The sequence below is a fragment of the Microbacterium sp. genome, from assembly GCF_035687345.1.
In the GTDB taxonomy this organism is placed as follows: Bacteria; Actinomycetota; Actinomycetes; order Actinomycetales; family Microbacteriaceae; genus Microbacterium.
This window is the reverse complement of record NZ_DASRXZ010000064.1, coordinates 1-53416: the sequence shown is the minus strand read 5'-3', so window position 1 is coordinate 53416 and position 53416 is coordinate 1. Positions and strand designations below refer to the sequence as shown.

General features: G+C 70.4%; 53 protein-coding genes, 1 tRNA gene and 1 riboswitch. Of the genes, 36 read left to right on the top strand and 18 right to left on the bottom strand.

Annotation, left to right across the window (positions count from 1 at the left end; genetic code table 11):
• Positions 1 to 2151: DUF7507 domain-containing protein (locus VFF97_RS07880; protein ID WP_325032941.1), on the top strand; the 2151-nt coding region annotated here is incomplete at its 5' end.
• 26 nt (positions 2152 to 2177) lie between these two features.
• On the opposite strand, the gene VFF97_RS07875 is transcribed toward VFF97_RS07880, so the two are convergent.
• The 8 genes from VFF97_RS07875 to VFF97_RS07840 all read right to left on the bottom strand — a co-directional run bounded on the left by VFF97_RS07875 (position 2178) and on the right by VFF97_RS07840 (position 9901).
• Positions 2178 to 2534, bottom strand: a complete 357-nt coding sequence (locus VFF97_RS07875; RefSeq protein WP_325032940.1) for a protealysin inhibitor emfourin — start codon at positions 2532 to 2534, stop codon at positions 2178 to 2180.
• Positions 2506 to 3585, bottom strand: coding sequence for a M4 family metallopeptidase (locus VFF97_RS07870; RefSeq protein ID WP_325032939.1), 1080 nt, complete (start codon positions 3583 to 3585; stop codon positions 2506 to 2508). The genes VFF97_RS07875 and VFF97_RS07870 overlap by 29 nt, the downstream gene beginning before the upstream one ends.
• A gap of 152 nt (positions 3586 to 3737) precedes the next feature.
• On the bottom strand, positions 3738 to 4547 hold the full coding sequence (locus VFF97_RS07865) for an ABC transporter ATP-binding protein (RefSeq protein ID WP_325032938.1): 810 nt from the start codon (positions 4545 to 4547) through the stop codon (positions 3738 to 3740).
• Positions 4544 to 5332: an ABC transporter ATP-binding protein gene (locus tag VFF97_RS07860; RefSeq protein ID WP_325032937.1), complete on the bottom strand. Its 789-nt coding sequence runs from the start codon at positions 5330 to 5332 to the stop codon at positions 4544 to 4546. Before VFF97_RS07860 ends, VFF97_RS07865 begins: the two co-directional genes overlap by 4 nt.
• Before the next feature lie 58 nt (positions 5333 to 5390).
• A complete protein-coding gene (locus VFF97_RS07855; RefSeq protein WP_325032936.1) occupies positions 5391 to 6287 on the bottom strand; it encodes an ABC transporter permease in 897 nt (298 codons plus the stop codon).
• The gene (locus VFF97_RS07850; protein WP_325032935.1) at positions 6287 to 7237 is read right to left on the bottom strand and encodes an ABC transporter permease; all 951 of its coding nucleotides are present in this window, start codon (positions 7235 to 7237) and stop codon (positions 6287 to 6289) included. Before VFF97_RS07850 ends, VFF97_RS07855 begins: the two co-directional genes overlap by 1 nt.
• Positions 7234 to 8745: an ABC transporter substrate-binding protein gene (locus VFF97_RS07845; RefSeq protein ID WP_325032934.1), complete on the bottom strand. Its 1512-nt coding sequence runs from the start codon at positions 8743 to 8745 to the stop codon at positions 7234 to 7236. Before VFF97_RS07845 ends, VFF97_RS07850 begins: the two co-directional genes overlap by 4 nt.
• Before the next feature lie 181 nt (positions 8746 to 8926).
• A complete protein-coding gene (locus VFF97_RS07840; protein ID WP_325032933.1) occupies positions 8927 to 9901 on the bottom strand; it encodes an alpha/beta hydrolase in 975 nt (324 codons plus the stop codon).
• Positions 9902 to 9975: 74 nt separating this feature from the next.
• Between VFF97_RS07840 and VFF97_RS07835 the strand changes: the two genes are divergently transcribed.
• The 4 genes from VFF97_RS07835 to VFF97_RS07820 all read left to right on the top strand — a co-directional run bounded on the left by VFF97_RS07835 (position 9976) and on the right by VFF97_RS07820 (position 12479).
• Positions 9976 to 10485 (top strand): carboxymuconolactone decarboxylase family protein, encoded by a 510-nt coding sequence (locus VFF97_RS07835; protein ID WP_325032932.1) that lies wholly within the window; start codon positions 9976 to 9978, stop codon positions 10483 to 10485.
• On the top strand, positions 10482 to 11219 hold the full coding sequence (locus VFF97_RS07830) for a tyrosine-protein phosphatase (protein ID WP_325032931.1): 738 nt from the start codon (positions 10482 to 10484) through the stop codon (positions 11217 to 11219). The genes VFF97_RS07835 and VFF97_RS07830 overlap by 4 nt, the downstream gene beginning before the upstream one ends.
• Positions 11220 to 11283: 64 nt before the next feature.
• Complete coding sequence (locus VFF97_RS07825; RefSeq protein WP_325032930.1) at positions 11284 to 11772, top strand: SIP domain-containing protein; 489 nt, start codon at positions 11284 to 11286, stop codon at positions 11770 to 11772.
• Between the two features lie 143 nt (positions 11773 to 11915).
• Positions 11916 to 12479: a hypothetical protein gene (locus VFF97_RS07820; RefSeq protein WP_325032929.1), complete on the top strand. Its 564-nt coding sequence runs from the start codon at positions 11916 to 11918 to the stop codon at positions 12477 to 12479.
• Here VFF97_RS07820 and VFF97_RS07815 read toward each other — a convergent pair.
• From VFF97_RS07815 to VFF97_RS07800, 4 genes are all read right to left on the bottom strand, one after another.
• Complete coding sequence (locus tag VFF97_RS07815) at positions 12431 to 12925, bottom strand: Fe-S oxidoreductase (RefSeq protein ID WP_325032928.1); 495 nt, start codon at positions 12923 to 12925, stop codon at positions 12431 to 12433. The genes VFF97_RS07820 and VFF97_RS07815 overlap by 49 nt on opposite strands.
• The gene (locus VFF97_RS07810; RefSeq protein ID WP_325032927.1) at positions 12922 to 13743 is read right to left on the bottom strand and encodes an arginase family protein; all 822 of its coding nucleotides are present in this window, start codon (positions 13741 to 13743) and stop codon (positions 12922 to 12924) included. The genes VFF97_RS07815 and VFF97_RS07810 overlap by 4 nt, the downstream gene beginning before the upstream one ends.
• Before the next feature lie 105 nt (positions 13744 to 13848).
• A complete protein-coding gene (locus VFF97_RS07805) occupies positions 13849 to 14616 on the bottom strand; it encodes a PspA/IM30 family protein (protein ID WP_325032926.1) in 768 nt (255 codons plus the stop codon).
• A gap of 72 nt (positions 14617 to 14688) precedes the next feature.
• Positions 14689 to 16725 carry a TPM domain-containing protein gene (locus VFF97_RS07800; protein WP_325032925.1) on the bottom strand — a complete coding sequence of 679 codons (2037 nt, stop codon included), beginning with the start codon at positions 16723 to 16725 and terminating at the stop codon, positions 14689 to 14691.
• Positions 16726 to 16899: 174 nt separating this feature from the next.
• On the opposite strand from VFF97_RS07800, the gene VFF97_RS07795 reads away from it, so the two are divergent.
• The 10 genes from VFF97_RS07795 to VFF97_RS07750 all read left to right on the top strand — a co-directional run bounded on the left by VFF97_RS07795 (position 16900) and on the right by VFF97_RS07750 (position 28342).
• Entirely contained in the window at positions 16900 to 17733 is an 834-nt protein-coding gene (locus tag VFF97_RS07795; protein WP_325032924.1) for a DUF3097 domain-containing protein, read from the top strand.
• 93 nt (positions 17734 to 17826) lie between these two features.
• Positions 17827 to 18489, top strand: a complete 663-nt coding sequence (trmB, locus tag VFF97_RS07790; protein WP_325032943.1) for a tRNA (guanosine(46)-N7)-methyltransferase TrmB — start codon at positions 17827 to 17829, stop codon at positions 18487 to 18489.
• A gap of 21 nt (positions 18490 to 18510) precedes the next feature.
• Positions 18511 to 19422 carry a CPBP family intramembrane glutamic endopeptidase gene (locus tag VFF97_RS07785; protein WP_325032923.1) on the top strand — a complete coding sequence of 304 codons (912 nt, stop codon included), beginning with the start codon at positions 18511 to 18513 and terminating at the stop codon, positions 19420 to 19422.
• Between the two features lie 59 nt (positions 19423 to 19481).
• Positions 19482 to 19546: riboswitch (guanidine-III (ykkC-III) riboswitch) on the top strand.
• 10 nt (positions 19547 to 19556) lie between these two features.
• Positions 19557 to 19877 carry a multidrug efflux SMR transporter gene (locus tag VFF97_RS07780; RefSeq protein ID WP_325032922.1) on the top strand — a complete coding sequence of 107 codons (321 nt, stop codon included), beginning with the start codon at positions 19557 to 19559 and terminating at the stop codon, positions 19875 to 19877.
• A 141-nt stretch (positions 19878 to 20018) separates the two neighbouring features.
• Positions 20019 to 21629 carry a M20/M25/M40 family metallo-hydrolase gene (locus tag VFF97_RS07775; protein ID WP_325032921.1) on the top strand — a complete coding sequence of 537 codons (1611 nt, stop codon included), beginning with the start codon at positions 20019 to 20021 and terminating at the stop codon, positions 21627 to 21629.
• Between the two features lie 274 nt (positions 21630 to 21903).
• Positions 21904 to 21976: transfer RNA gene (locus VFF97_RS07770), tRNA-Arg, on the top strand.
• 150 nt (positions 21977 to 22126) lie between these two features.
• The gene (locus tag VFF97_RS07765) at positions 22127 to 23710 is read left to right on the top strand and encodes an MFS transporter (RefSeq protein WP_325032920.1); all 1584 of its coding nucleotides are present in this window, start codon (positions 22127 to 22129) and stop codon (positions 23708 to 23710) included.
• A 163-nt stretch (positions 23711 to 23873) separates the two neighbouring features.
• Positions 23874 to 24932 carry a DUF998 domain-containing protein gene (locus VFF97_RS07760; protein WP_325032919.1) on the top strand — a complete coding sequence of 353 codons (1059 nt, stop codon included), beginning with the start codon at positions 23874 to 23876 and terminating at the stop codon, positions 24930 to 24932.
• A gap of 71 nt (positions 24933 to 25003) precedes the next feature.
• Positions 25004 to 27595, top strand: a complete 2592-nt coding sequence (locus VFF97_RS07755; RefSeq protein ID WP_325032918.1) for a LuxR C-terminal-related transcriptional regulator — start codon at positions 25004 to 25006, stop codon at positions 27593 to 27595.
• Positions 27596 to 27616: 21 nt separating this feature from the next.
• Positions 27617 to 28342 (top strand): potassium channel family protein, encoded by a 726-nt coding sequence (locus tag VFF97_RS07750; RefSeq protein ID WP_325032917.1) that lies wholly within the window; start codon positions 27617 to 27619, stop codon positions 28340 to 28342.
• On the opposite strand, the gene VFF97_RS07745 is transcribed toward VFF97_RS07750, so the two are convergent.
• The 4 genes from VFF97_RS07745 to VFF97_RS07730 all read right to left on the bottom strand — a co-directional run bounded on the left by VFF97_RS07745 (position 28333) and on the right by VFF97_RS07730 (position 30631).
• Complete coding sequence (locus VFF97_RS07745) at positions 28333 to 28572, bottom strand: hypothetical protein (protein WP_325032916.1); 240 nt, start codon at positions 28570 to 28572, stop codon at positions 28333 to 28335. The genes VFF97_RS07750 and VFF97_RS07745 overlap by 10 nt on opposite strands.
• Positions 28573 to 28638: 66 nt before the next feature.
• Positions 28639 to 29019: an SHOCT domain-containing protein gene (locus VFF97_RS07740; RefSeq protein ID WP_325032915.1), complete on the bottom strand. Its 381-nt coding sequence runs from the start codon at positions 29017 to 29019 to the stop codon at positions 28639 to 28641.
• Between the two features lie 102 nt (positions 29020 to 29121).
• On the bottom strand, positions 29122 to 29649 hold the full coding sequence (locus tag VFF97_RS07735) for a DUF1269 domain-containing protein (RefSeq protein ID WP_325032914.1): 528 nt from the start codon (positions 29647 to 29649) through the stop codon (positions 29122 to 29124).
• A 106-nt stretch (positions 29650 to 29755) separates the two neighbouring features.
• Positions 29756 to 30631 (bottom strand): SGNH/GDSL hydrolase family protein, encoded by an 876-nt coding sequence (locus VFF97_RS07730; protein WP_325032913.1) that lies wholly within the window; start codon positions 30629 to 30631, stop codon positions 29756 to 29758.
• Positions 30632 to 30732: 101 nt separating this feature from the next.
• On the opposite strand from VFF97_RS07730, the gene VFF97_RS07725 reads away from it, so the two are divergent.
• The 12 genes from VFF97_RS07725 to VFF97_RS07670 all read left to right on the top strand — a co-directional run bounded on the left by VFF97_RS07725 (position 30733) and on the right by VFF97_RS07670 (position 44271).
• Positions 30733 to 31578 (top strand): transglutaminase family protein, encoded by an 846-nt coding sequence (locus tag VFF97_RS07725; protein WP_325032912.1) that lies wholly within the window; start codon positions 30733 to 30735, stop codon positions 31576 to 31578.
• Between the two features lie 44 nt (positions 31579 to 31622).
• Positions 31623 to 31949: a metalloregulator ArsR/SmtB family transcription factor gene (locus VFF97_RS07720; RefSeq protein WP_325032911.1), complete on the top strand. Its 327-nt coding sequence runs from the start codon at positions 31623 to 31625 to the stop codon at positions 31947 to 31949.
• On the top strand, positions 31949 to 32854 hold the full coding sequence (locus VFF97_RS07715) for an SRPBCC family protein (protein WP_325032910.1): 906 nt from the start codon (positions 31949 to 31951) through the stop codon (positions 32852 to 32854). Before VFF97_RS07720 ends, VFF97_RS07715 begins: the two co-directional genes overlap by 1 nt.
• 38 nt (positions 32855 to 32892) lie before the next feature.
• Positions 32893 to 34557, top strand: coding sequence for an arginine--tRNA ligase (gene argS / locus VFF97_RS07710; RefSeq protein WP_325032909.1), 1665 nt, complete (start codon positions 32893 to 32895; stop codon positions 34555 to 34557).
• Between the two features lie 28 nt (positions 34558 to 34585).
• Positions 34586 to 35398: an LmeA family phospholipid-binding protein gene (locus VFF97_RS07705; RefSeq protein WP_325032908.1), complete on the top strand. Its 813-nt coding sequence runs from the start codon at positions 34586 to 34588 to the stop codon at positions 35396 to 35398.
• 189 nt (positions 35399 to 35587) lie between these two features.
• The gene (gene lysA, locus VFF97_RS07700) at positions 35588 to 37021 is read left to right on the top strand and encodes a diaminopimelate decarboxylase (protein WP_325032907.1); all 1434 of its coding nucleotides are present in this window, start codon (positions 35588 to 35590) and stop codon (positions 37019 to 37021) included.
• On the top strand, positions 37018 to 38364 hold the full coding sequence (locus tag VFF97_RS07695) for a homoserine dehydrogenase (RefSeq protein WP_325032906.1): 1347 nt from the start codon (positions 37018 to 37020) through the stop codon (positions 38362 to 38364). The genes lysA and VFF97_RS07695 overlap by 4 nt, the downstream gene beginning before the upstream one ends.
• A 1-nt stretch (position 38365) precedes the next feature.
• Positions 38366 to 39475, top strand: coding sequence for a threonine synthase (gene thrC, locus VFF97_RS07690; RefSeq protein ID WP_325032905.1), 1110 nt, complete (start codon positions 38366 to 38368; stop codon positions 39473 to 39475).
• A complete protein-coding gene (thrB, locus tag VFF97_RS07685; RefSeq protein ID WP_325032904.1) occupies positions 39472 to 40428 on the top strand; it encodes a homoserine kinase in 957 nt (318 codons plus the stop codon). Before thrC ends, thrB begins: the two co-directional genes overlap by 4 nt.
• Before the next feature lie 158 nt (positions 40429 to 40586).
• Positions 40587 to 42629 (top strand): transcription termination factor Rho, encoded by a 2043-nt coding sequence (rho, locus tag VFF97_RS07680; protein WP_325032903.1) that lies wholly within the window; start codon positions 40587 to 40589, stop codon positions 42627 to 42629.
• Positions 42630 to 42658: 29 nt separating this feature from the next.
• A complete protein-coding gene (prfA, locus tag VFF97_RS07675; RefSeq protein ID WP_325032902.1) occupies positions 42659 to 43738 on the top strand; it encodes a peptide chain release factor 1 in 1080 nt (359 codons plus the stop codon).
• Between the two features lie 131 nt (positions 43739 to 43869).
• Positions 43870 to 44271 (top strand): phage holin family protein, encoded by a 402-nt coding sequence (locus VFF97_RS07670; RefSeq protein ID WP_325032901.1) that lies wholly within the window; start codon positions 43870 to 43872, stop codon positions 44269 to 44271.
• Between the two features lie 8 nt (positions 44272 to 44279).
• Here VFF97_RS07670 and epsC read toward each other — a convergent pair whose 3' ends face one another.
• Together epsC and cysK are read right to left on the bottom strand one after the other, a co-directional pair.
• Entirely contained in the window at positions 44280 to 44849 is a 570-nt protein-coding gene (gene epsC / locus VFF97_RS07665) for a serine O-acetyltransferase EpsC (RefSeq protein ID WP_325032900.1), read from the bottom strand.
• Between the two features lies 1 nt (position 44850).
• On the bottom strand, positions 44851 to 45789 hold the full coding sequence (gene cysK / locus VFF97_RS07660; RefSeq protein WP_325032899.1) for a cysteine synthase A: 939 nt from the start codon (positions 45787 to 45789) through the stop codon (positions 44851 to 44853).
• A gap of 105 nt (positions 45790 to 45894) precedes the next feature.
• Here cysK and prmC point away from each other — a divergent pair, with 105 nt between their 5' ends.
• From prmC to atpA, 9 genes are all read left to right on the top strand, one after another.
• The gene (gene prmC / locus VFF97_RS07655) at positions 45895 to 46776 is read left to right on the top strand and encodes a peptide chain release factor N(5)-glutamine methyltransferase (RefSeq protein ID WP_325032898.1); all 882 of its coding nucleotides are present in this window, start codon (positions 45895 to 45897) and stop codon (positions 46774 to 46776) included.
• 33 nt (positions 46777 to 46809) lie between these two features.
• Complete coding sequence (locus tag VFF97_RS07650) at positions 46810 to 47580, top strand: L-threonylcarbamoyladenylate synthase (RefSeq protein WP_325032897.1); 771 nt, start codon at positions 46810 to 46812, stop codon at positions 47578 to 47580.
• Positions 47577 to 48737, top strand: a complete 1161-nt coding sequence (locus VFF97_RS07645; RefSeq protein ID WP_325032896.1) for an MraY family glycosyltransferase — start codon at positions 47577 to 47579, stop codon at positions 48735 to 48737. Before VFF97_RS07650 ends, VFF97_RS07645 begins: the two co-directional genes overlap by 4 nt.
• On the top strand, positions 48734 to 49264 hold the full coding sequence (locus VFF97_RS07640; RefSeq protein WP_325032895.1) for a hypothetical protein: 531 nt from the start codon (positions 48734 to 48736) through the stop codon (positions 49262 to 49264). The genes VFF97_RS07645 and VFF97_RS07640 overlap by 4 nt, the downstream gene beginning before the upstream one ends.
• Before the next feature lie 155 nt (positions 49265 to 49419).
• Entirely contained in the window at positions 49420 to 50229 is an 810-nt protein-coding gene (atpB, locus tag VFF97_RS07635) for a F0F1 ATP synthase subunit A (RefSeq protein WP_414684237.1), read from the top strand.
• Positions 50230 to 50273: 44 nt separating this feature from the next.
• Positions 50274 to 50510: an ATP synthase F0 subunit C gene (atpE, locus tag VFF97_RS07630; protein WP_179491144.1), complete on the top strand. Its 237-nt coding sequence runs from the start codon at positions 50274 to 50276 to the stop codon at positions 50508 to 50510.
• A gap of 25 nt (positions 50511 to 50535) precedes the next feature.
• Positions 50536 to 51105: a F0F1 ATP synthase subunit B gene (locus VFF97_RS07625; protein ID WP_325032894.1), complete on the top strand. Its 570-nt coding sequence runs from the start codon at positions 50536 to 50538 to the stop codon at positions 51103 to 51105.
• The gene (locus VFF97_RS07620) at positions 51105 to 51896 is read left to right on the top strand and encodes a F0F1 ATP synthase subunit delta (RefSeq protein ID WP_325032893.1); all 792 of its coding nucleotides are present in this window, start codon (positions 51105 to 51107) and stop codon (positions 51894 to 51896) included. The genes VFF97_RS07625 and VFF97_RS07620 overlap by 1 nt, the downstream gene beginning before the upstream one ends.
• A 63-nt stretch (positions 51897 to 51959) precedes the next feature.
• Positions 51960 to 53416: F0F1 ATP synthase subunit alpha (gene atpA / locus VFF97_RS07615; protein WP_325032892.1), on the top strand; the 1457-nt coding region annotated here is incomplete at its 3' end.

The following is a 53416-nucleotide window of genomic DNA, read 5'->3' as shown; positions in this document are numbered from 1 at the left end:
TGCCCGTCTTCGCCAACCTCGTCCGTGGACAACACTGCGACCGTCTCGGGGACGCCCTTGAACCCGGTGTCACCGACGCTCGAGCCGTTTCCCGGTCCGCCGGTGACGGCCACCGATGTTGCCGGCGTCGATGTGCAGTATCCCGATCTGCAGCTCGTGAAGACCGTGAGCGCCTCTCTGGTCTTCCCCGGGACGGCGGTCACCTACACGTACGTCGCCACGAACGCCGGCACCGCCGACCTGGCGCTCCCCTCGGGGCGGCCGGACTGGATCGCGGACGACCGATGCGCTCCCGTTGTTCTGCAGTCGGGAGACGACGGCGACGGCCTGATGAACCCCGGCGAATCGTGGAGCTTCACGTGCGGCGCGATCATCACCGCGAACACCCTCAACACGGCCGAGATCCAGGGACAGCCGGTCGTAGGCGGACTTCCCGCCGGCGACCCGCTCACGCGAACGGACCAGGCGGTCGTGCTCGTCGTGTCGCCGTCGATCGAGGTCGTCAAGACCGCGTTGGTGCCGGTCGTCGTCGACCCCGCGGCGGAGCCCGTCTCAGGTCCCGACTTCCCCGACCCGCGCCCCGCCCGGTACGCGTACGAGGTGACGAACACGGGGTTCACCCCGATCGAGGACGTCGCCCTCGTGGACGACACGTGCGCCGCCGTGACGGGACCGAGCGGCGATGAGGGTGGCGACGGCGTTCTAGGACTGGGCGAGGTCTGGCAGTACACGTGCGAGACCCCCCTCCAGCGCAGCCAAGGAACGCCGCCGCCCACGGGCGCCGAGTCGGCGATCGTGCAGAACACGGCCGAGGTCACGGGCACGGGATTCATCCCCGGCACAGACCTCACGCAGGCGGTGTCCGACACGGACATCGCGCAGGTGCTCGTCATCGAGCCCGCGATCGCGCTCACGAAGGTCCCCACCGTCAACGGGCAGCCGGTCAGCGCGGTGCGGGCCGGCACCGAGGTCACGTACGTGTTCGAGGTGACCAACACGGGAGATGTCGCGCTCGTGCCCGGTGTGCTCGTCGACGACAAGTGCGGCCCGCCCCTGTACCAGTCCGGCGACACCGATGGCGACGGGCTCCTCGAGGGCGCGAACGGCGCAGCTTCGGAGACCTGGATCTTCACCTGCGAGCGCACGCTCGACAACACGGGCGACCTCACCGACGTGAACGTCGCGACCGTCACAGGCGTCGATCCGCTCGGCAACACCTACGAAGCCGCGGCGCAGGCTGAGGTGAGCGTCATCGATCCGGCGATCGCCCTCGAGAAGGAGGTGTCGGACCACCTGGTGCTCCTCGGCTCGGAGGTCACGTACACGTTCACCGTGACGAACGCCGGCACAAGTCCCGATCCCGCGAACGACGCCCTCGTCGACGTGAACCTCTTCGACATTGCACGCCCGCCGCTGCCGGACTGCCGACTGCCCGAGCGGGTGGATCCCGCTCCCGGCGCGGACGACGTCCTCGACCGCGACGACACGTGGCTGTACACATGCACGGCCGCCATCAACCGGCCGACTCTCAACCTCGCAACCGTTACCGGGCACGGCGGAACCATGATCGGCCTGGACCTCCTCGTCGCCGACACGGACGTCCAGTCTGTCGCGACCTTCCAGCCGGGCATCGCTATCACCAAGACGGCGGATCCGACGACCGTGGTCGCGCCGGGCGGAAATGTCACCTACACGTATGAGGTCACGAACACGGGCGATGTCCCCCTTGCGAACGTCGCCGAGACGATCGCGGACGACACCTGCAGTCCGGTCGCATATGTCAGCGGTGACACCGACGCCGACGGGCTCCTCGACACACCCGACAGCATCTTCGAGGACGAGGCGGACGAGACGTGGATCTTCCGCTGCACGATGTTCGTGGCGGAGACCACGGTCAACACCGCGGTCGTGACCGGTACCCCGGTCGATCCGACCGGTGAAGTGCTGTGCGAGGCATCCGATGTTCAGGTACTCCTCGCCGCCCCGTTCACCGGCTGCGACGTCGACGGCTCCGCCCAGGCGATCGTGCGAGTCGTGCCCCCCTTGCCGCCCACCGGCGGAGAGATCGCCGCCGCTGCGATCGGGGCCGCTGCGCTCATGCTCGCCCTGGGTCTCCTGCTCGCCGCCACGGGCCGAGCACACCGACGCTGACGTCGCGAGTCGGTCGGGGAGTGCGATCAGCGCTGCTGCGCCGGCCGACGCTCACTCTCGCTCCACTCGCGCACGGCGTCGATGAGCTCCTTCCACGGGCCCTTGACCGCGTGGTCGGGCAGCTCAGCGGCGCGATCCTCGTCGACGCCGCACCGTGCGCGGATGTTCCATTGGAAGCGGTCCGCGCCGCGCGGGTCGGAATCGACCGGTTCGTCCCACGGGCAGCGGTGGACGAGTTCGACGAGTTCGGATGCCTCGTCCCCCCGCGCCTCGGCCGTCCACGTGCGAGTGAGCCCGGCGAAGCCGCCGGTGCGCTTCACCGCGACGACGAGCGGTTCGGGTGAGTGGCGTTCGTCAGGCGCGCGGCTGCTCGTCTCGTCCATTCCCGATGACGCCGACACCGACCCATCCGGATCGCACGGCGTCGACCTCCTCCGACTCTTCACCGTACTCCGCCTCGGCGGCCGCGAGGGTGGCCGCCGCGAACTGGGCGAAGTCCGCCGTGCGCGAGAGGGTGCCCGACGTGAGCGCGCGGTACCACACGAGCCCTGCGCGCTCCCACGCGCGGCCGCCGAGCGTCGTCGCGGCGAGGGCGAACGCGCGGTTCGGGATGCCGGAGTTGAGGTGCACCCCGCCGTTGTCGTCGGTCGTGACGATGTAGTCGCTCATGTGGGCAGGCTGCGGGTCGCGGCCCAGGACGTCGTCGTCGTACGCGGTGCCCGGCTCGATCATCGAGCGCAGCGCTCGCCCCTCGACCGCGTCGGTGAAGATGCCCTCGCCGATGAGCCACGACGCCTGGTCGGCAGTCTGATCGGCGCGGTGCTGCTCGGCGAGCGCGCCGAAGACGTCGGCGATGGACTCGTTGAGTGCGCCCGACTGCCCGCGGTAGAGCAGACCGCCCGCCGACTCGATCACGCCGTGCCCCAGCTCGTGCGCGATGACCGACAGCGAGCCGGTGAAGCCCGCGAAGATCTCGCCGTCTCCGTCGCCGAACACCATCCGGCGCCCGTCCCAGAACGCGTTGTCGTAGTCGCGACCGAAGTGGACCGTCGCCAGCAGCTCGGATCCGGCGCCGCTGATCGAGTCGCGCAGGAACGCGTCCCACATGAAGTCGAACGTCGACCCGAGGCCGTCGAACGCCTCGTCGACGGCGGTGTCGCCCGTGGGCGGATCGCCTTCGCGGCGCACGACGACGCCCGGAAGCTCCTCGCGGTTCTTCGCGTCGCTGATCGTGCGGTCGGGAGCGGGAGTCGTCTCGGCGACGAGCGTGTCGGCGCCGTCGAGCGAGAGCCGCAGACGCGAACGCCGGGGCGGTCGGTACGCGCGCTGCACCGCGAGCGTCTCGCGCGCGGCTTCGGCGGCGCGTGCGAACTCGGGCTCACGGATCGACGCGATGCGCGCCAGGAGGTATGGGGGGACGATCGCGTGGGGCATGCCCCGAGGCTAGTCGTCCCCTCCGACGGGGTCGGCGCGGCGCGCGCTCTCGCGGCGCCCTTCGGCGCCCGCGCTGTCGTCGCCGGCATCCGCTGCTGTTCTCGCCGATCGCGCGTGCGGGTTTCGGCAGCGCGAGCGTCAGACCGAACGGGTCAGGACGACCGCGGACCCTGCTCGATCACGGGGATCGACGCGAGCAGGCGCCGCGTGTACGCGACCTGCGGCTGCAGCAGCACCTTCTCGGTGGGTCCTTCCTCGACGATGCGCCCGTCCTTCATGACGACGACCTCGTCGCACAGGTTCTGCACGACGCCGATGTCGTGCGACACCATGATGAGCGTGAGTCCGTCGCGCGCCCGCAGCTCGGCGATGAGCTGCAGGATCTGCGCACGCACCGTGACATCGAGCGCCGACAGCGGCTCGTCGCCGACGAGCAGCCGAGGGCGGTGCACGAGCGCTCGCGCGAGCGCGATCCGCTGCCGCTGACCGCCCGAGAACTCGTGCGGGAACCGGTCGGCCATCGCCGCCTCGAGACCGACCTCCTCGAGCACCTCCCGCACGCGGGCACGCCGGTCGCCCTCGATGCCGAGTGCCCACAGGGGCTCGCCGACGATGCGACCGACGCTCATGCGCGGGTCGAGCGATGCGTACGGGTCCTGGAAGACGATGCCGGTCTCGCGGCGGAGCCAATGCAGGCGACGGGCGGATGCCGCGGCATCCACCTCCCGCCCGTCGAACTCGACCGTGCCCGATGTCGGGGTGTCGAGCGCGAGCAGCAGCCGCACGAGCGTCGACTTGCCGGATCCGGACTCGCCGATGATCCCGACCGCGCTGCCCTCCCGCACGTCGAGGTCGGCGTCTTCGAGCGCGTTCGTGAAGCTCTTCGGCTCGAACAGCCCCGTCTTGGCACGTCGATACCGCCGCGTGAGCCCGCGGGCGCGAAGGAGCACGTCGCCGTTCACGAGACCCCCTCCGGGCGCCACAGCGTCGCCGTCGCGTCGCGCAGGAGCCCCTGCGTGACCGGCGACGACGGCGAGGTCAGGAGCGTCGCGACGGGCGCCGACTCGACGACTTTCCCGTGCTCGAGCACGACGCCGAACTCCGCGATCTGCGAGAGCACCGCGAGGTCGTGCGTGATGAACACGAGCGACATTCCGGCGTCGTCGACGAGGTCGCGCAGCAGCTCGAGGATCTCGGCCTGGATCGTCACGTCGAGCGCGGTCGTCGGCTCGTCGGCGATGAGCAGTCGCGGGCGGCCGACGAGCGCCATCGCGATCGCGACGCGCTGACGCTGGCCGCCCGAGAGCTGGTGCGGGTAGCGCTTGACGATGCGCTCGGGGTCGGGGAGGAGCATCCGCTCGGCCGCCTTCACGGCCCGCGCCCACGCCTCCTTCCTGCTGGCGCCCTCGTGGATGCGGATGGGCTCGGCGATCTGGCGGCCCACCGTGCGGATGGGGTTGAGCGCGGTCTGCGGCTCCTGGAACACGATGCCTATCTCGTCGCCGCGAACGCCGGCGAGCTCGCGATCCGACAGTCCCAGCAGTTCGCGGTCGTTCCAGCGGATGCTGCCGCCCGCCGTCGCCTCCTCGGGGAGGAGTCCCATGATGGCGAGCGCCGTGAGCGACTTGCCGGATCCGGACTCGCCGATGATCCCGACACGCGCGCCGTCGGGAACGTCGAACGAGACGCCGTCGACGACGCGGCGACCGGCGATGTCGATCGTGAGGTCCGTGACGCTCAGGCCCATGCGATCGCCCCCTTCGGGCGATCGGCGCGCCGGCGCGCCCAGGAGGCGTACCGCTCGCTCACGACACCACCTCCGGCACGTGGCGGATCGCGCCGCGCGGGGGAGCGAGCGGGTCGCGACCGCGCGAGAGCGTCGGGTCGGTGGCCTCGCGAAGCGCGTCGCCCACGAGGTTGAGCCCGAGGACGGTGAGCGTGATCGTGAGGCCCGGCCACACGACCGACAGCGGGTGGATGCCGATGTAGCGCTGCACGTCGGCCAGGAGCAGTCCCCACGACGGGTCGGTCACCGGCGCGCCGAAGCCGAGATACGACAGGCCGGCTTCGGCGAGCACGGCCACGGCCATCGACCACGACAGCTGCACGATGAACACGGGGGCGACGTTCGGCAGGAGATGGCGCCACAGGTTCTGCGCGGGGCTGAGGCCCGACGCCTTGCCGGCGAGCACGAACTCGCTGTGCAGCACGCGCCGCAGCTCGGGGCGCGTCACCCGCGCGATGTTGACGCCGAAGCCGATGCCGACCGACCAGATCACGACGCCGAGCGATCCGCCCCACACGGCGGAGATCATCATCGCGATGATGAGCACCGGGAACGCGATGAGCACGTCGATGAAGACCGCGACCGACTCGCGCACCCACCGTGCGGTGAGCGCACCGAGAGCCGCGAACGCGATGCCGATCACGGTGGCGACGACGCCCGCGCCGACCGCGACGTACACCGTCGTGCGGGCGCCCGCCATCAACAGGCTCAGGATGTCGCGGCCGTTGCCGTCGGTGCCGAGCAGGTGCGGCCAGCCGGGGTAGCCCCAGCGGTTCGCGATGTCGACGTCGCGCGGGTCGAACGGCGTCCAGAAGATCGAGACGACCGCCGCGATCAGGACGACCGCGACGACGATGAGCCCGAAGCGCCCGGTCGAGATGCGCCACAGGCGCCGCAGCCACGCGAGCCGATGCATCACGCCGCCTCTCGCTGACGCGGGTCGAGCACGCGGTGGACGAGATCGACGAGGAATCCGATGATCAGCACGAAGCCGGTGAGGACGAGGAGTTCGCCCTGCACCTTGACGAGGTCGCGTCCGCCGACGTCGGCGACCAGCATCCGCCCGATCCCCGGCAGCGTGAACAGCTGCTCGATCACGACGGCGCCGACGATGATGCCCGCGACCTGGAGTCCGAGCACCGTGATGATCGACAGGCCGACGTTCGGCAATCCGTGTCGAAGGAGTGCCTGGTTCTTCGTGAGGCCCTTCGCCGCGGCCGTGCGGACGTAGTCCTGGCCGATCGCCTGCATCGTCGCGGAGCGGACGAACCGCAGGAGCATCGCGCCTTCGACGATCCCGATCGTGATCGCGGGGAGCAGCAGCGACCGGATCGCGAGCCACGGCGTGGACCAGCCTGTGCGCGGGAAGCCCTGTGCGGGAAGCCATCCGAGCCACACCGCGAACACGATCACGAGCATCATGCCCGCCCACACGACCGGAACCGCCGCGAGGGTCTGCGCGCCGACGCTCATCGCGGTGCCCGCGCCGCGCCGCCGCCGCACGGCCGAGAGCACGCCGAGCGGCACCGCGAACACGAGCGCGATGAGCAGGGACATGAGCCCGAGCGGCACCGTCACCTGAGCCTTCTGGACGAGCTCGGCGCCCACCGACCGGCCGTTGACGAGCGAGGTGCCGAGGTCGCCGCGCAGGACGCCCCCGATCCACTCGAAGTACTGCTCCCACAGCGGCCGGTCGAGGCCGAGGCGCTCCCGGATGGCCGCGACCTGCTCCGGCGAGCCCTGGGTCCCGGCGATCAGCTGGGCGACATCACCGGGGAGGACCCGCAGCGTGAAGAAGATGAGCAGGCTCGCCACCAGCAGCCCCACCAGCAGCAGGGCCAGCCGGGTCAGCGCGTACCGGGTCACCCCCGAGATACTGTCACGTCAGCCAGGTTCAGGCGAACGTTGATGGAGTTCACCGGGAACCCGCTCACGCCCTGTCCGACCGCCGTGATCGTGTTGCCCAGGTAGAGCCAGTCGGCGGCGTGCTCCTCCGACACGATGCGCGCCGCCTGCCGCAGCAGATCGTCCGACTCGTCCTCATCGGTGGTCGCGAGCGCCCGCGCGTAGAGGTCCTGCACCTCGGGGTTGTCGTAGTTGAAGTAGTAGTCCGGGTTGGCGAAGTTGCCGAAGTCGCGCGCCTCGACGTGCAGCACGAAGCTCAGGTCGTAGTCCTTGTTCGTGTAGACGTCCTGCAGCCACGTGGGGAACTCCACGGACTCCACGGTGAGCTCGACGCCCACGTCGTCGAACGCCGACACGAGGAAGGTGGGCACGGTGGTGCCGTACACGGCCGGGATGGTGAGTGTGAGGCTGAGGTCCTCCTGGCCCGCGTCGGCGAGGAGTTCGCGCGCGCGCTCGGGGTCGTACGGCGCGACGTCGGAGAGATCCTCGTACCCGGGGTCGAGCGGCGGGATCGGACCGTACAGCGTCTCGGCGGCGCCCTGCGCCTCGATGAGGGCCTCGTGGTCGATCGCGAGGCGCAGCGCCTCGCGCACGCGCGGGTCGTCGAGCGGAGCGCGCTGGTTGTTGAACGCGAGCGTGCCCTTGTCGGTCGTCTCGCCCGTCGTGAGCGTGAAGCCGGTGCCGTCGAGCTGCGGCGCGAGGGTCGCGTCGACCGCGGTCAGCACGTCGACGCTGCCGTCGAGCGCCGCGTTCACACCGGCCGTGAAGTCGGGGATGTACTGGAGCACGACCTCGGCGACACCCGCCGGCTCGCCCCAGTAGTCGTCGTAGCGCGCGAGGGTGATGCTGTCGCCCTCGGTCCAGTCGGCGATCGTGAACGGACCGGTGCCGTTCTCGGCGTTGTTCATGTCGGTCGTGTCGCCGGCCTTGAAGACGAGTCCGGCGCGACCCGTGAGCGAGAACAGGAAGTCGATGTTCGGCGCGGCGAGCACGATCTCGACCGTCGACTCGTCGGGCGCCGTGATCGACGTGACGCCCGCGAGGTCTCCGTGACCCTGCAGCGACTCGTCGTCCTTCACCTCGGTGAGCGAGGTCACGACGTCGTCGACCGTGAGCGGCTCGCCGTTGTGGAACGTCACGCCCTCCTGGATCGTGAAGGTGTAGGTCAGCCCGTCCTCGGACACCTCCCAGTCGGAGGCGAGCTTCGGCACGATGACGTTGCCGTCGTCGGGGGCCCGCGTGACGAGACCCTCGTAGACGTTGTCGATGAGCGCCTGCTCGAGCGCCGCGCCGCTCGTGCGGCGGATGTCGAGGTTGTCGGGCTCGAGCACGAGGCCGACGGTGAGCGACGCGTCGGGGTCGGGTTCGCCGCCTGTCGAGTCAGGGCTCGGCGAGGCCGTGCACGCGCTGAGAGCGAGTGCCGCGGCAGCGAGGCCGGCTGTGGCGAGGAGGGCAGTGCGGCGGAGCATCGGAGGTCCTTTCGGCTGCATCACGGGCGGCGCCGGCCGGATGGGCCGTGCCATGTCGGCGGTGCAAAGGCTGTGGTTCCTGTAGGAGTCAGCGTAGGGATCGTGCCTGAGCGGCGGGCCCGGTTGCAAAACGAAACGTCACACACGCCGAAATCGTTACCCGCCCGCGATCAGTCCGAGATCAGTCGACTTCTGCCGTGATCTCGGCAATACGCCGCCCGAGGTCGACCGGGCTGTCCTCCTGGAGGTTGTGGCCGCCGGCGATCGACTCGACGGATGCCGCGGGCACGCGCCGCGCGAACTCGTCGGCGTCTTCCGCGGTGACGTACCCGTTCGCGCCGCGGATGAGCGTCACCGGCGCCGTCGTGCGGGCGAGGTCCTCCCAGCCGCTGTCGCCGAGCACGCGCGCGAGCGCGTCGTCGGGCGCAGCCGGAGCGTGACCTGCGGCCGCCGCGGCGGCCATCGCGTTCGCGAGGTGCGCGAAATGGTGCTTCCATTCGACACGGCCGTCGGAACGGATGCGGGAGTTGAAGTACACGCCGCGCTCGGCCTTGCGGCGCGAGCCGCCGCCCAGCCCGAACTGCAGGGCGCGGTCGACGAGCTCGTCGCGGGACGCCCAGTAGGTCGGCCCCGCGAAGAACTCGCGCACCTGTGCGGGGCCCGCGTTCGGGTCGACTCCCGGCGTGATGTCGACGACGACGAGACGTCGCACGAGGTCGGGCCGCGACGCGGCGAGCGCCGCGGCGGTGAGACCGCCGAGCGATTGTCCGACGACCACCTGGGGGCGGTCCGTCCAGGCCTCCAGCCCCGCCGCGACGTCGGGTGCGAGCACGCGCGCGACATAAGCGGCATCCTCTCGCCACGACGAGTCGCCGTGACCGGGCAGGTCGATCGCGAGCGCGGGGAGGCCGAGCGCGAGGATCGTCGTGTCCCACGTGTGGGCGTTCAGCCCCGCTCCGTGCAGGAGCGTGACGACGGGTGGCGCGTCGCTCTCGATTCCCGAACCCGTCGAGGGGCGGCCGAACCGCAGCGCGCTCAGCCTGCGTCCGTCGGGGAGTGTCAGGGTGAGGCGTTCGCCGTGGGGGACCGGGCCGGTGAGGCCGGCTTCGGCTGCCTGCTCGGGGAGGAACGAGAACTCGTCGTCGGGTTCGATCACCCCGCCATTCTGACGCGCGCGGGCGGCGGGTGCGCCGCCGATCCGTCGGCGGCGGCCGTGGGTAGGCTGGCGGAATGACGAACGAACGGCGAGTGCACCTGTCGCGGTCGGCGCCTCCGGCCTACCAGGCGCTTGCCGCGTTCTCGAAGACGGTGGGCGCGCTCTCGGTCGAGGCGGGCATCGACGACCGTCTCAAGGAGCTCGTGCAGATCCACACGTCGCAGCTCAACGGCTGCGCGTACTGCGTGCGCGTGCACGTCGAACGCGCGGAGAAGGCCGGCGTCACGCTCGACACGATCGCGCAGCTGCCCGTGTGGCGTGACTCGGGCGTGTTCACCGAGCGCGAGCGGGCCGGACTCGAACTCGCGGAGGCGTTCGCCTTCATCGCGGAGGACGGCATCCCCGACGACGTGTACGACCGCGTCGGCGGGATCCTCAGCGAGCAGGAGTACGTCGCGCTGAGCTGGATCCTCGTGTCGATCAACGCGTTCAACCGCATCGCGATCGCCGGCCGCTACGCCGTCCCGCCGCGCGAGGACCTCGCCGGAGAGGACAGCGACGCGGCCGCGGGCAGGGCCTGGTGACGGCCGCGGACTCTCCCGATGGCACGCCCGCTCCGCTCGTCGCGGGCGCGGTGAACCTGCGCGACGTCGGCGGGCTGCCCGCCGGCGATCGCCGCACGCGCCACGGCGTGCTGTACCGCTCGGGAAACCTCGCCCAGCTGGAGGCTCGCGGGATCGAGGACCTCTCGGGGCTCCGCTTGCGCCGCATCATCGACCTGCGTTCCGACGAGGAGGTGCTCCACGCGCCGAGCCCGGCGGGCGTCGCATCCGAGATCGTCCGCGTTCCGCTGTTCCTCGGCTCGGTCGCGTCGTTCTTCGAGAACGACATCTCGCTCGACGAGATGTACCGCCGGCTCGTCGACGACTCCGCCGAGCGGGTCGTGCAGGTCGTGCGGGGGATCGTGTCGGACCAGCCCGTGCTCGTGCACTGCACCGTCGGCAAGGACCGCACGGGCGTCGCCGTCGCCCTGACGCTCGCGGCAGCGGGTGTCGAAGAGGACGCGGTGATCGCGGACTACGCCCGCACCGAGGGGCTGCTGCCGGCGTGGCGGAACCGCGGTGTGATCGAGCGGCTGCGGGCGCTGCATCCGCGTGCCCGCCATCTCGAAGAGCTCGCCACGCGCTCGCCCGCACCCGTCATGCGGCGCCTGCTCGGCGACCTCACGGCACGGTTCGGATCCGCTTCCGACTACCTGCTGGCGAGCGGCCTCTCCGACGACGAGCTTCGCGAGCTGCGCCGCGTGCTCGTCGAGTGAGTCGGCTTCCGCTCGATGGGAGTGAGGTTAGGCAACCCTTCGTTCGCGGTATAGTGAAGGGGAGATGAGCACCCCCGCACCGCACCGCACCGCGCGTCACGCCGGCGAGCACAGCCCCGCCGCGTGCCGCGCGCCGCGTCATTCGCGCGTGCAGCACCTCATCACGGCCGACGAGACGTCGCTGACCGACCTCGAGGCTCTGCTGACGACGCTCCCGCTGTGCTCGACGGGTCGGGTCTTCGTCGAAGTGCCGGATGCCTCGTGGCAGACGCCCCTCGACGTGCCGCCGCGCATGATCGTGACGTGGCTCGATCGTTCCCGCCGCACGGGCGACCCGGGGACGGGGCGCGCATGCGCTCCGGGCCAGGCGCTGTCCCGCGCCGTCACGGCGTGGGCCGACGAGATGATGTGCGCCGACGACGACCACACGCGCGTGTTCCTCCTCGGCGGCTACCTCGGCACGGCTGACATCGTCGATCACCTGACGACGCGTCTCGGCGTCGACCCCGCCGAGATCCACGCTCCCGAGGAGTACGGGCTCACCACCCGCTGACTTCCGCTCCGGCCGTTGAGCGAGTCGTAGCGCGCCGCGCGTGAGCCTCTTCGTCGCGTCTTGGCGATCCTCGCTCAGGGCCCGGTTCGCGGTCGCTGTGCGCCTCCCGCGGCCCCGCCTCACCCGTCGCTACACTCGCGCGCATGACCTCCGTCGACGCCGCCCCCGCGCCCTCGCCCCCGACCGTCGATCCGCGTGACCTGCGCATGCCCACGTGGGTCATCGTGTGGCTCACGATCTCCGCGATCATCCAGACCTACGACGCCTGCTACGTGCTGCTCGGGCCCCTCTCGCACGCGGGCGGCCCGCTCGCGGGCTTCTGGCCGGGGCACGTGTTCTACGGCACGTTCGACCACCGGTACGGACAGTTCGACGCGTTCGGCAGCGCCCAGAGCTGGGCCAACCTCGTCGAGGTCGTCTTCATCGTGTGGGCGCTGTTCCACGCGAAGAAGTGGTCGGGTGTCGTCGTCGGTCTGATCGTGACGACCGCGACGTTCTGGAAGACCGTGATCTACTTCCTCGTCGAGGCGTCGAGCGGCCTCGAGATGACGCGCCAGTCGCTCGAGCGCGGTGACATCGTCGGCTTCCTCATGGTCGCGGTGCTGCCGAACCTGTTCTGGATCGTGTTCCCACTCGCGGTCGTGATCGCGCTGGGCCGTCAGGTGCTGCGCGTCGGGCGTGCGGCGGCGCCGCGCCTCGCCGACTGACGCGGCACGTAGTTGCCGTCCTCGAGACCGGCCTCGATCTCGAACCTGTTGCGCAGTGGGTCGCGCCCGGCGAGCAGGTACAGCACGGGCATGAGGAAGCCGTATCGCTGCCATTGGCGCTTGTGCACGGCCTCGTGGCGCAGCACGTGGTCCGTGACCTCGGCATCGCCCGTGAGGTAGCAGCCGCCCGCGCACACGCCTCCGCGCGGGAACGCCCAGCGCGGCATGCCGCGGAACACCCACAGCCCTTCGCGGCGCTCGATGCGTCCGGTGCTCCACAGCGTGCCCCACACCCAGCCGACGGTGGTCCCGTACCAATAGCCGACGCGGCTGAGGGGCGAGTCGAGGAGGAACGACGGGATGAACCGGTCGATCGCCCGGCCGCGCGCGAGCGCCCTCTCGGCGGCCTCCTGCCAGCCGGGGGGAGGCGTGGGGATCGGGCTCACGCGAGCGCCCCCACGATGCGCAGCAGGGCCCCGAGGTCGTCGGTGGCGGCATCCGGCGATGCGGGGGAGTAGCCCGCGAGCGTCGCACCGACGAGCGGCACGGCGGCGCGCACAGTCCCGATCGCGGCGGTGAGATCGGCGACGCGCACACCGAACGGCTCGGGGTGGGCGTTGCCGGCGAGCTCGGCAGGGTCGAGCGCGTCGACGTCGATGTGGATGTACACCGAGTCCGCGCCCGTCGCGGCGACCGCCTCGGCGAGCGCGTTCGCGTCGCCGAGGGCATCGGACGGCACGACCCGGATGCCGCGCTCCTCGATCGCGTCGAGTTCGGCGTCGTCGTACGAACGCGTCGCCACGAGCACGACGCGGCCGGGCGCGACGGCGCCCTCGTCGAGCACGAGCGCGGGATCGCCGTCGCCCACGATCGCGCGCAGCACCATGCCGGCGAATGCGCCCGACGGCGACGTCTCGGGGGTGTTGAAGTCGGGGTGCGCGTCGACCCAGACGACGGCGAGATCCGGATGCCGCGCCACCGCGTGCGCGATCGGACCGAGCGCGACCCCGCAGTCGCCGCCGATCGTGAGCACGGGCTCGTCGTGCGACGAGAGCGCCTCCTCGACTTGCGCGCGGACACGCTGGAGCGTGCTCAGGCGACGGATGCCGGTGCCGAGCGATTCGCCGGCCTCGATCGGCACATCCAGGATCGTCGTCGCCGAGCGGGGGAGGTCGCCCGCGATGGCGTGAGCGCCGTCGATGAGCTGCATCGCGCGCGTGGAGGGGCTGCCCTGCCACTGGGGCACGACGAGGTAGCGGGTCATCCTCACATCATTCCGCATGCGCGCGTGCCCGACGCCGGGTGGACCGTGAAAAGACGCCGCACCCGGGAACGCGTCCCGGGTGCGGCGCCTTCGCTGATCGCGCGCTTACGGCGTGTACGGCGCCGACGGGGCGTCGATCGCCTGCTGGTTCTGCGCCGGGCCGTTTCCGGCCTTCAGCTGGGCGAGGCGCGCCTCGACCTCGGTCAGCTCGCCCATGTCGTCGAGCTGGTTGAACTGAGCGTCGAGGCTCGATGCGGCGAGCTCCTGCTTGCCGGCCGCGAGAGCCTCCTGGCGACGCACCTTGTCTTCGAACCGGCCCAGCTCGCTGGTCGGGTCGAGCACGTCGATCGACTTGACCGCGTCGTGCACCTTGGTCTGCGCCTCGGCTGTCTTGGCACGGGCGACGAGCTCGGAGCGCTTGTTCTTGAGCTGCTCGAGCTTCTGCTTCATGCCGTTGAGGCCGTCCTTGAGCTTGTTGACCACCTCGGTCTGCGAGGCGATCGTCGGCTCGGCCTGCTTGGCCTCGTTCTCGGCGCTGATCTGGCGCTGGAGGGCGATCTTGGCCAGGTTGTCGAACTTGTCGGCGTCGGCCGTGTTGCCTTGGGTGCGCAGCTCGTCGGCCTTGCGGCTCGCGGCGAGCGCCTTGTTGCCCCATTCGGCCGCCGCCTGCACGTCCTCCTGGTGGTCGCGCTCCAGCAGGCGCAGGTTGCCGATCGTCTCGGCGATGGCCGACTCGGCGTCGGCGATGCTGTTCGTGTAGTCGCGAACGAGCTGGTCGAGCATCTTCTCGGGGTCTTCGGCCTGGTCGAGGAGCGCGTTGATGTTCGCGCGCACCAGGGTGGAGATGCGGCCGAAGATGGACTGCTTTGCCATCACAGGGATTCCTTTCACTCGGTAGTCACGTGGGGATTGGGCGGCCCGGCGGCGGGCCTGAGGTTGCGCGGCCTAGAAGCGACCACCCCCTCGGCGGCCGCGTGTGCCGCCGCCGCCGAAGCTTCCGGGCCGGAATCCGCCGCCGCCGCTGCGGCCGCGTCCGCCGCCGCCTCCGCCGAGCATTCCGCCCAATCCACCGGAGAGGCCGCCGGACGATCGTCCGCCGCCCCCGCCGCTGAGCAGCGAGTTGATGACGATGCCGCCGAGCACGGCGCCGAGCATCCCGCCGCCGCCTGATCCGCCGGCCGGGGCGCCGAGCATGCCGCCGCCGGAGAACGCGCCGACGTCGTTCTGCGCGGACCGAATGGCCTGACCCGCGAGCTGATCCGCCCGCTGCGCGTACTGGAGCGCCTGCGCCGGATCGCTCGCCTGAAGCTGCTGCGCGCGCACGAGCGACGCGCCGGCCTCGGCGAGGCGCGTGCGCGCCTCGGCGCCGACCGCGCCGCGTCGCGCGGTGATGTAGTCCTCGGCGGCGGAGACCTGCGCCTGCGCCTGCATCATGAGCTGGCCGAGCATCTGGCGATTGCGCTGATCCTGCGCGGCGGCATCGCGCACGTTCTGCACGACGCCGTCGATCGCGGTGTTCGCCGCCTCGAGCGCCTGCAGCGTCGCGATGGGCCGCTTCGCACCGCCCGACAGGTTCTGGCGCGCGGAGTCGACCTGCTGGCGCGTCGACGCGATGACGCCGGCCACCCGCCCGTCGGAATCGGGGAGGGCCGCTGCGGTGGCCATGTCCTGCTCGAGCTCGGCGATGAGCGCCGCCGCGTTCCTCTCGGCCTCCGCCAGGTCCGTCCCGACCTTCGTGATCGCCTCCTGCAGCAGGACGGCCTGCGACACGGCCTCCTCGGCGGCGCGGATGCTGACGGCCGCGCGCCCGCCGTCGCCCGCGCCGATCGCGGACTGCGCCTCCGCCAGTTGCTCGTCGGCGAACGCGACGCGGTCCCGCGCCTGCTGCGGGTTGTCGGCGACCGTCGAGAGCGCCTCGGGCGCGTACTGGGTGGACAGCCGCGCAAGCTCGGCGGCCGACGCGTCGATCGAGGCGGCGGCCTTTGCGCGCGCCTCCTGCACGCGCGCGAGCGCCTCGGGTGCGTTCTGCTCGAGTTTGCGCAGCTCGTCGAATGCCGCCGCCTTCTCGTCGAGCTCGTCGCTGGCGTGCTGGCAGAGCTGGAGGATCTGCGCGTTCCACGCGCGGGTCTCCTCCTCGGTGTCTTCGATGCCGTCGTCGAGCTTCTGCTTGAGAGTGAAGGCCTCGTTCAGGTTCGCCTTGGCGGTCTCGAGCGCCTGCGCGAACTCCTGGGTCGCCGCGTCGCCGAACTGGGCGCGCGCGAACCCGAGCTCCTGCTCGCTCGTTCGCACGGCATCGTCCATCTCGACGAGCGCGGACGACGCGCGGCGCGCGAGCTCCTTCGTGTCGAGCGTCTCGAGCGGTGTCTGCGCCTTGCCGGGGCCGACGGGGCCCTTCTTCTTGCGGCGACTGCGCACGATGAGCCAGACGATCAGGGCGATCGCCGCCGCGATGACGAGGAAGATCAACAGTCCGCCGAAGAACCCTCCGCCGCCCGACTCGCCCGGTTGGCCGCCGCCCGCGGCGGTCTCGAAGCCGTCAGCGGCAGCGATCGCCGCGCCGGCGTAGTCGCCGTCGCTGAGCTGCGGCCGGATGGACTGCTCGATCGCATCGAGCTGCTCGCCGCTGATGGGCCCCTCGGTGTCGGCGGAGATGTAGTACTGGCGTGCTTCGGTGGCCACCGCGAGCAGGTATTGGGTCGCGCCGAGGCCGTTGTCGAGCGCGACCTGGTCGGCCCACTCCTGGCGGTTCGAGGGGTTGGTGAACTCGTCGACGTACACGACGTACAGGTCGATGCCGGTGTCGTCGAAGAGCTCCTCGAGGCGGTCCTCGACGGCGTTCACCTGACCGCCGAGTACGTCGACCTGGTCGACGACTCGCCCCGCCCCCAGCTCCACCGGGTCGGTCGCCCACGCAGCACCGCCGGCACCCGCGAGCACCAGCCCCCACGCCGCACCGAGCGCCGCGACCCACCGAGCACGCATCGAACCCCCTTCGGCACGATCGAACATCGCCACCGCGAGTCTATTCAGCCGCGGAGGACGGGCGATAGCCAGCGGCTCCCGCAAGGAGCGGACCGGATACCGCCCAGTGGGCCGCCCGCGCGGCATCCGTGTCTTCAGCCCGCCTACCGGTAGCCTGTGCGACTCGGAGGACCCATGGACGACCGCTACGGAACCGATGTTCTCGCCGCCGGCTGGCGCGAGCGCGCGCGACGCGTGGTGCCTCGCATCGAGGCGGAGCGCGACCTCGTCGTGGAGGTCGCCGACGACGGCTGGTGCGGCGCGGTCGTGGGGCTCTCGGGCGGGAACGTCGAGCTCGAGGACCGGCACGGACGGCGGCGCCTCTTCCCGCTCGGTGCGGGGTTCCTCATCGACGGCGAGGACGTCGTGCTGGTGCGCCCCGAGGCGAAGGCGCCCGTCGCGCCGTCGCGCACCGCATCGGGGTCGTTCGCCGTCGGGAGCGAACGCGCCCGCGTCGCGCGCGCGAGCCGCATCCTCGTCGAGGGGCGCCACGACGCCGAGCTCGTCGAGCGCATCTGGGGTGATGATCTGCGCGTCGAAGGCGTCGTCGTGGAGTACCTGCAGGGCGTCGACCTGCTGGCCGCCCTCCTCGAGGACGAGCCGCCGTCGGCCGAGCGACGCTACGGCGTGCTCGTCGACCACCTCGTGCCCGGCTCGAAGGAGGCGCGCATCGCGGAATCCGTGCTGCGCGGCCGCCACGGCGCGCACGTGAAGATCGTGGGGCATCCGTATATCGACGTGTGGCAATGCGTGAAGCCGGATGCCGTCGGCATCGCCGCGTGGCCCGAGGTGCCTCGCGGGGTCGATTACAAGACGGGCGTGTGCCGCGCGCTCGGCTGGCCGGCCGACTCGCAGGCCGACCTCGCGCGTGCGTGGCAGCGCATCCTCGGCTCGGTGCGGTCGTATCGCGACCTCGAGCCCGCGCTCCTCGGCCGCGTCGAGGAGCTCATCGACTTCGTGACCGCGTGAGCGGTCCCGTAGCCTGGAGTGGTGAGCGAGACCCCAGCCGCGCCGCGCCTGTTCCGCGACAAGCCGGTGTCGTTCGTGCGCCGCAGCGGCCGCATGTCCGAGGCGCAGGAGCGCGCGTGGAGCGAGCTCGCCCCGCAGTACGTGATCGAGGTCCCGCGCGGCATGGCCGCGACGAGCGTGGCCGCCGACGAGCCGATCGACCCCGCCGCAGTGTGGGGCCGCGAAGCGCCGCTCGTCGTCGAGATCGGCTCGGGGCAGGGGCACGCGATCGTCCACGCGGCGACCTCGAACCCCGAGTGGGACTTCCTCGCGATCGAGGTCTTCAAGGCCGGGCTCGCCCGCACGATGCTCGACGCCGAGCGCGCCGGCGCGCGCAACCTGCGGCTCGTCGAGGCGAACGCGCCGGAGGTGCTCGAGCACCTGCTGCCCGAGGCATCCGTGTCGGAGCTCTGGGTGTTCTTCCCCGACCCGTGGCACAAGAAGAAGCACACCAAGCGTCGGCTCGTGACGCCCGAGTTCGCCGCGCTGGCAGCACGGGCGCTGCGCGACGGCGGCATGCTGCGGCTCGCGACAGACTGGGAGGACTACGCGCTCCAGATGCGCGACGTGCTGAACGGGGCGGATGCCTTCGAGAAGGCCTTCGAGGGCGAATGGGCCGACCGCTACGAAGGTCGCGTGCTGACGGCGTTCGAGCGCAAGGGCGCTCGCGCCGGTCGTGACATCCGCGACCTGGCGTACCGCAGGCTCGCCCGATGACCGCCCCACGGGCGGCCTGACGTGCCCGCGCATCCCGCCGTCGAGCTCGGCGTGCGCCCCGCATGGTCGTGGGCGCTCGCGCCGTCCCTGCTCGCGTGTCTGGCCGCGCCCGCGTTCTTCGTGGCTCGAATCCCGTGGCTCGGATGGGTCCTGCTGGCGGTGGCGCTCGCGCTCGCGGCCGCGGTGGAGCGGACGACGGATGCCGCACCCGTCGCACCCGGAGCCGAGACGTCGGGCGGCGCCGGTGGCGACATCCGCGGCATCCGTCGGGCCCCGAATCTCGTGCGCGACCTCTCGCTCATCGCGATCGGCCTGCTCATCGTGAGCTCGATCCCGCTGAAGGCGGAGCTCGACAACCTCGCGATCCTGCGGTTCGCGATCGCGCTCGGCGGCGCCGTGGTGGTCCCGTACGTCGTGTCGCGGTGGATCTACCGCGATCACGCGATCCGCTTCCCGTGGCGCGGGGGAGGGCGCTGGACGCGGTTCCAGTGGCTGTGGCTCGTCGCCGTGCTTGCGCTCGGGTGGCTGATCTTGCCGTTCTACTTCATCACCTCGGGCGTGTACGCGAACTGGCCCGTCGTCGACACGCCCGACCTCATCGCGCGGCTGTTCGTCGGCGTCGGCGCGGTCGGCATCTGGGACGAGCTGTTCTTCATCTGCACGTGCTTCGCGCTGCTGCGCCGGCATTTCCCCGACTGGCAGGCCAACATCCTGCAGGCGGTCGTGTTCGTGTCGTTCCTGTGGGAGCTCGGCTACCAGGCGTGGGGCCCGCTGCTGACGATCCCCTTCGCGCTCCTGCAGGGTTTCATCTTCATGAAGACGCGCTCGCTCGCCTACGTGGTGACGGTGCATCTCCTGTTCGACGCGGTCGTGTTCCTCGTGCTCGTGCACGCGCACAATCCGGGTGCGCTCGACTGGCTGTTCCTCGTCTGACGCCCGCTCGCGCGAGCGTCGTTGCCCAGGCCCTGCCCAGGCCGGCTCGCTAAGCTGGCACGCGGATCCCGACAGGATCCCCGGACGAGGGTTCAGTACCCGGTGTGCGACAAGACTGGCCAGGAGACGCTGTCATGTCGTGGGTCATCCTCATCATCTCCGGTGTGCTCGAGGCCGTGTGGGCCACTGCGCTCGGCAAGTCGGAGGGCTTCACGAAGCTCTGGCCGAGCGTCGTCTTCGGCGTCGCGCTCGTCGCCAGCATGGGCGGGCTCGCGTGGGCGATGCGCGACATCCCGACCGGCACCGCATACGCCGTGTGGGTGGGCATCGGCGCAGCGCTCACGGTCGCGTACGCGATGATCACCGGCGCGGAGCCGTTCTCGATCGTGCGCCTGCTGCTGATCCTCGGGCTCGTGGGCTGCGTCGTCGGGCTGAAGCTCGTCGGGCACGAATAGAGGCGGACGCCGCTCCCGCCGCATCCGCAAGATGAGGGCTTCGTGAGCAACAGGCTCCGAGGTCTGGACGCGCTTCGGGTCGTGTGACAGTGTCACCGCCAGGGCCGGCGACATCGGGGTCACCGGCGGAAAGGGCACACGATGCTGAAGAGGAACACGCGGACGGCGGCCATCGTCGCCGTCGGCGCGGTCGCCGCAAGTCTGGCGATCGCATCACCCGCACTCGCCGTACCGAACAACAACTCCGTCAAGAAGCTGACCAAGGCGGTCACGCTCGAGGGTGTGATGGAGCACCTCGAGGCGTTCCAGGCGATCGCCGACGAGCACGGCGACCGCGCCGCAGGACGCGACGGGTACGCGGCATCCGTCGACTACGTCGTCGACCAGCTCGAGGGAGCCGGCTACTCGCCTGTGGTTCAGGAGTTCGAGTTCCCCTACTTCGATGAGAACAACGCGCTCGTGCGGATCTCGCCGAACCCGCGCGCGTTCATCGACGGCACGGACTTCCTGCGGAACCGGTTCGACTCGGGCAGCCCCGAGGGCACGGCGACGGGTCCGCTCGTGCCGGTGGGCATCGTCCTCGTCGACGAGGACGACCCGCCCAACAGCAACACGAGCGGCTGCGAGGCCTCGGACTTCGCGGGCTTCCCGGTGGGGGCGATCGCGCTCATGCAGCGCGGCACGTGCGGATTCGCGGTGAAGGCGCTCAACGCCGAGGCGGCGGGTGCGGCCGGCGTCATCATCATGAACGAGGGCCAGAGCATCCCGGACGACCGCGAAGGCCTGCTCAACATGATCGGCGATGCGACGGGACTCACCATTCCGACTGTCTTCGTCACGTCGGATGTCGGTGAGGACCTCTACTCGACCCCGTTGGCCACCGTCACCGTGACGGTCGACTACGACGAGGAGACCCGCACGGCGTGGAATGTCCTCGCCGAGACGAAGGCCGGCAACGACGACAACGTCGTGATGGCGGGCGCGCACCTCGACGGCGTTCAGGACGGCGCCGGCATCAACGACAACGGCTCGGGCAGCGCCGCGCTGCTGGAGACGGCGATCCAGATGCAGAAGGTGAAGCCCAACAACACCGTGCGCTTCGCGTGGTGGGGTGCCGAGGAAGAGGGACTGCTCGGCTCGGAGTACTACGTCGGGAACCTGAACGAGGAGGAGCAGGGCGACATCGCGCTGTACCTCAACTTCGACATGGTCGCGTCGCCGAATTACATGTTCGGCATCTACGACGGCGACAACTCGAGCGGTACGGCTCCGGAAGGGTTCATCCCGCCGGGTTCCGCGGAGATCGAGGATGTCTTCGAGGCCTACTACGACAGTGTCGGCGAGCCCTACCAGGACACCGACTTCTCGGGCCGCAGCGACTACGGGCCGTTCATCGACGTCGGCATCCCGGCCGGCGGTCTGTTCACCGGTGCGGAGGACAAGAAGACCGCTGACGAGGCGGCGCTGTACGGCGGCGTGATCGGCGCGGCGTACGACCCGTGCTACCACCAGCCGTGCGACAACCTGACCGGTGCCGGGCAGGACGTCGCCCTGTACGACCTGCTGCGCGCGGAGTACGACCTCGAGGGCAACGTGAACCTGCACGCGCTCGACGTGAACTCCGACGCGATCGCCGCGGCGGTGATCACGTTCGCGTTCGACACGTCGACCGTGAACGGCGTGCGTGCACCGGGCAAGTCGCACGGTGCGGGCAAGAGCGCGGACGCCTTCAAGAACCGGTCCGCGGGCTGAGAACCGAGCTGCGGATCTCACCTTCAACATGACGTCGAAATGACTTCCGCGCGAAGTCTTGACGGCCGTCGCCGGGTGAGTATCTTCGGTTCTGCGAAGAGAAAACAGGAACGAGGTGACCGCAAGGTAACCGGATACAGAAACCGCAAATCGCATTGACGATCGCCCCCGGGCGTGGTCTTCGGACCGCGACTCCCGGGGGCGATCATCGTTGTGCCGGAGCGGCGCCGCCTGCACGGCGCGCTCAGCGGGCGGTGATAACCTCGATCGGTACGCCTCCGTAGCTCAGGGGATAGAGCGTTGGTTTCCGGTACCAAAGGTCGCAGGTTCGATTCCTGTCGGGGGCGCAAGCAAGCAAGGTGAAGAGACCGGCCCGTGTGGTCGGTCTCTCTGCATTCGGGCATCGACAGCGCGGAGCACGCGGGAGCGTCGCCCTACGCGGGTGATCTTCGTTCCGCGGCGTTCCGCCCACTTCGCCGCACTGCTTGGCTTCGCTCATGACCGGCGATGCCGTGGCGCCCGCCAAGCTGAACCGCCGACTGGCGATCCTCCTCGCCATGGCGATGTTCGTGCTCGTGGTCGACACGTCGATCATGAACGTGTCGATCTCGGCGGTCGTTCGCGACCTCGACACGACGGCAAGCGGCGTGCAGGGGGCGATCGCCCTCGAGGCGCTCGTGTCGGCGGCGTTCATCCTGATCGGCGGCAAGGTGGGCGATCTCATCGGGCGCAAGCGCGCGTACGCCCTCGGCCTCATCGGGTACGCGGTCGGCGCGATCGCGATGACGCTCGCGCAGGGGCTGACGGCGATCATCGTCTTCTGGGCCTTCGTCGGCGGCATCGGCGCTTCGCTGCTGCTGCCCGCGATGCAGTCCCTCATCCACGGGAACTTCGCGGGCGACCACCAGAAGAGGGTCTATGCGCTCGTCGGCGCCGCGGCGGCGATCGCAGCGGCGATCGGGCCGCTGCTGGGCGGTGTCATCACGACGTTCCTGTCGTGGCGCGTGGGATTCCTGCTGGAGGCGCTCATCATCGCGATCGTCCTGATCGGACTGCCCCTGGTGCGCGACGTGCCGTACACCGGCGACCGCTCCATCGACCTCGTGGGGGCCGCTCTCTCGGTGATCGGCATGGGCGGCGTCGTGCTGGGGATCCTCGTGTGGCAGGAGGGCGGAGGCTATGTCGGGCTCATCATCGGACTGGGTGTCGTCGCCCTCGGCGGCCTCGCGATCTGGCTGCGGCGGCGCCACCGTGCGGGCAAGCCCGTGCTGCTCGACCCAGACCTGTTCCGCTCGAAGCTGTTCCGCAGGGGCGTGACCGGACAGCTCCTTCAGCAGATCGCGCTCGGCGGCACGATGATCGTGCTTCCGCTGTATCTCCAGATGGTCCTCGAGTACAACGCCCTGCTCGCGGGCCTTTCGATCGCTCCGCTGTCGCTCAGCATGTTCGTCGTCGCGATCGTGGCGGGTCGCCGCGCCAAGGGGCGCCCTGCCAATCTCATCCTCACCGGCTTCATACTGACGGCGGCGGGACTCGTGATCCTCGAGCCGATCATCCCCACCGCGACATCAGGCTGGTTCCTCACCGTGCCGCTCATCATCGCCGGCACGGGCCTCGGGCTGCTCGTGTCGCAGCTGAACAACTACACGCTCTCGCCCATCTCGAACGAGCGCGTGAGCGAGGCCGCGGGCGTCAACTCCGCCGCGGGGTCGTTCGGTCTCTCGTTCGGGCTCGCGTTCGCGGGCGCGATCATGCTCTCGATGCTGTCGGCGTCGTTCACGACCTTCGCCGCGCAGTCCGATGTGTTGACGGCCGAGGAGCAGGAGCGCGTGACCGCCGTCCTCGAAGAGGACGCGCAGCTCGTCTCCAACACCGCGCTGACCGAGCTGCTGGACGAGGCATCGCCCGAAGCGGCCGACGAGATCATCCGCATCAACACGCAGGCGCGGCCTCTCGCGCTGCAGATCGCGCTCCTCGTGCCGATCATGTCGGCGGGAATCGGCGTGGTGAACGGATTGCGGATGCGGCGATTGCCGGATCCGCGCGCATCGAGCGGAGCGGAGGGCATGCTGCTCGGTTGAGACGCGGTCGAGGAAGTCACCCGGGTCGGATGATGCGAGCCGCGTTCGCCGTCGGTGGACTGACGCCGACCGGTTGCCGCGCCCGGCGATCGGGGACACCGCGAGGGGGTGGCGGCATGGCGGGGATCGTCGAGGTCGCCTCAGCGGCCACGGGACCGCGGCGATGAGCGCGAACCCGGATGCCGTCATCGCGCGACGCGTCGGGCGCGGCATCCGCTGGACCGAGCGTGTGAACGCCCGTGACCTGGAGTCCCTCGCCCTTGCGGCGGGATCGGCGGCGTTCCTCGGGGGAGCGGTCGCGGCCCTCGTTGCATTCCGGCTCCAACCGGCGCCGATCGCGGGACCCGACTCGCTCGGTCAATTCGCGGCGTTGGCCTCCGCTGTCGTCGCGCTCCCGTGCGTCGCCGGGGCGCGCTACCTCGTCGCCGCGCGCGGCGGCGAGCGACTGCGGCTGCTCGACCACCTCGACATCGCGGCGCTCGCGATGGCCCACGCGATCGTCGCACTGCTGGGCTGGACGCTGCTGGCGTCGATCCTCGCAGAGGCGTTCCTCGGCGCGGAGGTGTTCCCGCTGGCAGTGGTCGTGCTGACAGGCGTCGCGACCGCGATCACCGCGTACACGGCGTTCACGTCGGCCGCGACGATGGACTCGAAAGGGCTCGCGCTGCTGTTCGCCGCGTTCTTCGTTCTCGGCGTGCTCGCGGCCATGCTGACAACGAGCGACCCCGACTGGTGGAAGGACAATCTCAGCGCGCTCGGAGTCACGACGAACGACTCGGCGCGAGCGTTCAACTTCACGCTCATCGTGTCGGGATTCCTCGTCACCTCGCTCGCGCGATCGGCCACGAGGGGTGCGGCGACGAGCGAAGTGAGCGGCCTGCTCCGCGTGCGGACGTGCCTCGTGGTGCTCGGCATCTTTCTCGCGCTCGTCGGGGTCTTCCCGGTCGATGTGTACTTCGTCGTCCACGTCGCGGTCTCGCTCGGGATGGTCGTGGCGTTCGGAGTCCTCGTCACGCGCCTGCCTCGATGGGCGCCCGGGCTGGCCCGTCCGTTCATCGTGCTCGGATGGCTCTTCCTCGCGGTCATGATCATGTTCGGGGTCTTCTACGCGATCGGCTACTACACCCTCACCGCCGTGGAGCTGATCGGGGGTGCGCTCGTGTTCGCGTGGGTGGTCCTCTTCATCCGGAACACCGCGGCGCTCGACCAGGATGCGCCGTGACGGTGGCCCTTTCCGCGCGACCTTCGCCGTGGCACGATTCGCTCCGGGGAGATGAACGGGCGGAGACCGGGATGAGGGTGCAGGAGTCGCGCCGGATTCCGTCGCATGCCGTCGATCGTCCTGCGCTGCGCGCGCAGCTCGACGCCGGTACCGCGTCCCCGCTGTCGCTGATCGTCGCTCCGGCCGGCGCGGGGAAGACCGTGCTCCTCGGGCAGTGGGTGGCGTCGCGACCGGAGCTCGCGGCGGCGTGGATCGACACCGCTTCCGACGATGCGGATCCGCTGGTGCTCTCGCGGAAGCTGCTCGCGGCGATCGCCGAGGCGAGGCCGGAGTTCCGGCCTCCGCTTGCGGCCATCGCGACCGCGGCCCGCCGGCTCGGGGATGCCTATCTGGAGGACCTCGCCTCGGGACTGCACGACATCGACCCGCTGGTGCTCATCTTCGACGACCTCGATCGGATCGCCGGCACGCCGGTGCTGACCGACCTGTGGCGACTCGTCGATATGATCCCGGCCGGTGTGCACGTGGTCTTCGCGTCGCGTACCGACCTGCAACTCGGCTGGAGTCGTCAGCGCGTGCACCACGACCTCGTCGAGATCCGCCAGCGCGAGCTCGCCTTCGACGAGGCGACCACGGCCCGCGTCATCTCGACGATCACCGGCGCACCGGTCACGGAGGAGGTTGCGACGAAGGTGACGGTCCGCACGGAGGGCTGGGCCGTGGGCGTGCAGCTGACGGCGCTGTCGATGCGGTTCGGGGCGAACCCACTCCAAGTGGTCGAGACGATGACGGAGACCGATCGCCTCATCACCGACTACCTCGGCGAGGAGGTGCTCGACGGGCTCTCGCCCCGCCGCCGCGCGGCCGTGATCCAGCTCGCCGTGCTCGACGAGTTCGACCCGAATCTGGCAGGGGTGGTGACCGGGCTCGACGGCGAAATGCTGCTCGCGGGCCTGGAACGGGACTCGCTCTTCGTCGTACCCGTCCCCGACCGTGTCGGCTGGTACAGGTTCCATCGACTGTTCCGTGACCTGCTCCTGCTGCGATTGCGCGCCCACGACCGCGATGCGGAGTCCGACCTGCTGAGCGTCGCATCGCGCTGGCTCTCCGAGGCGGGCGATGACGAGGGTGCGATCGACTGCGCCGTCCGGGCGCACGACTGGGACCGCGTACTCGATCTCGTCCTCGCGCTCGAGCGCGGCTATTACGAGTCGCATCGCATGGGAACGATCGTGCGGTGGCTCGGCGAGGTTCCCGGCAGGAAGCTCGCCGAGCGCCCCGACGCCGCGATCCTCCTCGCGATGGCGGAGGGCATGAGCGGCGGCGCGATGCGCGCGGTGGACTCGTTCCGCGCGCTCCTCGCCGACGGCCACCTGACGCCGGGTCAGCGTCAGGTCGCGCTCGCGTACCTCGCCGCCTGCGTGCAATTCCACCCCGACACGGAGTTCTTCGCGCCGGTAGCGCGTGCCGCGGTGACCGAGATCACGCGGCATCCGGATGCTCCCCGCCCCGATCTGCTGGGTCTCACGTCGCGCCACCTGCTGCTGACCGTGGGTCAGGTCTCGCTCGGGCGTGCGCGCCTCCTGCTCGGCGACATCCACGCGGCGCGTCGCATCTTCGAGGGCGCTCTGCGCGCTGCGGGGACCGCGTACCGGCCGTACCGGGTGCACACTCTGGGCTCGCTCGCGATGGCGGAGGCGCTGTCCGGATGCCTCGTGGCCGCGTCCGAGCACGCCGAGGAGGCGCTGTCGCTCGCGCGCGAGGACGACCTCCTCGTGCATCCGGCCCCTGCCGAGGCCTATCTCGCTCGGGCGCTCGTCGCGGTGCAACGGGGCGAGGCGGAGGCGGGGGCGCTCGCCCTGCACGAGGGGGCGGCGCGAGCGTTGTCGAACCAGCGCACCCAACTCCTGTGGATCGCGTGGCTCGTCTCGCGCGCCGTCTACCCGGAAGGCGGGGTGGCGGGCGTCGAAGAGCCCGAGGGACCCCGGCCGGCGTTCGTGCGAGACGCTCTGCTCGCGCTCGAGCTGAGGAGGGCGCGCTCGCGAGGTGCACCCCTCCCGCCGCCGAATCACCCCGCGTCGTGGTCGTACATCGCGTTCGAGGAGATCGCGGCGCTGCTCGCACTCGGACGCGCCGCCCAGGCCCGCGCACGCATGACGGAGTTCGCGCCCCAACCCGAACCCGACGCTCCGCTGCCGGGGGTCGAGCACGAGATCCTTGAAGGCTGGCTGTGCGCCGCCGAGAAGCGGAACCCGGAGTCCAGAGCGCACCTGATCACGGCATTGCGGCTGGCCGAGCCCGAATGGCTCGTCCAGCCGTTCGTCCGAGCGGGCGCAGCCGTGGCGGACCTGGTCGACGAGCTCCCGGGCGTGGGGAACGGCTTCCGCAGCGCCGTCGTGAACGCGGCACGGGCGGCCGCCGCGCCTCCTCGTCAGCACCTCGCCGAGCGACTCACGACCCGTGAACTCGAGCTGCTCGGCTACCTCCCGAGCCGTCTCACGATCCCGGGCATCGCCGCGCGCTGCTACGTCTCGACGAACACGATCAAGACTCACCTCGGGCACATCTATCGAAAGCTCGGCGTGCAGAGCCGAGACGCCGCCGTGGAGCGTGCGCGCGAGCTCGGGCTCATCACCGCGCGAGACGCGGCTGACGTCCTGTGACGTCTCGCGACGGAGGGAACCATGGACGAGCCGACCTGGGTGAGCCGGATGACGCTGCCCCTGTCCATCGCATCACTCGTGTATCTCGCCGCCTACTCATGGCTGGTGATCGCAGACCTGAGCGGGCCTGCGCGGACCGTCGCCTCGGTACTCGTAGGCGTCACGTGGGCCTTGTTCATCGTCGACTACGTCGTCCGGCTCACGCTCGCAGACGGTCGCTGGCGGTGGTTCCGCAAGCACCTCGGCGCCCTCGCTTTCGCGCTCCTGCCCGTGCTGCGCCTCGTGCTCCTGCTCGAGCGCCTGACCCACCTCCCCGGTCTGCGGCGCACACGCGGGGCAGCGCTGCGGACGCGCATCGCCGTGTACGGCGGCGGTGTCGTCGTCGTACTCGTGTACATCGCGTCGCTCGCCGTGCTCGAGGCCGAGCGGCACTCACCCGGAGCCGACATCGTGGACTTCGGCATCGCGCTGTGGTGGTCGTGCGTCACCGTGACGACGACGGGCTTCGGAGACTACGTGCCTGTGACGATGGCGGGCCGTGCGGTCGCAGTCGGGCTGATGTTCGGCGGAATCATCCTGTCGGGCATCATCACCGCGACGCTCGCATCCTGGATCCTCGACCGGGCGTCGCGCGGGCATGACGACGAGGAGCCCGCGACGCGGGCGCAGGCACGCGCGATCATGGCGCGCATCGAAGGGCTGGGCGGGTCGGAGGAGTCGCAGGGCCGCGGCGTCCCTCAGGGCTGAGCGTCGTGAGGTGCGACGTCCTCTTCCGAGGCGACGATGGGCTCGACGGGATTCACGGAGACGACCTCGATGTGGAGCCCGTCGAAGAGCTCGAGCACGCCGAGCAGCCGGGACTGGTCCGCGACCGGCCCGATGATCCGCGTGAGGCCCAGCTCGTCGGTCATGACGTCGAAGCCGTCGAGCGCGAGGATCAGCTCAGGGCTCAGGCGGCCGCGGACGATCAGTTCCATCACCTGAACGCGCATGCTCGCATCTCCCGTCGGCGCCCTGCTGCAACCGGCGTCCCGGCGTTCGGCTCACACCGCGAGCGCCCGCGCCTTGAGCGCGTCGAACTCGGTCTGCGAGATCGTCCCGGCGTCGAGGAGCGACTTGGCCTTGGCGATATCGTCGACCGCGCTCGGCGCCCCCGCGGTGGCGCGGATGTACTCGTCCTGCTGCTGCCTCAGCTGGCGCGCCTGCGCCATGGACCGCTCCTGCATGCTCGATCCCCGGGCGATCAGGTAGACGAGCGCTGTCAGGAACGGCACGAAGATCAAGAAGAGGATCCACACCGCCTTGAGCCACCCGTTGAGCGTGTGGTCGCGGAAGATGTCGGTCAGGATCGAGAACAGCACCATGAGGTAGGCGACGAAGACGAACACCCAGAAGAACCACGCGATCCAGCTCCACAGATCCATTGCCCCGCCAATCGTCGATGACGGACCCGGCGTCCGTCCTACGAGCACGCTAGGAGAGGGCGGATGCCGCGGCGTCACCCTGCGCGGGTGAAAGCGCGACACTCAGGCGTTGAGCTGCTCCACGACGTCGTCCGCCGACTCCTCGATCGCCTTCCGGAGTCGCGTGTAGTCGTCCGCATCGATCGCCTTGCTGACGCGCTTCTCCGAGCGCAGCAGCGCCTCTTCGACGCGGTCGGCCCACCGGTCGTCCACCACCGCGACGACGGCGGAGGTGCCCGGCGCGAGGTACTCGTCGACGTCGACGCCGAACTGCTTCTCCTCGCGGTTCTTCTTGATCTTGCCGAGTATCGCGCCGATGCCGGCGCCGACCGCGGTCGCCGCCAGCAGGGGAGGTGCGAAGAGGCCGACCACGACGCCGGCGCCCGCGCCCCAGGCCGCGCCGTGACCGACCGACTTGTCGCCGTGCTCCTTGACCTGCACCTTTCCATCGCGACCGCGCACCAGCACCACGGCGCCGATGATCTCGTAGCCTCCGGCGTCCTGGCCGCTGCGCAGCGAGCGGTAATCCTCGGTCGCCGACTCGGCGTCGGCGTACGAGCCGACGACCAGCGCAAGGTTCTGTGTGCTCATCGAGATCCCCTTCGAACCGCGCGACCGGCCGCCCGGTCGCCGTCGGCCTCATTCTCGCCGTCGGGACGCGCGGGGCGTTCACCCGATCCGGGTGAGACGTGGGGGGTCAGCGCTCGCCTTCCGGCGCGACGCCGTCGAGGTTCTCGACCACCTGGTCGCCCTCGACGGTCTGCGTGACGTCGAGCTCTTGCGCCGGCACATCGGCCGCGGCATCCGTCACGCCCGTCATCGACGCGATCGCCTGCTCGAGCCGCTCCGCCAGATATGCGTGGCCGGCGTCGGAGGGGTGGTTGTTGCCGAGGGGGCTCGTGTCGATCACGTCGAGGTAGTTTTCGGGCGAGATCCACTCCTCCCGAAGCGGCGAGACGTACCACCAGCCGCGGGCGCCGGCGAGCTCGGCGAGGTCTTTGTCGATGCGCGCGGTCGCCTTCTCGACGGGAAGCACCTGCGGCGCCGGACCCAGCACGACGAACGCGGCGTCGGGGTAGAGCGCGGCGAGCGCGTCCCATGCACCGATCACGGCTTCGCGATAGCCCGCCGCGGGCTGCTTCCGGTCGTTGATCGAGCCCTCGACGATCACGAGGTCGGGATCGAGCGAGGGGTCGAGTCCCGCGATGCGGTCGGGGTACGACGGGCCGTCGATGCCGGGCTTCAGGTAGCCGCTCCCACGCACGCCGTCGACGACGACGTCCCACCCGAGGCGCTCGCCGATCACGTACGCGAACCCGAGCGTCGGCATCGACGCAGCCGAGCCGTACACCCACGAGTCGCCGAACACGAGGACCTTCGGATGCTCCGGCAGCGAGAGCGGCGCAGGTGCGAGCATCGCGGGCGGAGCAGCGGCGTCGCCCTCTGCGACGGGAGTCGCGGGAGCCGCCCACGGTCGCCACGCCGCCACCGCGATGACGAGCGCCACCGCGACCGCGAGGGCCACAAGGGCCCACAGCGGCGTCCGCGCTCGGGTCGGCGTCGTCGACGTCATGAAGCGAGGGTACGTCACGATCCCGCACACCCCGAATCGCTTCGGCGGGCGGCTGTGGACACCCATCACGGATGCTCGGCGGGGCGTGCGAGGATACTCCGATGCAACGCCTCGTGACCGCCGAGCTCGACCTCGAACTGGGGTCGTCGGTCGACCTCATCTTCCAGATCTCCGCGGCCCAGCAGGTGCCGGTCGTGAGCGAGTCGCTGACGTTCACGCAGGGCGATCGCGTGTACACGCCGACCGAGATCGTCGACCAGTCCGGCAGCCGTCTGCATCGGCTCACGGGCGAGGCCGGCGCCATCGAGGTGCGCTACGAGGCGACCGTCGACGGGCAGGCCGCGACGAGCCGGACGAGCGACCTCGAGGCGATCACGTACCTCCGCCCGAGCCGGTACTGCCAGTCCGACGAGGTGTTCCAGCAGGCGCGCCGCCAGTTCAAGGGACTGCACGGTCACGACCTCATCGCGGCGGTCTCGGACTTCGTCTCCAGCAGCACGACCTACACCCCCGGGCTCAGCAAGGGAACCGACAGTGCCGTCACGACTCTCATGACGGGGCAGGGCGTATGCCGCGACTACGCGCACGTCGTGATCGCGCTGCTGCGCGCGATGGACATGCCCGCGCGCTACACCGCGTGCTATGCACCGGGCCTGCGACCCATGGACTTCCACGCCGTCGCCGAGGCGTACCACGACGGCGCCTGGTACGTGATCGACGCGACACGTCTGGCGAACCGGAGGTCGCTCGTGCGCATCGCGACAGGGCGCGACGCCGCCGACAGCGCGTTCCTCAGCTATCACGGCGGATACGTCGGCTTGACTCGCCTTCGGGTGAACGCGTGGGTCGTACCCGACGAGCCGCCGCTCGACGGTTTCGAGCCGCTCTCCCTGCCGGCGGAGGATCCGGCGGCGGACGACCATCTGGAGCTCGTCCAGATCTCGTAACATCAGTTCTTGCTGATATAAGCGTGCGCTGATATCCATGAAACATGCACGCTCTCGACGTCCTCGGCGATCCGGTGCGACGTCGACTCGTCGAACTCCTCGCCGAGCGCGACCGCACGGCGGGAGAGCTCACCGAGGTCGTGACGGCCGAATTCGGCATCAGCCAGCCCGCGGTGTCGAACCATCTGCGCGTGCTCCGCGAGTCCGGCTTCGCGCAGAGCCGGCCCGAGGGCACGCGCCGCGTGTATGCGCTCGAGGCCGCGCGCACCGCCGAGGTCGCCGACTGGGTGCAGCGGCACCTCGGGTTCTGGTCGCAGCGCCTCGACGCGCTCGAGACCGAGGTGCGCCGCGGGCGCCGCAAGGAGGAATGATGACCGACCCTTTCATCCGCGCCCTGACCGGCGACGACGAGCAGCAGTCCGTCACGCTCGTGCGACGGTACGAGACGTCGATCGACGACCTGTGGCGCGCGCTCACCGACCCCGATCGCATCGCCCGGTGGTACGGCGCGATCGTCGGCCCGGTGCCGCGCGGTGCGGGCGACGGCTTCCAGGTCGACATCGGCGGCGGCATCGTGCGGCGCGCGCGGCTCGAGTCGTGCGACGCGCCCCGCGCGCTGGAGTACACGTGGTGGTCGGGAGACGACGACCCGGGACTCGTTCGACTGCTGCTGGAGCCCTCGGGCGACGCGACCGAGCTCACGGTGCACCACGACCGCCTGCGACCGCACCGTCTCGTGGGCTACGGCGCGGGGTGGGAGGGCAACCTCGCAACGCTTGCGGCGGTGGTCGGCGCAGCGGCGGACGAAGCGGATGCCGCCGCCTGCGCCACGCGCTGGGAACTGCTGCGCTCCCGCCCGCTCGAGCTCTCGGTGCACCTCGATGCGCCGCTCGCCCGCGTCTGGGAGGCGTGGGCGAGCGTCGACGGATGGGCGACGTGGTGGTGGACGCACTGGGACGACGTGCGGATCGCGGCGGATGTGCCCGTGGGCGGCGCCTATCGCATCGAGGCACCGGGCAGGGGCATGGCGGTCGAAGGGCGTTTCGTCGATGTCGAGCCTGAGCGACGACTCGCGTTCACGTGGACCTGGATCGACGACGGCGGTGCGAGCCGCGACGAGGCGGTCGACGTGGGGTTCTCCGCGGTCGACGGCGGCACGCGGCTCGTCGTGCGGCACACCGGCCCGTGGGCCGACGACGCTCCGGCCGAGTCGTACCGGCAGGGCTGGGAGTTCGTGCTCGGCGAGCTCACGCGGTCAGTGGCATCCGCACCCTGAGAAGGCGCACACCGCCCGCGAACTAGACTTGACGGGTTATGGATCCCGCAGCCCTCTCCACCGCCCTGCTCGACGTCATCCGCCCCGCCGCCGAGGCGCGACGTCCGGGATCGGCGGAAGGGCTGACGGCGGCCGACCTCCCGCTCGAGCGTCCGAAGAACCGCGACCACGGCGACTGGGCCTCGAACGCGGCGCTCAAGCTCGCCAAGAAGGTCGGCGCCGACCCGCGTGAGTTCGCGGCCGAGATCGCCTCGGGCCTCGAGAGCGTGCCGGGCGTGGCATCCGTCGAGGTCGCCGGTCCCGGCTTCATCAACATCCGCCTCGAGGCGGCGGCCGCCGGCGCCCTCGCGAAGACGATCGTCGATGCGGGTGAGGAGTACGGCACGTCCGACGCGCTGAGCGACCAGGTCATCAACCTCGAGTTCGTGTCGGCGAACCCGACCGGCCCGATCCACCTCGGCGGCACGCGCTGGGCCGCGGTCGGCGACTCGCTCGCGCGCATCCTCGCATCGCAGGGCGCGAGCGTCACACGCGAGTACTACTTCAACGACCACGGCGCGCAGATCGATCGCTTCGCGAAGAGCCTCGTGGCGGCGCACGAGGGTCGCCCGACGCCCGAAGACGGCTACGGCGGCGCGTACATCGCCGACATCGCGCGCCGCGTGGCGCTCGCTTACGAGGGCGATCTCGACGCGCTCGAGCCCGACGCGAAGCAGGAGGTCTTCCGCGAGCTCGGCGTGAACTTCATGTTCGACGAGATCAAGAAGAGCCTCCACGACTTCGGCGTCGACTTCGACGTCTACTTCCATGAGAACGACCTGCACACGTCGGGCGCCGTACAGCGCGCGGTCGAGCGTCTGCGCGAACTGGGCCACATCTTCGAGGAGGACGGCGCGATCTGGCTGCGCAGCACCGAGTTCGGCGACGATCGCGACCGCGTGATCATCCGCTCGAACGGTGTGCCCGCGTACTTCTCGGGCGACCTCGCGTACTACCTCGACAAGCGCGAGCGCGGCTTCAACCGCTGCATCATCATGCTCGGCGCCGACCACCACGGCTACGTGCGCCGCATGATGGCGATGTGCGCCGCGTTCGGCGACGAGCCGAACGTCAACCTGCAGATCCTCATCGGGCAGCTGGTCAACCTCGTGAAGAACGGGCAGCCGGTGCGCATGTCCAAGCGCGCGGGCACGATCGTGACGCTCGAAGACCTCGTCGAGATCGTCGGCGTCGACGCGGCGCGCTACGCCCTCACGCGCAGCTCGGCCGACTCGAACCTCGACATCGACCTCGATCTGCTCCAGAAGCGCACGAACGACAACCCGGTGTTCTATGTGCAGTACGCGCACGCGCGGACCCACAACGTCGCGCGCAACGCCGCGGCATCCGGGGTCGACCGTTCCGCGTTCGCGCCCGAGCTGCTGCAGCACGAGACGGAGTCGGCGCTCCTCGGCGCCCTCCAGGAGTTCCCCCGCGTCGTCGCGTTCGCGGCCGAGGTGCGCGAGCCGCACCGCGTCGCGCGCTACCTCGAGGAGCTTGCGGGCCTCTACCACCGCTGGTACGACAACTGCCGCGTGATCCCGCTCGGCGACGAGCCGGTCGAAGACGTGCACCGCACGCGCCTGTGGCTGAACGATGCGACCGGACAGGTGCTGCGCAACGGCCTGAACCTGCTCGGCGTGAGCGCGCCCGAGCGCATGTAGCGGCCTCCGCCGCAGAGAGAGGGGCACCGTGACGACGCCGGACGAGCATCCGACGCTTCCCCTGCCCGGCTCGCCCGTGCGCGACCTGCGTCGACGGCGGCGCGTATGGCCGTGGATGGTCACGATCATCGTGGTCGTCGGTCTCGCCGTCGCGGCGTTCTTCGTCGCCGAGGCGATCGTGCGAGACCTCGTCACCAAGACGATCCGCGACCAGATCACGACTCGCACCGGCATCGACGCCTTGAACGCCGACGTCGAGGTGCCGGGCCTCGTTCTTCCCCAGCTCGCCGCCGGCACGTTCGACAGCCTCACGATCTCGGGGGAGGACGTCGTGTTCCGGTCGTTCTCGGGCGACATCCACGTCGAGGCCCACGGCGTGCCGGTGCGCGGCGACGGAGATCTGACGGATGCCACGGCCACCGTCACCCTCGACGAGCCGCAACTGCAAGCGCTCATGAGCGGCGTGCAGGGCTTCCCGGCCGATTCGATCGGCCTCGCGGCGCCGAACGTCACGATGTCGACCGAGTTGTCGCTGTTCGGCGGGACGTTCCCGGTCGCGGTCGCGCTCACGCCGTCGGCCGAGCAGGCGCAGCTCGTGCTGAGTCCCGCCGAGTTCGAGATCTCGGGCTCGACGGTCTCCGCCGACCGCCTGCGCGATCAGTTCGGCGTGCTCGCCGACGTCCTCCTGCGGGACTGGCGTGTGTGCATCGCCGACCGCCTGCCGGCGGGAGTGACGCTCAGCGATGTCGGCGTGGAGGCGGAGACCCTCGTCGCGGACTTCGAGATCGCCCCGGGAATCGTGCACGACACCGCCCTGCAGTCGCCGGGCACGTGCGCGTGAACGGGTCATGCGCCGTCACACGCGGGCGCCGACGGCGGGGAGCGGCGCGCGGGTCAGACTAGACTTCAAGCATCGCGCGGCGCTCGCGTGATCCCGCCGCAGCGCCCGTCTCATCCGCTGATCGGCTCCCGCCGAACCGCTTCACCCTGATTGGTCACAGTGTCCGCCGCCTCGTCCTCATCGCAGTCGGTGCCCGCCTGGCCGGCGGTCCCCGACGACGTCAACGACCTCGTTCCGGCCGTGTGGCCCGCATCGGCGGGACGCGACGAGCACGGCGTCCTCGCGATCGGGGGCGTCTCCGCCACCGAGCTGCGCGACCGGTTCGGCACGCCTCTCTATGTGCTCGACGAGGAGGGCGTGCGCACCGCCGCCCGCCGCGCGCTCGACGCGTTCCGCGCGGCCGCCGCCCTACACGGCGTGCAGGCCCGCGTGTACTACGCCGGCAAGGCGTTCCTGTCGACCGAGGTCGTGCGGTGGGTCACCGAGGAGGGGCTCGCGGTCGACGTGTGCTCCGGCGGCGAGCTCGCGGTCGCGCTCGCCGGCGGCGCCGACCCCGCGCGCATCGGCTTCCACGGCAACAACAAGAGCCAGGCAGAGCTCGAGCGAGCGGTCGAGGTCGGGGTCGGCTCGATCATCGTCGACAGCTTCATCGAGATCGAGCGGCTGGCCGCGATCGTCGAGCGCACCGGCGCGACGCAGTCCGTGCTCGTCCGCGTGAACAGCGGCGTCCACGCCGAGACCCATGACTTCCTCGCAACGGCCCACGAAGACCAGAAGTTCGGGTTCACGCTGACGGATGCCGCGGCCGCGGTCGCCCGCATCCGTGAAGTCCCCGGCCTGCAGTTCGCAGGGCTCCACTGCCACATCGGCTCGCAGATCTTCGGGTCGGCCGGCTTCCAGGAGTCGGCGGCGCGCGTCGTCGAGCTGCACGCGGAGCTGCTCGCGGGCGGCGACATCCCCGTCCTGAACCTCGGCGGCGGCTTCGGCATCGCCTACACGGCCGCCGACGACCCCACCCCCATCGAGCACCTCGCGGCAGGCATCGCCGACGCGGTCGCACGCGAATGCGAGGTTCGCGGCATCCCGATGCCGAATCTCGCGTTCGAGCCCGGGCGGGCCATCGTCGGCCGCGCCGGAGTCACGCTCTACGAGGTCGGCACCACGAAGCCCGTCGTCGTCGGCGACGACGTCACGCGCCTCTACGTGAGCGTCGACGGCGGCATGAGCGACAACCCGCGCTTCGCGCTGTACGGGGCGCAGTACTCCGCGCGCGTCGCGTCGCGCATGAGCGACGCCGCCCCGCAGCTGTCGCGCGTCGTCGGCAAGCACTGCGAATCGGGCGACATCGTCGTCGACGCCGAGTACCTGCCGGCCGATGTCGCGCCGGGTGACCTGCTCGCCGTGCCCGCGACCGGGGCGTACTGCTTCTCGCTCGCGAGCAACTACAACTTCGTCGCGCGCCCGCCGGTCGTGGCGGTGCGCGCGGGCCGCGCACGCGTCATCGTGCGGGGCGAGACGATCGACGATCTGCTGGCGCGCGACGTCGCGGCCGAGGCGAGCGACGGGCTCGCGGCGGAAGGGGAGGATATGCCTGTGCTGAGCGAGCGGAGCGAGACGAAGTGACGGATTATCGCCGACTGAGGGTGGCCCTGCTCGGAGCGGGAGCCGTGGGATCGCAGGTGGCGTCGCTGCTGCGCAAGCACGGCGACGAGCTCGCGGATCGCGCGGGGGCGCATCTCGAGCTCATCGGCATCGCCGTGCGGAATCCGGATGCTCCGCGCGACGCCGACCTGCCGCGCGAGCTGCTCACGACCGACCCCGAGCCGCTCATCGTGGGCGCCGACATCGTCATCGAGCTCATGGGCGGCATCGAGCCGGCGCGCTCGTACCTCCTGCAGGCGATCAACTCCGGCGCCGACGTCGTGACCGCCAACAAGGCGCTGCTCGCGACGCACGGTCCTGAGATCTTCGAGGCGGCCGACCAGGTCGGCGCGCAGGTGTACTACGAGGCGGCCGCCGCCGGTGCGATCCCGATCATCCGTCCGCTGCGCGACTCGCTCGCGGGCGACCGCGTGCAGCGCATCATGGGCATCGTCAACGGCACGACGAACTACATCCTCGACCGCATGGACTCCGAGGGCGCCGAGTTCGCCGATGTGCTCGCCGACGCCCAGCGCCTCGGGTACGCCGAGGCCGACCCGACGGCCGACGTCGAGGGCTACGACGCCGCTCAAAAGGCCGCGATCCTCGCGAGCCTCGCGTTCCACACGTCGGTTCCGCTCGAGGCCGTGCACCGCGAGGGCATCACGGGCATCGACAAGGCGATGATGGACGCCGCGCGTCACGCGGGCTACGTCATCAAGCTGCTGGCCGTGTGCGAGCGGCTCACCGGCGCCGACGGAGCCGAGTCCATCTCGGTGCGCGTGTATCCCGCCCTCGTACGCCGCGACCACCCGCTCGCGAGCGTGCACGGCGCGAACAACGCCGTGTTCGTGCAGGCCGAGGCCGCGGGCAACCTCATGTTCTACGGTGCGGGCGCCGGCGGCGTGCAGACCGCATCCGCCGTCCTGGGAGACGTCGTGTCGGCGGCGCGCCGCCACCTCGCGGGCGGTGTGGGCGTGGGGGAGTCGAACCGCGCGAACCTGCCGATCCTGCCGATCGCGAACGTCACGACCCGGTACCAGATCACGCTCGAGGTCGACGACCAGCCGGGCGTGCTCGCGACGGTCGCCGGCATCCTCAGCGAGGGCGACGTCTCGATCGCGACCGTCGAGCAGACGGTGCGCAGCGAGCCGGTCCCCGGCAACGGCAGCCCCGTGACCGAGCCCGCGAGCGACACCGTCGCGCGCCTCGTGATCGGCACCCACAAGGCCCTGGAGCAGAACCTGAGCGAGACGGTCGACCGGCTCGCCGCGAGCGGCGTCGTGGAGCGCGTCGTCTCGGTCCTGCGCGTGGAAGGAGACTGACATGGCACACGTCTGGCGCGGAGTCCTCCGCGAATACGCCGACAGGCTCGGAGTGACGGATGCCTCGACCGTCGTGACCCTCGGCGAAGGCGGCACGCCCCTGCTGCCCGCACCCGCGCTGTCGCGCCGCACCGGCGCCGACGTGTGGGTCAAGTTCGAGGGCATGAACCCCACCGGCTCGTTCAAGGACCGCGGCATGACGGTCGCCGTCTCGCGCGCGATCGACCACGGAGCGAAGGCCGTCATCTGCGCGTCCACCGGCAACACGTCCGCATCCGCCGCCGCCTACGCCGCCCACGCGGGCATCACCGCCGCCGTCCTCGTGCCCGAGGGCAAGATCGCGATGGGCAAGCTCAGCCAGGCGGTCGCCCACAACGGGCGCCTCATCCAGATCCGCGGCAACTTCGACGACTGCCTCGAGATCGCGCGCGAGCTCGCCGACAACTATCCGGTGCACCTCGTGAACTCGGTCAACCCCGACCGCATCGAGGGCCAGAAGACCGCGGCGTACGAGATCGTCGAGGTGCTCGGCGACGCGCCCGACTTCCACTTCATCCCCGTCGGCAACGCGGGCAACTACACCGCGTACTCGCGCGGCTACCGCGAGGAGGCGGAGCGCGGCGTCTCGACGCGCGTTCCGCGCATGTTCGGCTTCCAGGCCGAGGGCTCGGCGCCGCTCGTGCGCGGTGAGGTCGTGAAGAACCCCGAGACGATCGCGACGGCGATCCGCATCGGCAACCCCGCCTCGTGGGAGCTCGCCCTCGAGGCGCGCGACGCGACCGACGGCTACTTCGGCGCCATCGACGACGACCGCATCCTCGCGGCGCAGAAGATCCTCTCCGGCGAGGTCGGCATCTTCGTCGAGCCGGCGTCGGCCATCAGCGTCGCGGGCCTCCTCGACCGCGCGGAGGCAGGCGTCATCCCCGCCGGATCGCGCGTCGTGCTCACGGTGACGGGTCACGGCCTCAAGGACCCGCAGTGGGCGCTGCGCAACGCGGACGGCTCCCAGGTCCAGCCGACCGTGGTCGACGCCGCGACGTCGGAGGTGGCATCCGTTCTCGGCCTCGCCGCCGAGGCCGCCCACGGAACCCCCGCCGAGGCGAACGCGTGAGCACGCCGGCCGCCGCGAATCGCCCCGCCGAGGAGCGGAGCGTCATCGTGCGCGTGCCGGCGACGAGCGCGAACCTCGGACCGGGGTTCGACACGCTCGGGCTCGCCCTCAGCGTGTACGACGAGCTCGTGGCGACGCGGCTGCCCGAGGGCGAGCTCGAGATCACGGTGTCCGGCGAGGGCGCAGACGGCGTGCCGCGCGACGCGTCGAACCTCGTCGTCCGCTCGATCGCGTACGCGTACGAGGCGGTGGGGCGGCGGATGCCCGGACTCCGGCTCGAGGCGAAGAACGTCATCCCGCACGGGCGCGGCATGGGCTCGTCGGGCGCGGCGGTCGTGTCGGGCCTGCTCGCCGCGAAGGGACTCCTCGAAGGGGACGTCGCGCTCGGCCCCGAGACGCTGCTGCGCCTCGCGACGGAGCTCGAGGGGCATCCGGACAACGTCGCTCCGGCCCTGTTCGGCGGCCTCACGATCGCATGGGTCGACGAGAACGGGCCGCAGCACAAGAAGCTGCTCGTCCACCGCGGCGTCTCGCCTCTCGTGTTCGTTCCCGAATTCACGATGTCGACGAGCGTCGCGCGCAGCCTGCAGCCGTTGCAGGTGCCGCGCGAGGACGCCATCTTCAACGTGTCGCGTTCTGCGCTGCTCATCGCCGCGCTCACGCAGAGCCCGGAGCTGCTGCTCGCGGCGACCGAGGACAAGCTGCACCAGAACTACCGCGCTCAGGCGATGCCCGAGACCGACCGGCTCGTGCGGGCGCTCCGCGACGCGGGCTTCGCGGCGGTCGTGTCGGGGGCGGGTCCGAGCGTGCTCGTCCTCGCCGACGGACCGGGTCGGCGGCTCGAGGCGGCCGAGGTCGCCGCGTCCTTCGCCGACACCCCGTGGGAGGCCCTGATGCTCGCCGTCGACTTCAAGGGTGGTACAGTGAGGGAGTACACGGAGGGTTCCACGTAGCCCGTGAATCTGGCCTCCGTCGCAATTCTGCGAAACCCCCCGCACGGCCCTCGCCGCGTCGAAGGACTCTGACCGCTCGACCACGCGCCGGGTTGTGACTCGTCGCGCCACGTGTCCGTGCGGTCGCGTACATCATTCGTTTTCACAAGGGAGAACTCGTGGAGTCCATCTCCGAGATCCACGCCGCTGACGCTTCGACCGAAGAGCGCACAGACGCGCCTGAGGGCGCCGCCGAGGCGGCTGACACCGCGGCTGCTGAGGCCGCCACCGAGACCACCGAGGCAGAAGCGCCCGAGACCGAGCAGGCAGCCGAGCCGCAGGCCGAGGCTGAGGCGGATGCCGCGGCCGAGGCCGCGCCGGCCGAGCCTACTCCGGCCGCCGACGTGGCGCCCGCTGAGGCTGCCGTCGACGCGGCGCCCGCGGAGGCCGAGGCGCCCGCCGCACCCGCGAAGGCGCCGCGCAAGCGCGCGCCGCGCCGTGCGAAGAGCGCCGACGCGAAGGCGCCGGTCGCCGAGGCGAAGGACGAGGCCGCGCCCGCGGAGGCGGACCAGCAGGCTCCCGCCGAGACCCCGGCCGAGGCACCCGCCGAAGCGCAGGCGACCGACGCCGAGACGCCGGCCGAGGCCGACACCACGACCCCGGCCGAGAGTGCGGAGACGCCCGCCGGTGAGAAGGCTTCCGCCGACGAGAAGGCGGCCGCCGATGAGAAGGCCCCCGCCGACGGGAAGGCCCCCGCCGACGAGAAGGCGTCCGAGGCATCCGGTGACCAGCACGCTGATGGCCAGGGCGACGAGACCCCGTCTCGCGGACGCAACCGCAGCCGCAACCGCAGCCGCAATCGTGGCGGCCAGAACGGCCAGTCGGGTGGTCAGCAGGGCGCGCAGGCGGAGGAGAAGAAGGCCGCTTCCGAGCCCGACGACGACGAGAAGAGCCAGGGCGGCCGCAACCGTCAGCGCAACAAGCGCCGCGGTCAGGGTGGCGCCGACGAGTTCGAGACCGAGATCGGCGAGGACGACGTCCTGATCCCGATCGCGGGCATCCTCGACGTGCTCGACAACTACGCCTTCGTGCGCACGACCGGCTACCTTCCCGGCCAGAGCGACGTCTACGTGTCGCTGGGCCAGGTGAAGAAGTACAACCTCCGCAAGGGCGACGCCGTCGTCGGTGCGATCAAGCAGCCGCGCGAGGGCGAGCAGTCGAGCCGTCAGAAGTACAACGCGCTCGTCAAGGTCGACGCGATCAACGGCCTGTCGGTCGACGACGCCGCGAACCGCGTCGAGTTCTCGAAGCTCACGCCGCTGTACCCCCAGGAGCGTCTGCGCCTCGAGACGGCGCCCGAGAAGCTGACCCAGCGGATCATCGACCTCGTCGCCCCGATCGGCAAGGGCCAGCGCGGTCTCATCGTCGCGCCGCCGAAGGCCGGCAAGACGATCGTGCTGCAGCAGATCGCGAACGCCATCGCGATCAACAACCCCGAGGTGCACCTCATGGTCGTGCTCGTCGACGAGCGCCCCGAAGAGGTCACCGACATGCAGCGCACCGTCAAGGGCGAGGTCATCGCGTCGACGTTCGACCGTCCCGCCGAAGACCACACGACGGTCGCCGAGCTCGCCATCGAGCGGGCGAAGCGTCTCGTCGAGCTGGGCCGCGACGTCGTCGTGCTGCTCGACTCGATCACGCGACTCAGCCGCGCCTACAACATCACGGCGCCGACGTCGGGCCGCGTCCTGACCGGCGGTGTCGACGCCTCCGCGCTCTACCCGCCGAAGCGCTTCTTCGGCGCCGCGCGCAACATCGAGAACGGCGGGTCGCTCACGATCCTCGCGACCGCGCTCGTCGAGACCGGTTCCAAGATGGACGAGGTCATCTTCGAGGAGTTCAAGGGCACCGGCAACAGCGAGCTGCGCCTGTCGCGCCAGCTCGCCGACAAGCGGATCTTCCCCGCAGTCGACATCAACGCGTCCTCGACGCGTCGCGAGGAGATGCTCCTTTCGCCCGACGAGGTCAAGATCACGTGGAAGCTGCGCCGCGCGCTCGCGGGCCTCGATCCGCAGCAGGCGCTCGAGGTCGTGCTCGGCAAGCTCAAGGAGACGCAGTCGAACGTCGAGTTCCTCGTGCAGATGCAGAAGTCGATTCCGACGCCTGCCCGTGACGGCCACGGCGGCGGGCACAGCCACGCGCACGACAACAGCATCCGCTGAGCCCGTCGAAGCGTGAACCGGGGGAGTCCGTGTTCGATTCGGTGAAGAGCCTGATCGAAGAGCACAAGGCCGTCCAGGCGGAGCTGTCCGATCCGGCCGTCCACGCCGATGCCGCGCGCGCGAAGCGCGTCAACCGGCGGTACGCCGAGCTGTCGAAGATCGTCGCCGCGTACGAGGCGTGGGTCGCGGCATCCGATGATCTCGAAGCTGCGCGCGAGCTCGCGAAAGAGGATGCGGCGTTCGCGGCCGAGGTCCCGCACCTCGAGGAGCAGCTCGCCGAGTCGCAGGAGCGCCTGCGACGACTGCTCATCCCGCGAGATCCGGATGACGCGCGCGACGTGATCATGGAGATCAAGCAGGGTGAGGGCGGCGCCGAGTCGGCGCTGTTCGCAGCCGACCTGCTGCGAATGTACCTGCAGTACGCCGCGTCGAAGGGCTGGAAGACCGAGCTGCTCGAGCGCAACGAGTCCGACCTCGGCGGCTACAAGGACGTGCAGATCGCGATAAAGGGCAACTCGTCCGATCCCGCGCAGGGCGTGTGGGCGCACCTCAAGTACGAGGGCGGCGTGCACCGCGTGCAGCGCGTGCCGGCCACCGAGTCGCAGGGGCGCATCCACACGTCGACGACGGGCGTGCTCGTCTTCCCCGAGGTCGACGAGCCCGAAGAGATCCACATCGACCCGAACGACCTGAAGATCGACGTCTTCCGCTCGTCGGGTCCGGGCGGACAGTCCGTCAACACGACCGACTCCGCCGTGCGGATCACCCACCTGCCCACGGGCATCGTCGTGTCGATGCAGAATGAGAAGTCGCAGCTGCAGAACCGCGAAGCGGCGATGCGTGTGCTCCGCGCCCGGCTGCTCGCGAAGCAGCAGGAGGAGCGGGAGGCCGCGGCATCCGACGCCCGCCGTTCTCAGGTGCGCAGCATGGACCGCTCCGAGCGCATCCGCACGTACAACTTCCCCGAGAACCGCATCGCCGACCACCGCACGGGCTACAAGGCGTACAACCTCGACCAGGTGATGAACGGTGCGCTCGACCCGATCATCGAGTCCGCGATCCGCGCCGACGAGGAGGCGCGCCTCGCCGTCCTCGGCGCCGACGACTGAGCGGGCCCATCCCTCCTCAATCCCGCCGAGATCGCACGAACTGCGGCCGCGGCGGGTTCTGGGCGGTGATTCGCGCAATCTCGGCGGGGTGGGATCGTTCGGAGGAGGAGCGCGGGCACTAGCCTGAGCACGTGATCGCCGTCCTCATCCGCGCGCTGATCTTCGTCGTGTCGGCGGCGCTCGGCCTCATCGCGGCCGACGTCATCCTGCCGGGCTTCCACCTGCACTGGAACGACTGGTGGGGGATCCTGGTGGCGGTGTTGGTGTTCGCCGTGCTGCAGAGCATCCTCGCCCCGCTGCTCACGCGCTTCGCCCGCCGTCGCGCGACCGCGCTGCTGGGCGGAATCGGCCTGATCTCGACGCTCATCGCACTGATGATCGCCGTGATCATCCCGGCGGCGGGCGTCGGCATCGACGGACCCACCACGTGGATCGTCGGCGCGCTCATCGTGTGGTTCGTGACGGCGATCGCGACGTGGCTGCTGACGCCGCTGTTCCTCAAGGACGACGGGCGGAAGCGCGAGCGGCGCTGAGGTTCGCGTCAGATCACGTACTCGGGTGCCGTGAGGATCGCGCGGGTGTCTTCGCCCGTGCGCCGCCGGCGCGGCTTGGCGGGCACCCCGACGAGGACGCTGTCGGGTGGCGCATCACGGGTGACGACCGCGTTGGCACCGATGACGGATCCCTCACCGATCGTGATCGGGCCGAGCACCTTCGCGCCGGCGCCGACCGCGACGCCGTCTTCGAGAGTCGGATGCCGCTTGCCGCCGTCGCGCGTGCGGCCGCCGAGCGTCACGCCGTGGTAGAGCATGACGTCGTCGCCGATCTCGGCGGTCTCGCCGATGACGACGCCCATCCCGTGGTCGATGAAGAAGCGGCGGCCGATCTGCGCACCGGGGTGGATCTCGATGCCCGTCAGCCAGCGTGTGATCTGGGAGCCCGCACGCGCGATGAACCGGACACGCCGCTTCCACAGCGCGTGCCACACGCGGTGCGCCCAGATCGCGTGGAGGCCGGGGTAGAGCAGCGCGATCTCGATCGCCGAGCGCGCGGCAGGGTCGCGAAGCTTCGCCGCGGCGAGATCTTCGCGCACCCTCTGCCACGCACCCATGTCAGTCCTCGCGCAGGTCTTCGAACAGCGCCGTGGTGAGGTACCGCTCGCCCGTGTCGGGGACGATCACGACGATCTTCTTGCCGGCGTTCTCCGGCCGCTTCGCGACCTCGAGCGCCGCCCACACGGCCGCGCCGCTCGACATGCCGACGAGCAGGCCCTCCTTGACGGCGAGGTCGCGCGACACGGCGAGCGACGGCTCGAACTCGACGTCGATGACCTCGTCGATGACGCTGCGGTCGAGGATCGGCGGCACGAAGTTCGGCCCGATGCCCTGGATCTTGTGGGGGCCGGGGTGGCCCTCGGTGAGCATGGGGGAGTCCTTCGGCTCGACCGCGACGACCTTGACGTCGGGCTTGCGCTCCTTGAGCACCTGGCCGACACCCGTGATGGTGCCGCCCGTGCCGATGCCGGCGACGAAGATGTCGATGTCGCCGTCGGTGTCGCGCCAGATCTCCTCGGCCGTCGTCTTGCGGTGGATCGCCGGGTTGGCCTCGTTCTCGAACTGCTTCGCGAGGATCGCGCCGGGCGTCTTCTCGACGATCTCGTTCGCGACGCGGAGCGATTCGGACATGCCCTTCGTGGGGTCGGTGAGCACGAGCTCCGCACCCAGCGCCTTGAGGAGCAGACGACGCTCCTTCGACATCGAGGCGGGCATCGTCAGGATGACCTTGTAGCCGCGCGCGGCGCCGACCATCGCGAGGGCGATGCCGGTGTTGCCGCTGGTCGCCTCGACGATCGTGCCGCCCTCGCTGAGGGCGCCCGCCTCCTCGGCGGCGTTCACGAGAGCGATGCCCAGACGGTCCTTGACGCTGGACGCGGGGTTGAAGTACTCGAGTTTCGCGTACACCTCCGCGCCGACACCCTCGGTGACGTGGTTGAGACGCACGAGGGGGGTGTTGCCGAACGCCGTGGTGATGTCGGAGTGGATGCCGGGCATGAGGCGCCTTTCGGGACGGAAATCGACTGCCGAACAACTCTAGGGGAGCGCCGCCCCACGCGGTGATCATGTGACGAACAGCACCGCATAGGCTGGAGGGCGCTCATGGCCCACGAACCGCCCGCCGACCTCCCGCTCGCGTCCGTCCTGCGTGACGCCGTGGAGATCCTTTCGCGCGCGGGCGTGCCCGATCCCGACGTCGACGCGGTGCTGCTGGCGGCGCACGTCCTCGGGGGCGGGCGAGGGGAGGTCGAGGCGGCTCGCCTCCGCGGCGACGCGGTGACGCGAGAACAGGCGGATGCGTTCGCCGACCTCGTGCGCCGCAGGGCCTCGCGCGAGCCGTTGCAGCACCTCACGGGCGTCGCGCCGTTCCGTCACCTCGAGCTCAAGGTGGGTCCGGGCGTGTTCGTCCCGCGGCCCGAGACCGAGATCGTGGCGCAGCTCGCGATCGACGCGCTGCGGGCCGTGGCATCCGACGAGCCCATCGCCGTCGACCTCGGAACCGGAACCGGCGCGATCGCCCTCGCGCTCGCGACCGAAGTGCCGTACGCGCGGGTGTACGCGGCCGAGAACTCGGTCGACGCGTTCGTGTGGGCGAAGGAGAACTTCAGCCTCGTCGGCGCCGAGAACGCGCGACTCGCGTTCATCGACCTCGAGCACGCGTTCCCCGAGCTCGACGGAACGGTCTCGGTGCTCGTCTCCAATCCGCCGTATGTGCCCGACGACGCGATCCCGCGCGACCCCGAGGTGCGCTTCTTCGACCCCCCGGCGGCCCTGTACGGGGGAGCGGACGGGCTCGACGTGGTGCGCGTGCTGAGCGAGGTGGGCCTGCGGCTGCTGCATCCGGGCGGGTCCCTCGTGATCGAGCACGGGGAGTGGCAGGGCGAGCCGATCCGCGAGCTGCTCGCGGCGGCCGGCTGGCGGGCGACCGCGACCCACCAGGACCTCACGATGCGCGACCGCGCGACGACCGCGGTCCGCCCGTGATCGCTGCGGCGGGGAATCTAGACTGGCTTGGACATGTCCTCCCCCCTCTACGACTGCCGCGATGAGGCGCAGCTGCTCGCCGGGATGCGCCACGCGCGTCAGGCGATCAGCCGCGGCGAGCTCATCGTGATGCCCACCGACACGGTGTACGGCGTCGCCGCCGACGCCTTCAACGCCGCCGCCGTGCAGCGCCTGCTCGATGCGAAGGGCCGCGGCCGCCAGTCGCCTCCGCCCGTGCTCGTGCCGGGCATCCGCACGCTCCGCGCGCTCGCGGCCGAGGTCCCCGAGCCGGTCGAGCGTCTCGTCGACGCGTTCTGGCCCGGCGGCTTGACGATCGTCCTGCGGTCGCAGCCGTCCCTCTCGTGGGATCTCGGCGACACGCACGGCACCGTCGCGGTGCGCATGCCCGCCAACCGCATCGCGCTCGAGCTCCTCGAAGAGACCGGGCCCCTCGCCGTGTCGAGCGCCAACCGCACGGGCCTGGCCGCCGCGATCTCGGCGGACGACGCGGAGCGGATGCTGGGCGACAGCGTCGCCGCGTACCTCGACGACGGGCCGTCGACGACCGGCATCGCGTCGACCATCATCGACGCGACGTCGCTCGTGGGCGCGAGCGACGAGGGCGAGGCCTGGGTGCGCGTGCTCCGCGAGGGTGCGGTCACGCGCGACGACCTGCGCGCCGTTCTCGGCGACCTGCTGGAGGACGACTCGACCCAGGAGGACGACTCGACTCAGGAGGACGACTCGACCCAGGAGGGCGCGGACGCCCCCTCGACCGGACAGCCCCGCGGCGGCACCGAGTGAAGCAGTACGTCTTCATCGTCATCTTCACCGCCGCCGTCACGCTGGCGATGGCGTGGACCGTGTGGCGCCTCAGCCTCAAGTACAAGCTGTATCCGGGCATCCGCGAGCGCGACGTGCACAAGACGCCCACGCCCCGGCTCGGGGGCGTCGCGATGTTCCTCGGCGTCGTCGCGGCGTTCGCGGTGTCGTCGCAGCATCCGTACTTCGCGATCTTCTGGGAGCGCCCCGAGCCCGTCTACGCGATCCTCGTCGCGACGCTGCTGATCGTCGCGGTCGGCGTCGCCGACGACCTGTGGGATCTCGACTGGATGGTCAAGCTCGGCGTGCAGTTCCTCGCCGCGGGCATCATCGCGTGGTTCGGCAAGCTGCAGATCCTGTCGATCCCGATCGGCGGGCTCGTGATCGTCTCGCCGTGGCAGAGCTTCATCCTGACGGTCCTGTCGATCGTCGTCGTCATGAACGCGGTGAACTTCATCGACGGGCTCGACGGGCTCGTCGCGGGCGTGTGCCTCATCGCGAACGGCGTCTTCTTCGCGTACTCCTACATGCTCGTGCGCGACACCGGCGCGAGCACGTACTTCAACCTCGCATCGTTCATCGCGGCGGTGCTCATCGGCGCGTGCATCGGGTTCCTGCCGATGAACTGGAGCCCGGCGAAGCTCTTCATGGGCGACTCCGGCGCGCTCATGCTGGGTCTGCTCATGGCGTGCTCGGCGATCGCGATCACGGGCCAGCTCGAGCCGTCGCTGCTGAACCCCGACGAGTTCGGCCGGTCGCAGCTGCTCGGTGCGTTCATCCCGATCCTGCTGCCGGTGGTCGTCGTGCTGCTGCCGTTGCTCGACTTCGGCCTCGCCGTCGTGCGCCGCATGAGCAAGGGCAAGTCGCCGTTCTCGCCCGATCGCAAGCATCTGCACCACCGGATGCTCGACATGGGCCACTCCGACCGCGACGCGACGCTCATCTTCTACGCGTGGACCGCGATCGTGGGACTCGCGGTGCTCCTCATGTACATCGGCACGCAGGACGACTGGGCGGGTGGCTACCTGTTCGGCGTCGCGTTCGGCGTCGTCGGCGTCGCCGCGTGCCTCGTGATCACCTTCCTTCCCTCGCGCCGGCCCGTTCCGGCGCCCCAGCACGTCCTGGAGGACGCCCGATGAGTCCCAGCCCCGTCTCGAGCACGCCCGTCCTGCGCACCGTCCTCATCTGGTCGGCCGTCGTCACCGGGGTGCTTCTGATCGTCGCCGCCGTCATCGGCTTCCTCGTCGCCGGGACGACGGGCCTGTGGAGCGCGCTCCTCGGCGTGCTCCTCGCGGCGCTCTTCCTCGGCATCACCGCCGCGAGCATTCTCATCGCGAACCGCTGGTACGGCGATCCGCTCTACGTGCCGATCTTCTTCGGGATCGTGCTGGGCGGCTGGATCCTCAAGCTCGTGCTCTTCATCGTCGCGCTCATCGTGCTGCGCGGCCAGCCGTGGATCGAGCCGATGGTCTTCTTCGTCGCGGTCGTCGTGAGTGTGCTCGCGTCGCTCGTGGTCGACGTCGTCGTGCTCACGCGCATGCGCATCCCGCACGTGAGCGACACGACGCTGCCGACGAGCGTCGAAGAGCCGGATGCGGCGCCCGGCCCATCCGGTTCATCCCGTTCATCGGAATCCGACGCGGGTCCGGAGGGGAGGGGCGCGTAATCAGCGCGCCTGCGAGTTTGATAGGCTGATCTGGCGCCCGCTTGCTCGCCTTCTGAGCGCCTGCGGAGTGACGCTCACCAACCCAATCGTCGCATCGGATCTTCTCCGGTGCCCCGAAGCTGGAGCCAGCGCTGTCTACTCACATTGCGACTCTCATCGCCCACACCGCCGCTGAGGACGGGGGCGGGTTCCACGGTCCCTCGATCGAAGAATTCTTCCCGGACGCGCTGATCACCTTCCCCGACATCGTCCTGTTCGGCGCGCCGCTCACGATCAACCGGATCCACGTCATCCAGTTCATCGCGACGGTCGCGCTCGTGCTGATCTTCTGGCTCGGGACGCGTCGCATGAAGGTCGTGCCGGGCCGTTTCCAGAGCCTCGTCGAGATGGGACTCGACTTCGTGCGCATCAACATCGCGCACGACCTGCTCGGCCGCAAGGACGGCGATCGCTTCCTGCCGCTGCTGACGACGATCTTCTTCATGATCCTGTTCATGAACATCACGGGCATCATCCCGTTCATGAACATCGCCGGCACGGCGATCATCGCGGTGCCGCTCACGCTCGCCGTCATCAGCTACGTGACGTTCATCTACGCGGGCATCAAGAAGAGCCCCAAGAACTTCATCAAGAACTCGCTCTTCCCGTCGGGCGTGCCGTGGCCGATCTACTTCATCGTCACGCCGATCGAGCTCATCTCGACCTTCATCGTGCGGCCGGTGACGCTGACGCTCCGACTGCTCATGAACATGATGGTCGGCCACCTGCTGTTGGTGCTGTTCTTCGCGGCGACGCAGTTCTTCCTGTTCGACCTCGGAGGCTGGTGGTCGGCGCTCGCCGCGGGCAGCCTCGCGTTCGGCTTCGTCTTCACTCTGTTCGAAATCCTGGTGGCCGTCCTCCAGGCGTACGTCTTCGCTCTCCTCACCGCGGTCTACATCCAGCTCGCGGTCGCGGAAGAGCACTGAGCGGGTCGGCCCAAAGCCGCCCATAACCGAAAGGAAACACCCCCGTGGACGCAACTACGGTTCTCGCCGAGGTTCAGGGTTCCATCGCGACCGTCGGCTACGGCCTCGCTGCGATCGGCCCGGCCATCGGCGTGGGCATCGTCGTCGGCAAGACGATCGAGGGCGTGGCGCGCCAGCCCGAGCTCGCCGGCCGCCTGCAGGTGCTCATGTGGATCGGTATCGCCTTCACCGAGGCGCTGGCCTTCATCGGCATCGCGACCGGCTTCATCTTCGGATTCTGATCGCGACTCGACCTAAGGAGACAGGATGCTGAACGCTCTTGTCGCGTACGCCGCGGAAGAGGGTGCTCCCGAGCACAACCCTCTCATTCCCGCGTGGTACGACATCATCTGGTCGCTGGTGTGCTTCGTCATCATCCTCTTCCTCTTCTGGAGGGTGGCCCTCCCGAGGATGAAGAAGCTGCTCGACGAGCGCAGCGCCGCGATCGAGGGCAACATCGCGAAGGCCGATGAGGCCCAGCGCCGTGCCGAGGCCGCGCTCGAGGAGTACACCGCCCAGCTCGCCGAGGCGCGCAAGGAGGCCGGTGAGATCCGCGACGCCGCCCGAGAGGACGGTCGCAAGATCATCGCCGAGGCGAAGGAGACGGCGTCCGCCGAGGCGGCACGCCTGACCGCCTCCGCGCACGCGCAGATCGAGGCGGAGCGCCAGGCGGCCCTCGTGTCGCTGCGCAGCGACGTCGGCTCGCTCGCGCTCGACCTCGCCGGCGGCGTGATCGGCGAGACGCTCTCCGACGACGCGAAGGCCAAGGCGGTCGTCGACCGCTTCCTCGCCGAGCTCGAGGCGTCGGAGGCCGCGGCTCAAGGACAGAGGGCGTAATGGGCAGCGCGACCACTCAGGCCCTCGCGGCGACGACGGCGGCGCTCGACGCCGTGTCGGGTGTCGACCTCGACGTGGCCCGCGAGCTGTTCGCCGCGGCGCGCGCCGTGGGCGACACGCCGCAGCTGAGCGGCGCGCTCGCCGACTCCGCCGCGGAGCCCACGGCGCGGACGAAGGTCGTCGAGAACGTCTTCGGCTCGCGCCTGTCGCCCGCGACGGTCTCCGTGCTGAAGACCGCGGTCGAGCAGCGCTGGTCGTCGGCGAGCGATCTCGTCGACGGCATCGAGGAGCTCGCGATCCGCGCGGCGGCGAAGTCCGACCCCGGCGCCGATGTCGAGGGGGAGCTGTTCCGCTTCTCGCGCACGGTCGCCGAGAACGCGGAGCTCGAGCTCGCGCTCGGCAGCCGCCTGGGCGACGCCGAGGCGAAGGGCGCCCTCGTGGAGCGGCTGCTCGGAGGACGCGCGAGCGGAGCCGCGACGCTCATCGCCGCATCCGTCATCCAGCGCCCGCGCGAGCGTCGCGTGCGTCACGTGCTCGCCCGCGCGATGAAGATCGTCGCCGACGAGCGCGACCGCACCGTCGCGACGGTCTACGCGGCCGCACCGCTCGGCGCGGCCCAGGCCGACCGCCTCGCCGCGGCGCTGTCGAAGCGCTACGGCAAGAAGGTCTCGGTGAACACCGTCGTCGACCCGTCGGTCGTCGGCGGTCTGCGCGTGGAGATCGCGGATGACGTGATCGACGCGAGCGTGTCGTCCCGCCTCGCCGACCTGCGCCAGAGGCTGGCCGGCTAGCAGACTTCCCGCCCGTCCCGGGCGGAGATTTCGGGGCCGCGGCCCCACGAACGAAGGAAAACAATGGCAGATCTCTCTATCAGCCCCGACGTCATCCGTGACGCGCTGAAGGACTTCGTCGCCGCTTACGAGCCCACCGGGGCCGTCGCGACCGAGGTCGGCACCGTCATCGACGCCGCCGACGGCATCGCCCACGTCGAGGGCCTGCCTGGGGTCATGGCGAACGAGCTCGTCCGCTTCGAGGACGGCACCGAGGGCCTCGCGCTCAACCTCGACGAGCACGAGATCGGCGTCGTCGTCCTCGGCGAATTCTCCGGCATCGAGGCGGGCCAGAGCGTCACGCGCACCGGCGAGGTCCTCTCGGTCGCGGTCGGCGACGGCTATCTCGGTCGCGTGGTCGACCCGCTCGGCAACGCGATCGACGGTCTCGGCGAGATCAAGAGCGAGGGCCGCCGCGCCCTCGAGCTCCAGGCGCCGGGCGTCATGCAGCGAAAGAGCGTGCACGAGCCGCTCCAGACCGGCATCAAGGCGATCGACGCCATGATCCCGATCGGCCGCGGCCAGCGCCAGCTCATCATCGGCGACCGCCAGACGGGCAAGACCGCGATCGCGATCGACACGATCATCAACCAGAAGGCCAACTGGGAGTCGGGCGACGTCAACAAGCAGGTCCGCTGCATCTACGTCGCCATCGGTCAGAAGGGCTCCACGATCGCGGCCGTGAAGGGCGCGCTCGAGGACGCGGGCGCCATGGAGTACACGACGATCGTCGCGGCCCCGGCATCCGACCCCGCCGGCTTCAAGTACCTCGCCCCCTACACCGGCTCGGCCATCGGCCAGCACTGGATGTACGGCGGCAAGCACGTCCTGATCATCTTCGACGACCTGTCGAAGCAGGCCGAGGCCTACCGCGCCGTGTCGCTGCTCCTCCGCCGTCCGCCGGGCCGCGAGGCCTACCCGGGCGACGTCTTCTACCTGCACTCGCGTCTGCTCGAGCGCTGCGCGAAGCTGTCCGACGAGATGGGCGCCGGCTCCATGACGGGTCTGCCGATCATCGAGACGAAGGCCAACGACGTGTCGGCGTACATCCCGACGAACGTCATCTCGATCACCGACGGCCAGATCTTCCTGCAGTCCGACCTGTTCAACGCCAACCAGCGTCCCGCCGTGGACGTCGGCATCTCGGTCTCCCGAGTCGGCGGTGACGCCCAGGTCAAGTCGATCAAGAAGGTCTCCGGCACGCTCAAGCTCGAGCTCGCGCAGTACCGCTCGCTCGAGGCGTTCGCGATGTTCGCCTCCGACCTCGACGCGGCCAGCCGCCGTCAGCTCGCCCGCGGCGCGCGCCTCACCGAGCTGCTCAAGCAGCCGCAGTACTCGCCGTACCCGGTGGAGGAGCAGGTCGTCTCGATCTGGGCCGGCACCAAGGGCAAGCTGGACGGCATCGAGGTCGAGGACGTGCTGCGCTTCGAGGCCGAGCTGCTCGACCACCTCCGCCGCAACACCGACATCCTCACGACGCT

Excerpts from the sequence above, each read along its gene's own strand:
- prmC (WP_325032898.1), top strand. The coding sequence starts at position 45,895 with ATGGCCCACGAACCGCCCGCCGACCTCCCGCTCGCGTCCGTCCTGCGT.
- VFF97_RS07735 (WP_325032914.1), bottom strand. The coding sequence starts at position 29,649 with ATGAGCACACAGAACCTTGCGCTGGTCGTCGGCTCGTACGCCGACGCC.
- VFF97_RS07800 (WP_325032925.1), bottom strand. The coding sequence starts at position 16,725 with ATGCGTGCTCGGTGGGTCGCGGCGCTCGGTGCGGCGTGGGGGCTGGTG.
- VFF97_RS07760 (WP_325032919.1), top strand. The coding sequence starts at position 23,874 with ATGAGCGCGAACCCGGATGCCGTCATCGCGCGACGCGTCGGGCGCGGC.
- VFF97_RS07845 (WP_325032934.1), bottom strand. The coding sequence starts at position 8,745 with ATGCTCCGCCGCACTGCCCTCCTCGCCACAGCCGGCCTCGCTGCCGCG.
- VFF97_RS07755 (WP_325032918.1), top strand. The coding sequence starts at position 25,004 with ATGAGGGTGCAGGAGTCGCGCCGGATTCCGTCGCATGCCGTCGATCGT.
- VFF97_RS07780 (WP_325032922.1), top strand. The coding sequence starts at position 19,557 with ATGTCGTGGGTCATCCTCATCATCTCCGGTGTGCTCGAGGCCGTGTGG.
- VFF97_RS07875 (WP_325032940.1), bottom strand. The coding sequence starts at position 2,534 with ATGGACGAGACGAGCAGCCGCGCGCCTGACGAACGCCACTCACCCGAA.
- VFF97_RS07870 (WP_325032939.1), bottom strand. The coding sequence starts at position 3,585 with ATGCCCCACGCGATCGTCCCCCCATACCTCCTGGCGCGCATCGCGTCG.
- VFF97_RS07620 (WP_325032893.1), top strand. The coding sequence starts at position 51,105 with ATGGGCAGCGCGACCACTCAGGCCCTCGCGGCGACGACGGCGGCGCTC.
- argS (WP_325032909.1), top strand. The coding sequence starts at position 32,893 with ATGGATCCCGCAGCCCTCTCCACCGCCCTGCTCGACGTCATCCGCCCC.
- VFF97_RS07750 (WP_325032917.1), top strand. The coding sequence starts at position 27,617 with ATGGACGAGCCGACCTGGGTGAGCCGGATGACGCTGCCCCTGTCCATC.
- VFF97_RS07650 (WP_325032897.1), top strand. The coding sequence starts at position 46,810 with ATGTCCTCCCCCCTCTACGACTGCCGCGATGAGGCGCAGCTGCTCGCC.
- epsC (WP_325032900.1), bottom strand. The coding sequence starts at position 44,849 with ATGGGTGCGTGGCAGAGGGTGCGCGAAGATCTCGCCGCGGCGAAGCTT.
- VFF97_RS07775 (WP_325032921.1), top strand. The coding sequence starts at position 20,019 with ATGCTGAAGAGGAACACGCGGACGGCGGCCATCGTCGCCGTCGGCGCG.
- VFF97_RS07640 (WP_325032895.1), top strand. The coding sequence starts at position 48,734 with ATGAGTCCCAGCCCCGTCTCGAGCACGCCCGTCCTGCGCACCGTCCTC.
- VFF97_RS07820 (WP_325032929.1), top strand. The coding sequence starts at position 11,916 with ATGACCTCCGTCGACGCCGCCCCCGCGCCCTCGCCCCCGACCGTCGAT.
- VFF97_RS07725 (WP_325032912.1), top strand. The coding sequence starts at position 30,733 with ATGCAACGCCTCGTGACCGCCGAGCTCGACCTCGAACTGGGGTCGTCG.
- VFF97_RS07855 (WP_325032936.1), bottom strand. The coding sequence starts at position 6,287 with ATGCATCGGCTCGCGTGGCTGCGGCGCCTGTGGCGCATCTCGACCGGG.
- trmB (WP_325032943.1), top strand. The coding sequence starts at position 17,827 with ATGTCCGAGGCGCAGGAGCGCGCGTGGAGCGAGCTCGCCCCGCAGTAC.
- VFF97_RS07825 (WP_325032930.1), top strand. The coding sequence starts at position 11,284 with ATGAGCACCCCCGCACCGCACCGCACCGCGCGTCACGCCGGCGAGCAC.
- VFF97_RS07740 (WP_325032915.1), bottom strand. The coding sequence starts at position 29,019 with ATGGATCTGTGGAGCTGGATCGCGTGGTTCTTCTGGGTGTTCGTCTTC.
- VFF97_RS07730 (WP_325032913.1), bottom strand. The coding sequence starts at position 30,631 with ATGACGTCGACGACGCCGACCCGAGCGCGGACGCCGCTGTGGGCCCTT.
- VFF97_RS07720 (WP_325032911.1), top strand. The coding sequence starts at position 31,623 with ATGCACGCTCTCGACGTCCTCGGCGATCCGGTGCGACGTCGACTCGTC.
- VFF97_RS07625 (WP_325032894.1), top strand. The coding sequence starts at position 50,536 with ATGCTGAACGCTCTTGTCGCGTACGCCGCGGAAGAGGGTGCTCCCGAG.
- VFF97_RS07810 (WP_325032927.1), bottom strand. The coding sequence starts at position 13,743 with ATGACCCGCTACCTCGTCGTGCCCCAGTGGCAGGGCAGCCCCTCCACG.
- VFF97_RS07860 (WP_325032937.1), bottom strand. The coding sequence starts at position 5,332 with ATGGGCCTGAGCGTCACGGACCTCACGATCGACATCGCCGGTCGCCGC.
- VFF97_RS07715 (WP_325032910.1), top strand. The coding sequence starts at position 31,949 with ATGACCGACCCTTTCATCCGCGCCCTGACCGGCGACGACGAGCAGCAG.
- VFF97_RS07745 (WP_325032916.1), bottom strand. The coding sequence starts at position 28,572 with ATGGAACTGATCGTCCGCGGCCGCCTGAGCCCTGAGCTGATCCTCGCG.
- VFF97_RS07805 (WP_325032926.1), bottom strand. The coding sequence starts at position 14,616 with ATGGCAAAGCAGTCCATCTTCGGCCGCATCTCCACCCTGGTGCGCGCG.
- VFF97_RS07795 (WP_325032924.1), top strand. The coding sequence starts at position 16,900 with ATGGACGACCGCTACGGAACCGATGTTCTCGCCGCCGGCTGGCGCGAG.
- VFF97_RS07765 (WP_325032920.1), top strand. The coding sequence starts at position 22,127 with ATGACCGGCGATGCCGTGGCGCCCGCCAAGCTGAACCGCCGACTGGCG.
- VFF97_RS07835 (WP_325032932.1), top strand. The coding sequence starts at position 9,976 with ATGACGAACGAACGGCGAGTGCACCTGTCGCGGTCGGCGCCTCCGGCC.
- thrC (WP_325032905.1), top strand. The coding sequence starts at position 38,366 with ATGGCACACGTCTGGCGCGGAGTCCTCCGCGAATACGCCGACAGGCTC.
- cysK (WP_325032899.1), bottom strand. The coding sequence starts at position 45,789 with ATGCCCGGCATCCACTCCGACATCACCACGGCGTTCGGCAACACCCCC.